Genomic DNA, 57,671 nt, shown 5'->3' on the forward strand with positions numbered 1-57,671 from the left:
AACAGAATTTTTTAGAGGATTAGTATTAAAAAGTTTAAATAGTAGTGCATATATTTTAACATCAAATGGTGAAATAATTAAAATAAAATGTGATAAAAATACTAAAATTGGACAAGAAGTTAGTGGGCAGCAGAAAAAATCTTTTAGGAATTATAAGATACATTTTTGTATATTGATATTTTTAATAATGATAATGGGAATGTCTTTATATTCACATTACTGTAAACCACAAAGTACAATAATAGTAAACACAACTTCGGCTATAAAATTAGAATGTAATTTTTTAAATAAAGTTATATATTCATATTCTGCAAGTGAAAAGGGAAGTAAACTTATAATTTCAACTGATGTTTTACATAAGAACATCGACGAGTCTATAAAAGAAATTTTAGATTATGCAATTAATAATCAAATGATACCTTCGGATAATAAAATATTAATAACTGTAAATGGAGAAACTTTAAAATACGGTACGCTAAAAGAGACTAGTAAATTCTTAAATGAAGTAAATGAAAAAAATAAAAGTGAGAACAAGAGTCAAATTTCTGTGTTAATAAATAATGGTGGAAATCAACATAAATTAACAACAAGTTTATATGAATAGATAAAAAAGACATATGTTTAATCGGTATGCTGATATGTGAATAAGCAAAGTGGACTTATACAATTCCATTTTGCCTATTATATATATCAAAACATGCTTACATATAGTCTTTTATTTTTTTGTGTTTTCTAATAATTGTTTGAATGTATCCATGTCATAATTAGAACTTATATAAATTCTGTTAAGCAATAGAGGATTATCGTCTCTATCAGCAAGACCTAAATCTGTAGTAAATCCTAATTTAAAACCAGCATCTTCAGCAGCTTTTACACTATTATCATCATAATTTCCATAAGGATAAGCAATACTAGTAACTGGTTTCTCAGTAATTGCTTCTAATGTTTCTTTAGATTCTAAAAATTCTTTTAATTGTTCATCATATGTCATTTTAGTAAGATCAGGATGCCCTGCAGTGTGGCTTTGAATATCTATTCCGTAATCAGACATTTTCTTTATAGCTGACTCTGAAAGATAATATCCTCCATCTAATTCAAAAGTAATACAAAATATAGTAGCTTTCATATCTAAATCTTTTAATATAGGAAATGCATTAGTATAGTTATCCATATATCCATCATCAAAAGTGATTACAATACTTTTTTCTGGAATAGGGGTATTGTTTAATAGATAATCTTCTAACTCTTTAAGAGTTAAAGTAGTATATCCAGAATCTTTTATATATCTAAGTTGATTTCTAAGTTTTTGAGGAGCTATAATAACCTCATTATCCTCAGAGCTTTTAACTGAATGATAATATAAAACAGGAACTCCAACATTCTCGTTAGTTAATTTTAAATCATTCTTTGTGTTAGTTTCTTTTTCATATTCAACATCAGAAATTTCTTTATCCGTATCATTAATTTCTGGATTATTATCATCAATAGCCTCAGTAGTAGTAGAATTATTTGAATTTTTATCAACAGTATCTTTTAAGAATAAGTTATTATACATAAAATATGAAATAATTACACAAATTAAAACACAAGTCAGTATAATAATATTTTTTTTTGTAAAAAAATTATTTGAATTTTTCAATGATAGTATCCTCCTAGTTATTTTAAGTCTTTACTTATAATATAAACACAATAAGCACATTTTAACATAATATTTTTTTTATAACAAAAAAACAAAAAAGAAAAAAATTTACAACTTATCAACATTATCCACAATTGCCTGTGGATAACCTGTTATAAATTTAAATTAATACAAAAAAACTATCTGTGTATTCTGTTAATATTTTTTTTTAGGTATGTTTTACGGAAGGAGAGAAAATAAGATAATGCATTTAATTTCAAATATTATGTCGGTATTTTTGATTCCATTAATGTTATCACAAAGTTATCCACAATACATGTTTATAAGTAATAGAATAAAAAACGACAATAATCTAAAAATTGTGGAAAAGTCTATAAATAAAAATTTAAGTTATTTAATAGAAGATGTTAGAATTTTGCAAATAGAAGGTGGAAAAGATAAAAATAAAATTAATAGTATAAATTCAAAGATAAATAGCGATGTTATGAATCCAATAACCGAAGCAGAAAAAACTTCAGCAGAGTATTTTAAGGATACTAATATTATTCCTAGTTTTCCTTATCAAATATCATCTAAATATATTATTACTAGGAATGATAATAATATTTTGAGTTTTTATAATGATTATTATGAATTTTTAGGTGGAGCACATGGCATGACTACTAGAACTTCATATACAATAAATAAAAATAAGGAAGAATTTTTAAAATTAAATGATTTATTTAAATCAGGATATGATTATTTAAATATAATAAATAAAGAAATTGAAAAGCAAATAGGAAAGAATCCTGATAATTACTTTGATTCAGGAAAAATATTTAAAGGCATAAATGAAAATCATGATTTTTATTTGGATGAAAATAATCTTATAATATATTATCAATTATATGAGATAGCACCATATGTATATGGTATTCCAGAATTCAAAATTCCAATAACTTTATTTGGGGAAAATTTTATTTATAGTTAGGATTTTATACATGTTATTTACATGATAATATTTACTTTAGACATAAGAAGCTTAAAGGAGATTGAAATGAAGAAATTCTTAAAAGAATATACTATAATAACTATAGGAATTATAATAGTTGCCATCGGTATTGAAATGTTTTTCTATTCCAACAATATAGCATCTGGGGGAATTTCTGGATTAGCATTAATTTTAAATAAGATTTTAGGAATTAAACCTGGAATAGTAATGATTGTGTGTAATATTGTATTATTTATTGCAGCTTTTATATTTATTGGAGGAAGTTTTGGCATAAAGAGTATATATGCTGCATTTGGTTTATCTTTTATATTATCAGCTGTTGAAAAATTTCATAAGCCAGCAGCAATAACTAATAATTTAGTTTTAGCAACTATATTTGGAAGTGTATTAGTAGCCATGGGAATAGCAATTATGTATACTCAAAATGCTACAACTGGAGGTACTAGCATTATAGCTAAAATATTAAGCAAGTATTGTCATATGGATTTTGGAAAGGGATTGTTAATATCAGATTCGGTAGTAATATTATTAGCAATTTATACATTTGGCGTAGAGCTAGGACTATTCGGATTATTAAGCTCATATTTAACTAGTATTTTAATAGATAAATTTATAGATGGATTTAACTTATCTAAGCAAGTTATGATTTTTACTGATAAAGAAGAACTTGTGGCAAATTACATAATGAAAGATGTTGAGAGAGGATGTACTGTTTTTTATGGTAAGGGTGGATATACTAAAAAACAAAATTGCGTTATCTTAACTATATTAAGCAGAACTCAATTTATTAAATTAAAACAATTCATAATAAAAAATGATCCTAATGCATTTATAACAGTAAATGAAATAACAGAAGTGTTAGGTCAAGGGTTTAAAAACATATCAGATACTTAATATTGATATTTTAAATTAAAATATCAATAATGCCTTAAAACAGAGCAAATAATAAATTAAAAGCTATCACAAAATGATTATTAGAAAATATTTTGTGATAGCTTTTTTATAAGGATCTGTTTCACATATTCTATATATCAACATTGTTTCAAATTGGGGCATTTTATAAAGTTAATTAATTATTTATCGTGAGAATTTTTATTTTGATTTCCTCTAAATCCATACCCATCAGAAACTTCTCTATTAATTGAGGTTATTTTTCCAGTTATGCATCCTCTACAATGAGAAGGAGTATCTCCCGTACAAATCTTACCAGGATACAGTGCATAGAGCTTTCTATATTCACCTTCAGTTACATTTGGCATAACTACATTAGCACCACTTTGAAGTGCTAAAATACGTCCATTTTTATGTAATGATTCCATTGCAGTAGTAGCAGGAATATTTATATCAGGAAGCAACAATCTAGTTATAGCCATTACTTTTAAAGCTAAATTTAAATTTCCACCTTCAGAGTCTTTTAGGGGGGTATCTTCATTAGGAATAAAAGGACCAATACCAATCATATCAGCATTTAATTTTTTGAAAAATAAAATATCATTTGCTAAAGAATCTAATGTTTGATTTGGTAATCCAACTAATACACCTGTTCCAACTTCATAATCTAAATTTCCTAGATTTTTAAGACAGTTTAATCTTTCATCGTGACTCATCATAGGGTCCATTTCTTCATAAAGTTTTTTATCAGTTGTTTCAATACGAAGTAAATATCTATCAGCACCAGCTTCTTTAAAAGCTTTATATTCTTCATAAGTTTTTTCACCTAAACTTAATGTTAATGCCACATTTAACTTTTTAATTTCTTTTATTATTTCCACCATTTTTTCTTTAGTAAAAAAGTCATCTTCGCCACCCTGAAGAACTATAGTCTTGTATCCATAAGATACAGCTTTCTTTGCAAAATCTATAATTTCCTTTTTGCTTAATCTATATCTTTTTATATTTTTATTATCTCTTCTCAATCCACAATATAAACAATTTCTTTTACATATATTAGTAAATTCTATTAATCCTCTTAAATGAACAATATTACCTAAATATTTCTCGCGAGTTTTGTCAGCAGCTTTAAATAAATCATCATTTATATCATCGCATGATAGTAATTGTAATATCTCATCTTTATTTAGTTCATGTGTAACACTTGCTTTTTCAATTAAATTTTTCATGTATCCTCCATAAGTTTAATTTATCGTAATACTTTAAACTTAGTATACTATATAAAAAATAAGAGTTAAAGGACAAGACTTTGCCACTTAACTCTTAATATTTTTACTTTAAGCTATATTTTTAGTCAGATGTTTATATATGTATAAATAAAATGGACTGAGTAATTGAACTTAGGAATACTAAAATGATTATAGTCCCATTTTAGATTGATCTCAATATAGAATTGAGACAAGCGGTAAATGTAAATATTAAAATGAAACTCGACTTCGCTGAGTAAGTTCAAAAAAGCAAAATGTGAAATGCACTGTGTGAAAGTTCGTGTAGCCAAATGTAAAATTTGGACACTTACTTTTTGATTTTCACTTAACTATTCTCAAAATCCAATTACAATGCATTTTACCTATTGCATATATAAACATGTATTTAAAATACAGCATACTTATAATTTTATGCAAATATTCTTACTTTAAGCTACCTGCTTTTTTTCTTTAATTTTACCACCTTTATTTTCAGTACTTATATCATCATCTTTTTCTGAATCATATCTGATGACTTTATATATTTGAATTATTAATGTTGGAAGGAAAGCAAATAGATATATATATCCTAAATTTGCTCCATTTAATGGAATAACTTCAAATAATGATTGTAGTGGAGGCACTAATAATACTGCATTTAATAGTACTAATCCAATTCCGAAAGCTATCCAACTAAATTTATTATCAAATAGACCTAATGCAAATATAGATTTTCTTCCTCTACAGTTGAAACCATGGAACAATCTACCTAAACATAAAGTTGCAAATGCCATTGTACTAGCAGTGCCTACAGGACCACTAGATAATCCTATATGGTAAGCTGTAATAGTAGCAATTGCGATTAATAATCCTTCAATAAGTATACTTTTTACAAAACCTTTATTTAAGATAGATTCCTTACTATCTCTAGGTTCTTCATTTAGAACATCTCTTGTTGATTTTTCCATACCTATTGCAATAGCAGGTAAACTATCAGTAAGTAAATTTATAAATAATAAATGTACTGCAGCAAATGGTATTGGTAAAGCTCTTAATGAAGAATATAGTACAGCTAATATTCCAGAAGTGTTTCCAGAAAGTAAAAATCTAATTGAATTTTTTATATTAGCATAAATATTTCTACCATTACTTATAGATTTAACTATTGTTGCAAAGTTATCATCAGTTAATATCATAGAAGCAGCGTCCTTAGAAACTTCAGTCCCTGTAATACCCATTGCAATACCAATATCAGATTGTTTTAACGCTGGAGCATCATTTACACCATCACCAGTCATAGCAACTATCTTATCTTTACTTTGCCATGCTTTAACTATTCTAATCTTGTGCTCTGGAGATACTCTAGCGTAAACAGAAATATGTTCTAATTTATCTAATAAATCTTTATCAGACATTTTATCTAATTCAATACCATCAACTGATATGTCATTTTCTTGTAATATACCTATTTCTTTAGCAATAGCAGAAGCAGTAACCTTATGATCACCTGTAATCATTACTGGTTTAATTGAAGCTTTAATACAATCTCTAACAGCTGCTTTTGATTCTTCTCTAGGTGGATCTATCATTGAAATTAATCCAATAAATATAAAATCTTTTTCATCATCCAAAGAAAGATCTTTTTTATCATCCAATTTTTTATATCCAAATGATAATACTCTTAATCCATTAGAAGACAACTTAAGGTTCATATTATTTATGTCATTAATATCTTTCTCAGTAATTTTTCTTACACCTTTAGATGTTTTTATTAATGATGATCTATTTAATAATACATCAATAGCACCCTTAGTAATCATTAAATATTCATTATCTATATTGTGAAGAGTACTCATTAATTTTCTATCAGAATCAAAAGGAATTTCACTTAATCTAGGATGTTTGTTTCTATAATCTATTTCATTTATATCAAATTTATGTCCTAAATTAGTTAAAGCTACTTCAGTTGGATCACCAAGCTCTTTACCATCAACAGATGTAGAATCATTACAAAGAATAGAGCTATCTACTAAAAATTTTGAAAGTGAGTTATTTAAATCAATTTCTTCAGAAGTAATTAATTTATCATCTACAAAAATACTTTTAACTGTCATTTTATTTTGAGTTAATGTACCTGTTTTGTCTGAACAAATTACAGATACACAACCTAATCCTTCAACAGCTCTAAGGTTTTTAATTATTGCATGTTCTTTAGACATCTTTTGAGTTCCCATAGAAAGAACTATAGTAACTATTGAACTAAGAGCCTCTGGAATAGCTGCAACAGCAAGGGCAACGGCAAACATTAATGAATCTAAAATTGTATTATCCCTATAAACATTTAAAGCAAATACAATTGCACAAATAATTATTACACCAATAGCTAATTTTTTAGAAAAATCATCTAGGGATACTTGAAGAGGAGTTTTCTTTTCTTGAGTCTCTTCCATTAAAGTAGCAATTTTACCTAATTCAGTATTCATACCAGTGCTTGTTACAAGGACTGTACCTCTTCCATAAGTAACTAAAGAACTTGAAAAAACCATATTTTTTTGATCACCTAAAGCGACTTCAGTTTTATCGATTTTTTCTGAAATTTTATTTACACTTTCTGATTCACCTGTTAGAGAGCTTTCATTAACTTGTAATGAAAAACTTTCAAGTATTCTTCCATCTGCGACTACTAAATCACCAGCTTCTAATATTAATATATCACCTGGCAGTACATCTTTAGATGGAATTTCGATTTTATTAGAATTTCTAATAACTTTGGCAGTAGGAGAGGAGAGCGCCTTTAAACTGCTTAATGATTGTTCTGCCTTAATATATTGAACTGTACCTAAAATAGCATTTATAGTTATAACTACTAAAATAACAATAGTACTTTCAATATTACCAGTTGCTATTGATATTATAGCGGCAACTATTAAAATAATAACTAGCAGGTCTTTAAATTGTTCTAAGAATATAGAAACAATACTTTTTTTCTTTTTTTCTGTTAATGCATTTTCTCCATATTTGTTTAACTGTTCTTTTATTTGTTCTTCGGTAAGACCGTTTAAGGTCACATTAAAATTTTTTAAAGTATCCTCAGAACTTTTACAAAAATACTTTTCCATCTCATTCAATCTCCTTCTTATATTAGTTATCATATATTAAAAATAATAAGCAATATCCTTATATAGTTTGCTCATTATTTTATTTGAAATGCTTAATGAATAAAAAAAGACTTTTAATATAATTTCAGAATTCTGAAATTATATTAAAAGTCTCGTCACCAAAAAGGCTATAACACCAGGTAAATAAATAACCGAGCATGTTGATGTTATATTATAACTACTCCCTCTTAATTCAATATTAAATTTAATGTTCCTTAGAACTAATATATTCTAATTTTAAAATTTTGTCAATTAAATTTTACGATAACTAGTAATTAATATTAATTTTTAGTTATAATATAATTAACAATATTATTAAAGAGGAGATTAATCATTATGTTCACACCTATTAAGACACCGAAAGTATACGATCAAGTCATAGAGCAGATAAAATATAAAATAAAAAGTGGTGAACTCAAAAAAGGTGATAAGCTTCCATCTGAAAGAGAAATGGCAGAATCTCTTTGTGTTTCCCGTACTTCAATAAGGGAAGCTATAAAGGCTTTAGAAGTAATAGGACTTATAGAAAGCAGACAAGGGGCAGGAAATTATATAAGAACTAATTTTGATAATTCACTTTTTGAACCACTGTCAGTTATGTTTATGCTTCAAGAAAGTTCTCTTAAAGAGATGTATGATTTAAGAAAAACATTAGAGCTAGAGTGTGGAAGATTAGCATCAAAGAATATAACAGATAATGAGTTGGATCATTTAAGTGCTATATTAGATAGAATGTATGAAGCAGGAACAGAAGAAGAAAGTTTAGAATTAGATATTAAATTTCATTATGTTGTTGCAAAAGCAGCAAGAAATGTTTTGCTTATTAATATACTTGAAGTAATATCTCAGCTTATGGATGAATTTATAAAATCATCTAGAATGCAAATTTTACATACTGGTAATAGTAGAGAAATATTATTGTCAATACATGAAAATTTAGTGAGAGCATTAAAATTTAGAAATGAAAAACAAGTATTTAAGGCAATGCTAGAACATTTTGATTTAATATGGAAAGCATATGGATACGAAGAATAATAAATTATTCTTGAGTGAAATATTGTTAATAAAATATCAAAGAAGAAGTTTCTATAAAAATAAAAATTATATTTTTATTTTTATAGAAACTTTTTTTTATAGGGAATTTTGGATTTTATTATGTTAAAGAGGAGAAAAAGTACGATTTTAGCAATAAAAAGGTATATTTTTAACTATAAATTCAATATAAATGTTTTCTGTTAATTTAATAACAATTATTTACATGTAAAGGTTTTGAATGTATAATAATAATTGTAAGTGGTAGTACCAATTACTAATTGGTATGATATGTTACCAAAATGGAGGGATAGCCGTGTACATTTTATTTGTTTTAGCTTGTATTCCTATTATTTGGCTTATGATTTCGTTGGGAAAGCTTAAGATTGCAGGTCACAAGGCTTGCCCTATAGCTCTCTTAATAACAGTATTACTCGCAATATTCGTTTGGAAAATGAATATTACTGATGCATTTACTTCAACCTTAGAAGGTGTAGCACTAGCACTTTGGCCAATAATGCTTGTCATTGTAGCAGCGGTTTTTACTTACAATTTATCTATTCATACAGGCAGCATGGACATTATAAAAAAAATTATGACAAGCGTAACAACAGATAAAAGAATATTAGTACTTATTTTAGCTTGGGGATTTGGAGGATTTCTTGAAGCTATAGCGGGATTTGGAACAGCAGTAGCAATACCAGCAAGTATTCTTGCTGCATTAGGTTTTGAACCAGTATTTGCAGCTATTATTTGTTTAATAGCAAATACAACTCCGACAGCTTTTGGTGCTATAGGATTGCCGATAATAACACTAGCGCAAATTACAGGGCTAGACATACATCAATTATCCTATGCAATAACAATCCAATTAGCTGTAATGATAATAATAATTCCATTTATACTAGTTGCCTTAACAGGTAAAGGAATTAAATCAATAAGAGGAGTTTTTGGAATTACATTAATATCAGGAATGTCATTTGCAATTCCACAAGTGTTTGTTGCAAAGTTCATTGGAGCTGAATTACCAGCAGTAATAGGTTCAGTAATTTCTATGGCATTAACAATCTTTGTAGCAAAGAAGTTTTATAACAAATCAGAAGAGAAGACAAGTACTGAAGACAAGGTTACATTTAATCAAGGATTTAAAGCATGGTTACCATTTATACTAGTATTTTTATTTGTAATGATATGTTCACCATTGTTTAAATCGATTTATGAACCATTATCACAAATAAAAACTTCTATACCAATTTATACAGGACCGGGTGGAAAGCCATATACTTTTTCATGGATTGTAACTCCAGGAGTCTTAATAATACTAGCAACTTATGTTGGTGGTTTATTGCAGGGATGTAAAGTTAAAGAGATTACTTTGGTTTTACTTTCAACTATGAAACAAATGGTTAAATCTTGTATAACAATAGTTTCAATTGTATCTTTAGCTAAAGTTATGGGATACAGTGGAATGATTAAATCTATAGCAGATGTTTTAGTAGTCGTAACAGGAAGTTTTTATCCATTAATATCACCTATAATAGGAGCACTTGGAACCTTTATAACAGGAAGCGATACTTCAGCAAATGTTTTATTTGGAGAATTACAAGTACAAGCTGCAAATTCAATTGGAGCAAATCCGTATTGGATTGCAGGGGGAAATGTAATGGGAGCAACCGCAGGAAAAATGATTTCACCACAAAGTATAGCAGTTGCAACAGCAGCTACCAATCTTGTTGGTAGTGAAGGTAAAATATTAAATTCAACATTAAAAGTTTGTTTATTCTACATTGTGTTTTCAGGATTATTAATATATTTCTGTGGACCACTATTTGGATTTTAAAATATAGTTTTTTAGGAGGTATTTACATGAATATTTTAGTTTGTATTAAACAAGTACCAGGAACTTCAAAAGTAGAGGTTGATCCAGTTACTGGAGTATTAAAAAGAGATGGCATAGATTCAAAAATGAATCCATATGACTTATATGCATTAGAAACTGCATTAAGAATAAAAGAAAATGAAGGTGGAAATGTAAAAGTTTTAAGTATGGGACCTAATCAAGCACTTAGTGTAATTAGAGAAGCATATAGTATGGGTGCTGATGAGGGAGCATTATTATCAGATAGAAAATTTGGAGGTGCTGATGTTTTAGCTACATCATACACAATATCTCAAGGTGTAAGAAAAATGGGAGATTTTGAGTTGATAATTTGCGGTAAGCAAACTACTGATGGAGATACAGCTCAAGTAGGACCAGAAATGGCAGAGTATTTAGACATACCTCATGTAGCAAATGTTGAGAGAATCATAGAGATTAAAGAAAAATCAATTATAGTTGAAATGGATATGCCTGAAACTTTAGAAGTAGTTGAAATTTCATATCCTTGCTTAATAACTGTAGATAAAGGAATTTTTGAACCAAGACTTCCATCTTATAGAAAGAAAATTGCAACTAAAGACAAAGAAATTTCAATTATGAGTTTAAATGATTTTGAAGATAGAAATGAAAAGAAATATGGATTAAATGGTTCACCAACTCAAGTTGAAAGAATATTTCCACCAGAAGTTAATGACGATAGAGAGATGTGGACAGGAAATTCAAATGAGTTAACTGAAAAAATAGAACATAAATTAAAAGAGTTTAAGTTTATTTAACTATAAATTAGCTTTTAGTGAGTATAAGGATTTTTATAAATAATATTAAAAAGGATTATTAAGGATATATGAATAAAAACGTTAATCAAGGAGGAATGATTTATGGCAAAGTTAGTTGTTAATCAAGAAAAGATAACTAATAAGGAAGAGTTAATAAAAATATGCCCATTTGGTGCTCTTGAGATAAATGATGGAAAAGTTGAGATAAATGGAGCTTGTAAAATGTGTAAGCTTTGTGTAAAGAAAGGACCAAAAGGAGCAATTGAATATATTGAAGAAGAAGTTAAGTCAATAGATAAGGATTTATGGAGAGGGATATCTGTTTACGTAGATCATGTTAACGGAAAAATTCATCCAGTAACTTATGAATTGATTGGTAAAGCTAGAGAATTAGCAGCTAAAATAAATCACCCTGTTTACTGTGTATTTATTGGTCATAAAGTTTCAGAGGAAGCAAAAGAGTTGTTACATTACGGAGTAAATAAAGTATTTGTATACGATGATGAAGAATTAAAAGATTTTAGAATAGAACCTTATGCAGCAGCATTTGAAGATTTTATTAAAAATGTAAAACCATCATCAATATTAGTTGGAGCTACAACAATAGGAAGATCATTAGCACCTAGAATGGCAGCTAGATTTAGAACAGGTCTTACAGCTGATTGTACTATACTTGATATAAAAGAAGATACAGATTTAGTACAAATCAGACCAGCATTTGGTGGTAATATAATGGCACAAATAGTTACACCTAATTCAAGACCACAACTTGCAACAGTAAGATATAAAGTAATGACAGCACCAGAAAGAACAGATGATGTTAATGGTGAAATAATTAAATGTGATATTAAAAAGGATAAGCTTAAATCTGGTATTAATGTTCTTGAAATTAAAGAAAAAAATACAGAGGTCGGAATAAGTGATGCCGAAGTAATAGTAGCAGCTGGTAGAGGGGTTAAGTCAGAGAAAGATTTAGCAATGATAAAAGAATTTGCAGAGTTATTAGGTGCAGAATTTGCATGTACTAGACCTCTAATTGAAGCAGGATGGGTTGATGCTAAAAGACAAATTGGATTAAGTGGCAGAACAGTAAGACCAAGACTTATAATAACCTGTGGAATTTCAGGTGCAGTTCAATTCTCAGCTGGAATGAATAATTCAGAACATATATTTGCTATAAATAATGATGATAAAGCACCTATATTTAAAGTTGCTCATTATGGAGTAGTAGGTAATATATATGAAATTATTCCACAACTTATAGAAAAAATAAAAATGAGCAAGGAGGCATAAGGCTATGACTTATAAAAATGTTGAAGTTAAAGATTATGAATATATACTATCTATTGCAGAAAATGATAAAGAGAGAGTTTTCTTTGGAGATGAAATAAATGAAGATTATAGCCATGATGAATTAGGTGGAATAAAGAAAATGCCTGACATAGTAGTCCAAGCTATAAGCACAGAAGAAGTTTCAAAGATAATGAAATATGCTTATGAAAATTCTATTCCAGTAACTCCAAGAGGTTCAGGTACAGGTCTTGTAGGTTCAGCTGTTCCAATTAAAGGTGGAATAGTTATAGATCTTTGTAGAATGAATAAGATATTAGAAATAGATGAAGAAAATCTTACTCTTACATTAGAACCAGGGGTATTACTTATGGAAATAGGTAAATATGTTGAAGAATTTGATTTATTTTATCCACCGGATCCGGGTGAAAAATCAGCAACTATTGGTGGTAACATAAGCACAAATGCGGGTGGAATGAGAGCCGTAAAATACGGTGTTACTAGAGATTATGTAAGAGGACTAGAAGTAGTAATGCCAAATGGAAAAGTAGTAGAGTTAGGTGGAAAGGTAGTTAAAAACAGTTCTGGTTATTCATTAAAAGATTTACTAATAGGATCAGAAGGAACTTTAGGTATAGTAACTAAAGCTATATTAAAATTATTACCACTTCCTAAAAAATCATTAAGCTTACTTATACCATTCCCAACACTAGAGAATGCTATAGATACAGTACCTAAAATAATTAAATCAAAAACAATACCAACAGCTATTGAGTTTATGCAAAGAGAAGCTATATTAGCAGCTGAAGAATTTTTAGGTAAGAGTTTCCCAGATAAATCATCAGATGCATATCTACTATTAACTTTTGATGGAAATTCAACAGAAGAAATTGAAAAAGCATATGAAAATGTAGCTAATATATGTTTAGATGCAGAAGCAATAGACGTATTTATATCTGACACAGAAGAAAGACAAGAATCAATTTGGTCAGCTAGAGGATGTTTCCTTGAAGCAATAAAGGCATTAACTACAGAAATGGATGAAGTTGATGTAGTTGTCCCAAGAAATAAAATAGGTGAATTTGTTAAATTTACTCATGAACTTGAAAGTAAATTTAATATTAGAATAAAGAGCTTTGGACATGCTGGAGATGGAAACTTGCATATTTATATTTTAAAAGATCAATTAGAAGAAAATATATGGCATGAAAAACTTGAATTAGTTATGAAAGACATGTATGACAAATCAAAAGAATTAAAAGGACAAGTTTCAGGAGAGCATGGAATAGGTTTTGCTAAGAAACCATATTTAAAGGAATCACTTTCAAACGATGTACTTTCAGTAATGGAAGGAATTAAATTAGCATTCGATCCTAAAAATATATTAAATCCAGGAAAAATATTTAAATAAATTACCTCTCAATTTATATAAATTTTTTATAAAGGGTGTATCAAATTTTGATGCACTCTTATTTTTTTATTGTGTAGAAATCAAATACTTTTTAAAGCTTGAAAAGCCTATGAAACATGGAGAAAAGCAAATATTAGTTGAAAATTGAGAGTAAAGGAATAAATTCTTTAGTGGAATTTTAAAATAAAAAGTCATTAGAGTTATTTGGTATATTAAGTGCAGTAAACAAGAGTAAATAATAAGATATGCTTATAGAAAAAAAATGAACTTTGTCTTATAATTTCTATATTGGTAGTAAAATGATATAGAAATTATAGATAAAGGAGACTAAATATTATGACAGGTCTTGTTTTAGAAGGGGGAGCATTTAGAGGACTTTTTACTGCAGGGGTTTTAGATGCTTTAATAGATATAAATTTAGATGTAAAATACATAGTAGGTGTATCAGCAGGAATTACTAATGGATATTCTTTTGTTTCTAAACAAAGAGGTAGAAATTTAGAGGTAATGGAGAGGTTTATAGATCATAAAAGATACGTTGGATATAATAATTTATTAAAATGCAAATCAATAATGGATATGGATTTTGTTTTTGATGAAATTCCTAATGAACATTGTCCTTTTGATTATGAAGCTTTTGATAAATTTGATGGAAAAGTTTTGGCGGGAAGTGTTAATGTAAGCACTGGAAAAGTAGAGTACTTTGATAAAGATTATTTAGAAAAGAAAAACACAATACTGAGAGCTACATGTTCAATTCCACTTTTGTTTAAATTTGTAAATATAAAAGATCAACTTTATGCTGATGGAGGATTAGTAGATGCTATACCAATAAAAAAATCTATTTCTGATGGTAATAATAAAAATATAATAATTTTGACAAGAAATGAAGGGTATAGGAAGCATGAATCAAAGGGGAATAAATTTGCTTATAAATTATATAAGAAAAAGTACCCTAAATTAGCATGCGTTCTAAGAGATAGACACATTAAATATAATAGTCAACTAGACTATTGCAAAGAATTAGAGAATAAAAATGAAGCAATAGTTATTAGACCAACAATAGAGATGAATGTAGGGAGATTTGAAAGAAATAAAGATAAATTAAAAGACATTTATAATAATGGATATAACGAAACTATGAAGATTAAAGATAGGTTAATAAAGTTTATTGATTAGAATAATATATTTTGAATTATTCAAAATTATATTAAGAATAGATTTTTACTATATAATTATATGCAAATAAATAATGATATTTTTAATTATTTACATATAATGTTTAGATAAAATTTAATTTATATAATAAAATGTATACTTGATAGATAAAAATTAGATAAAAAAGGAGAATAGTTACTTGGTTAAAAAAGAATGTTCTAATAAAGATACAAATAATGAATTTATCGAAAATAAAGAAACTGATGAACCAGCAGAACTATATGATAATATGATGGATGATTTATTTGAAAAATATGAAAATAAAATGAATAAAATGTTTGTAAAAGGAGTATATTCTTTTGAAGTATCGGAGCAATTAAAATCATTATCTAAAGAAGCTGTATATAACATAGCTAAAAATTTAGGAATGAGTAAGATTTCAACATTAAATAAAGATGCTTTAATTGAAAAAGTTCTTAATGAATATACTGAAATAATTGCAAAACAATTTATATATTTTGAAGAAGAAAGATTTAATATTCTAAAGAGTTATCTTAATAATGATGGAGTAAAAATCTTTGATGATATTGATGAGTATGAGCTTAGTAGAACAGCATATTTTATGCAACAAGGAATTATATTTCCATCAACAAAAGAAGAAAAGGCAGTATTTTTAATGCCAAAGATAGTTCAGGATATAATAATGGAGAAAGATACTACTGAATATATAAAGAGCTTAAAAATAAATAAGGAAATATTAGATGTATATAGAGGATTAAACAAAGCATATGGAATTGTAAATACTAAGGATGTTACATCATTATTACAAAGATATGATATAGAAAATTCAGATGAATATAATATAAATGAAATAATAAAAGAAGCTCAATACTATTATAGAGAATATAGAGAAGAAAAAGGATTTTTTATAAATAATAATATAGAAAATTGGTCTGATTTATTAAAAGATATAGAAAAAGATAATAAAGATTTAGAATATTATAATATAAATAAAAGTGAATTATTAGATATGCTTAGTTCAGAATGGACATATAAGAGTAAATTTGGAAAGTCATTTTTAAAAGAATTTACTAATATATTTGAAATTAAAAAAGAAATGGTGTATCAAATAATGGATGATTTATCATTTGATATTCAAGATAATGATATAGATGATACAATAAATAGTTTGTTAGAATTAATAAATGCAAACAATTTAGAACTTAGAAATCATGCAAAAGGTGTAGCAGCTAAGTTTTTAAGCAATATAAGACTTTGGAAATATAAAGGTGCTACAATAAATGAAATAAGTGGAAAAATTACAGAAGTTAAGCCTAAACTAACTATTGGTAGAAATGATCCATGTGTGTGTGGTAGTGGGAAAAAATATAAAAAGTGCTGTGGAAAAAATTAAATAAGAATTTATTATACTATAAAATAACTTTATCAATTTATAAATAAATTTAATTTAAATATGAATTAATAGTATATATAGAATAGCTATCTAAAATTAGGTGGCTATTTTTTAGTACCATTTATAGTATGAATTTATAAATAAATTGTTTTTTCACAAATGTTAATATTTAAACATATATTAAATTAGTATCATTACATGGAGTTGAAAATGCGTGATATACGGCCTGATATTAGCTGGAGGAAAAGGAAGTAGATTATATCCATTATCAAGAAATAATCAACCAAAACAATTTTTGAAAATTATTAACGAAAAGAGTTTTTTAGTTAATACAGTAGAAAGAATAAAGCCATTAATAGATAGAGAAAATATTTATGTTGTAACTAATAAAGATTATGAAGATAAAATAAAAGAAGAGGTTCAAGATATAAAAGAAGAAAATATTTTTATAGAACCTGCAAATAAAGAAACTGCTACATGTATAGGACTTTCTGCGATTAAACTTTTAAAACAAGACGCAGATGCAATTATGGTAGTGTTACCATCAGATCACTATATTCAAGGTGAGAAAGAATATTTAGACACCCTATCACAAGCAGTAGAAATGGCAAATAGAAGAAGATGTATAGTAACATTAGGTATAGAGCCTACACGCCCAGAAACAGGATATGGATATATAGAAATGGGAGATAGATCAACAGGCAATATATCTACTTATAAAATTGCTCGATTTACAGAAAAACCAAATCTAGAAGTAGCAAAAGACTTTTTATTAAAGGGAACTTATTTATGGAATTCTGGTATGTTTGTTTTTAGAGCAGATGTTATCTTAAGGGAAATAGAAAAATATATTCCTAAAATGTATAAATCATTAATGGAAATATATAAGTATATTGGAGAAGAGAATGAAGAACAAGTAATTAAAGAACAATATGAGATTATTGATGGAATATCAATAGATTTTGGAGTTATGCAAAAAACAAGAAAAGCTTTTGTAATAAAGTGCGATTTTAATTGGGATGATATAGGAAGTTTTAATGCTCTAAGTAGATTCTTAGGTAAATATAGAAGCAATAGCATATCTAAAAATGTTTATATGGAAGACTGTGAAAGTTGCTCAGTATTTGGAGAGGAGAATTTAATAATTGGTTTTGGAATAAAAGATTTAGTAATAGTAGATGCAGGAGATGTTATTTTGGTTATGGATAAAAATAAGGATCAAGAGATAAAACATTTACTAAATAAATTGAGTGATGAAGATAAATATAATGAATTTTTATAATATTTAAAAATAAGAGTATTAAAAAGGATAGATTTTTTAAATCAATGATTATGCTTTTTAACACTCTTATTTTTAATTTCATAATAAATTTATGAATAAATAGAAAATTATAAAAAAAATATATTATAATTCCAAAAGTAACAGAAAAAATGTTAATAAAAGCATTGTAAATTATATTATATAATACTATTATAAGAATATATGAATTAGTTATTATTTAAAATAAAAAATATTTTATTAATAATAGCAAGTGAGAGGGTGTGTATAGAATTGATGATCAATACTCACAAACTTATTGCAGAGAATATTTTAAATTACACAAACAGTAAGAGTGTTTATTTAATCAATGATTATAGATTTGTATGGGGTAATATAAAACCAGATTGTGTGCTTAAATATAAAATGATAAAGCATTATTTTATTGAAAGTATAGATATTATTATTAAAAAAATTGAAAAGTTATGTTCTTTATCTTTACAAGATGTTTATTACAAAATGTCTGTTAATAAATTTAGTGAAGAACTTGGCGTTATTTGTCACTTTATGTGTGATTATTTTTGTGCTCCTCATTATTACAGATGGGAATTTAAGAATACAAGTCAAATTAAAAATCATGTTATGTATGAAAAGGATTTAGCTAAAATTGCCAAGGAATATAATTCAAATGGAATTATAACTTCTAGTATAGATGTAAATAACATTAAAGAATTTATTTATGATTTACAAAATAAGTATGAAGGATCTTTAGATTTTAAAAATGATTTAACATATGCTTATTATGCTTGTGACAGCATAGTAAATATGGTTTTAAATAGAGTCTTTTTAAATAAGTGCAGTTTATCAAAGGTAGTATAATTGAATTTTTAAGAAACTTATTTTTATAAGTTTCTTTTTTTAGTTGCATAAATGGAAGTATAGGAATATAATATAAAAAAACATATGAATAGATAAACATATGAACAGATAAACGGAGGAAATGATTATGAATAATGAAAATAATTTTGTAGAAAATTGCAAATGCAATATTATACATGAAGATACAGTAATGAGGGTAAAAGATTCATTACCACAAGAAGAAACATTATATGATTTAGCTGAGTTATTTAAAGTGTTTGGAGATTCTACAAGGATTAAAATAATATGTGCATTATTTGAATCAGAATTATGTGTTTGTGATATGGCAGCTCTTTTAGGTATGACTCAATCAGCTATATCGCATCAATTAAGAACATTAAAATCAGCTAGATTAGTTAAATTTAGAAGGGAAGGAAAAGTAATTTATTATTCATTAGATGATGAACATATAAAACATATATTTGATGAAGGGTTTAAACATATTACTGAATAAGGGGGCGTAAATTAATTATGGAAGATGAAATTAAACTTTCACTTAAAGGTTTAGACTGTGCTAATTGTGCAAATAAAATTGAAAGAAAAGTTAATGATATAGAAGATGTTTATGAAGCTAATATGAATTTTTCATTAGGAAAATTAACTGTTAAATTACACGAAAATAAGGATAAAGACAAAGTTTTTAATTTGATTAAAGATATAGTTAATAAGTTAGAACCAGATGTAATTGTAATTAATGAAAAAAATAATTTTACTGATAACTTAAATACAGGGGAAATAAATCATGATAACAAATGTAATAAATCTTGCTGTGGTCAGGATAATTGTTCAGCTCATAATCATAAAGCACATAACTCACATTCTCATGATAATGAGCATAACCATATAGAAAATATATCAGAGAATAATGAAGCAAAGAACAAAATGAAACTGTTTGATAAAAAGAAGTTTTTTTATGAAAATCAAATATTTATAATAGGATTAATTTTATATATAATAGCTGTTTTATTTAAAGAAAATAGTTATTTAAATATATCTATATTTATTCTGAGCTATATTTTAATTGGTGGTGATGTATTAAAAACTGCATTTAATAATATTTTAGGCGGTGAAATTTTTGATGAAAACTTTTTGATGACTATAGCAACAGTAGGAGCTTTAGCAATTGGAGAGTATCCAGAAGCTGTTGGAGTTATGATGTTTTATAAAATAGGAGAATTATTTCAAGGATATGCAGTTAATAAATCAAGAAAATCTATAACATCACTTATGAATATACGTCCAGAGTATGCAAATATAATTACTGAATATGGAGAGAAAAGAGTATCTCCAGAGGAAGTTGAAATTGATGATTTAATAGTTATAAAACCTGGAGAAAGGATACCTCTTGATGGTATAGTAATAGACGGAAAAGGAAGTATAGATACATCAGCATTAACAGGGGAATCACTTCCTAGGGAAATAAATATAGGTGATGAATTATTATCAGGAAGTATAAACTTAAGTTCAGTTATAAAATTAAAAGCAACTAAAGTTTTTAGTGAATCAACAGTATCTAAAATATTAAATTTAGTAGAAAATTCAAGCAGTAAAAAAGCTAAGACAGAGAAGTTTATTACTAAATTTTCAAGGCTATATACTCCAATAGTAGTATTTTTAGCCATAGTGGTTGCAATAATCCCTCCAATTATAATTCCTAGCGAAGTATTTTCAGATTGGATATATAGAGCCTTAATCTTTTTAGTAATATCATGTCCATGCGCATTAGTTATTTCTGTTCCATTAGGACTTTTTGCAGGAATTGGAGGAGCATCTAAAAAGGGTATCTTAATAAAGGGCGGAAATTATATTGAAGTTCTAAAAAATGTTGATACTATTGTATTTGATAAAACAGGAACTTTAACAAAAGGAGTATTTAAAGTTACAGAAATCAATTCTATAGATATGAAAAAAGAAGATTTTTTAAGAGTTGTAGCTTTAGGTGAAAGTTTTTCAAATCATCCAATTGCTCAATCTATCGTAAGAGAATTTAATGGAACTTTAGAAAAAAAACATGTAGAAAATTATCAAGAATTATCAGGGCATGGAGTAAAAGCTATAATTGAAGGGAAAAATGTTATATTAGGCAATTATAAGTTACTTGAGGATAATCAAATTAGTATAGAAAAAGTAGAAAAACCAGGAACTGTAGTATATGTTGTGATAAATAATAAATATAGTGGGAATATAGTAATAGCAGATGAAATAAAAGAAGATTCAATTGAAGCAATTAAGAAATTAAAAATGATTGGAATAAAGAAAACAGTAATGCTTACTGGCGATAATAAAGTTGTAGCAAATAGTATTGCAAAAAATGTAGGTGTAGATGAAGTAAAAAGTGAGCTTTTACCAAACGATAAAGTATTAGAAATTGAAAAATTAATATCTAATAGTACTTCAAAAGGTAAAGTAATGTTTGTTGGTGATGGAATAAATGATGCACCAGTCCTTGCAAGAGCAGATATAGGAATAGCTATGGGTGGAATAGGATCTGATGTGGCAATAGAAGCAGCTGATGTTGTTCTAATGAAAGATAATCCTTTAGCATTAGTTGATGCTATAAAGATAGCTAAGAAGACTAATGCAATATTATGGCAAAATATAATTTTTGCTCTTGGAGTAAAGATATTTGTATTAGTATTAGGTGCTTTAGGAATTGCAAATATGTGGGAAGCAGTATTCGCTGATGTAGGGGTAACTTTAATTGCTATATTAAATTCTATGAGAAGCTTAAAGAATTAATTAAATTAAAAAAGAGTTATATTTTATTATAAATAATAAAATAATAATAAGAGCAGTTTTATTATACTGCTCTTAAATTTTTTGAATTTTAATTTAATATTTCTATGTAAACATTTTTAATTTTTATAAAATAAAATTATTAAAGATAAACCTAGAAAAAAATAAAATTTTATATTATGATAAAATATAGATGATTTTTATATTCACTTATAGTTCATATTAAAGCAACATGATTTATAGGTGTTTAAGAGTATTTTATAGGTGTTTTTAGTAAGTTATTAAAATAACATTCATTTTAGTAATTAGTATGTTAAAATAATATTTTACTAATATTTCAAAGTTTAAATTCAGAATATGTTAGAATAAATAGTAATAAATTGAACTTTTAGAGAAAAGATTAAATATAAATGAAAATAAGGAGTAATGATATGGATAAAAATAAGAGTATATCTATGGCAGTTATAAAGAGATTGCCTAAATATCATAGGTATCTTAATGAACTTATGAAAAATGATGTAGATAGAATATCGTCAAAGGAACTTGGAGAAAAGATAGGTTTTACAGCATCTCAAATCAGACAAGATTTAAATTGTTTTGGTGATTTTGGTCAACAAGGATATGGGTATAATGTTAAAGAATTATATACGCAAATTAATTCAATATTAGGATTAGATAAGGAATACAATGCTGTTTTGATTGGGGCAGGTAATATAGGCCAGGCAATAGCTAATTATACTAGATTTGATAAATTAGGAATTATGATAACAGCTATTTTTGATGCAAATCCTAAACTTATAGGAATAAAAATTAGAGATATTGAAATTAGAGATATTGATGAATTAGGAAGTTTTCTTAAATCTGATTCAGTAGATATAGGAGTTATATGTGTTCCTAAAAAAAGTGCACAAAAGGTTAGTGATGAGTTAGTAAATGGGGGGATAAGGGGAATTTGGAATTTTGCGCCTATAGATTTGGTGGTTCCAAAAGATGTAAAAGTTGAAAATGTTCATTTAAGTGAAAGTGTATCGACATTGATTTATCAATTGCATCAACAAAGATAGAGTGAGAATCTGAGGGGTTATATAAAAAATATGTTAATAATACAATATTTTATTGCAAATAATACTTATAAGTATTATAATTTAAGAAAAGAAAGATATTGATTGCATATTTTTTTGCAAGCAATTGTTAATATTATAACAATTGGTGACAATTGTTGACATGATAAGACTATTATAGGCCTTTTATTTTTAAATCCAATTGTTAATATTATAACAATTTTAATTTAAAAATAAATTGCTGAGAATTATTTAGAATTAATTTTTACCATATCTAAAATCTAAAAATACAAATTTATTTAAGTAAAAAATATAAATTTAAATATATAAGTTTAAGGGAGGATTATAAAGATGGAATTAAAAAATGTAATTCTTGAAAAAGAAGGTCATTTAGCAATTGTGACAATTAATAGACCAAAAGCTTTAAATGCATTAAACTCAGAAACATTAAAAGATTTAGACACAGTTTTAGAAAATTTGGAAAACGATAGCAATATATATGCAGTTATCTTAACTGGCTCAGGAGAAAAGTCTTTTGTAGCTGGAGCAGATATATCAGAAATGAAAGATCTTAATGAGGAACAAGGTAGAGAATTTGGAGAATTGGGAAATAAAGTATTCCTAAGATTAGAAAATTTAGACAAGCCTGTAATTGCAGCTATTTCAGGATTCGCTCTAGGTGGCGGATGTGAATTATCTATGTCATGTGATATAAGAATAGCTTCAGAAAAAGCAAAATTTGGTCAACCAGAAGCAGGTCTTGGAATAACACCTGGATTTGGTGGAACTCAAAGATTATCTAGAATAGTAGGACTAGGAAAAGCTAAAGAAATGATTTATACATGCGATATAATCAAAGCAGAAGAAGCTTATAGAATAGGATTAGTTAATAAAGTAGTTTCATTAGAAAGTTTAATGGATGAAGCAAAAGCTATGGCTAATAAAATAATAGCAAATGCTCCAATAGCTGTTAAACTTTGTAAAGATGCAATCAATAGAGGTATGCAAGTTTCTATAGATAAAGCAGTCCTAATTGAAGCTGAAGATTTTGGAAAATGTTTCTCAAGTGAAGACCAAACTGAAGGTATGACTGCTTTCTTAGAAAGAAGAGAAAAGAATTTCCAAAATAAATAATTGAAATTTAAGTTAAAAATCTATTGCAGATTTATATATATTCATCATCAATAGAGTGTAATCAATAAGGAGGGTAATTTAATGAATTTCCAATTAACTAGAGAACAAGAATTAGTACAACAAATGGTTAGAGAATTCGCTGAAAACGAAGTAAAACCAATTGCTGCTGAAGTGGATGAAACTGAAAGATTCCCAATGGAAAACGTTGAAAAAATGGGTAAAATAGGTATGATGGGTATACCATTTGCTAAAGAATTTGGAGGAGCAGGTGGAGATGTTCTTTCATATATAATGACAGTTGAAGAATTATCAAAAGTATGTGCAACAACAGGAGTTATAGTTTCTGCTCATACTTCATTATGCGCATCAGTAATAAACGAACATGGTACTCCAGACCAAAAAGCAAAATACTTACCAGAACTTTGTCAAGGTAAGAAAATAGGTGCTTTCGGTTTAACTGAACCAGGTGCTGGAACAGATGCTGCTGGACAACAAACAACAGCTATATTAGATGGAGATCATTACGTATTAAACGGATCAAAGATCTTCATAACTAATGGTGGAGTTGCTGAAACTTTCATAATCTTCGCTATGACTGATAAGAGCCAAGGAACTAAAGGAATTTCAGCTTTCATAGTTGAAAAATCTTTCCCAGGATTCTCAATCGGTAAATTAGAAGATAAAATGGGAATCAGAGGATCTTCTACTACTGAACTTGTAATGGAAGAATGTATAGTACCAAAAGAAAACCTAATCGGTAAAGAAGGTAAGGGATTTGGTATAGCAATGAAGACTCTTGATGGAGGAAGAATTGGTATAGCTGCTCAAGCTTTAGGTATCGCAGAAGGTGCTTTTGAAGAAGCTGTTAACTACATGAAAGAAAGAAAACAATTCAGAAGACCATTATCAGCACAACAAGGTTTACAATGGTATATTGCTGAAATGGACGTTAAGATAGAAGCTGCAAGACATTTAGTATATAAAGCTGCTTGCAAGAAACAAAATGGACAACCATACTCAGTAGATGCTGCAAGAGCTAAGTTATTTGCTGCAGAAGTTGCAATGGATGTTACAACTAAAGCAGTTCAAATCTTTGGTGGATATGGTTACACTAAAGATTATCCAGTAGAAAGAATGATGAGAGATGCTAAGATAACTGAAATTTATGAAGGAACTTCAGAAGTTCAAAAAATGGTTATCGCAGGAAGCATTTTAAGATAATAGAGGGAGGACTTTTATAATGAATATAGTAGTTTGTGTAAAACAAGTTCCAGATACTACAGCTGTAAAGATTGATCCTAAAACTGGTACATTAATAAGAGATGGTGTTCCATCAATTATGAATCCAGAAGATAAGCACGCGTTAGAAGGTGCATTACAATTAAAAGAAACTTTAGGTGCAAAGGTAACTGTTATAAGCATGGGTCTTCCAATGGCTAAGGCTACATTAAGAGAAGCATTATGCATGGGAGCTGACGAAGCTATCCTATTAACAGACAGAGCATTAGGTGGAGCAGATACTTTAGCTACTTCAAAAGCATTAGCGGGAGTTATAGCTAAATTAGATTATGATCTAGTATTTGCAGGAAGACAAGCTATCGATGGAGATACTGCTCAAGTTGGACCAGAAATAGCTGAACATTTAAACATACCTCAAGTTACTTATGTTCAAGGCGTTGAAGCTAAGAATGAAGGAACTTTATTAGTAAACAGAGCATTAGAAGATGGATATGAAAAAATTGAAATAAAGACTCCATGTCTATTAACTGCAATTGAAGAATTAAATGAAGCAAGATATATGAATGTTGCAAACATATTCTCAACTAACGATGATGAAATCAAAGTTATGAGTGCAGACGATATAGATGTAGATAAGGCTGAATTAGGACTTAAGGGTTCACCTACAAAGGTTAAAAAGTCAATGACTAAAGAAGTTAAGGGAGCAGGCGAAGTTGTTAACAAGCCAGCTAAAGAAGCAGTAACTTACGTTTTAGGCAAATTACAAGAAAAACACTACATCTAGGATAATAGGAGGGTAATTTATTATGAATATAGCAGATTACAGAGGCGTTTGGGTCTTTGCAGAACAAAGAGAAGGCGAATTACAAAAAGTATCTTTAGAATTACTTGGCGAAGGTAGAAAAATTGCTGATAAGCTAGGAGTTAAGTTAACAGCATTATTATTAGGTAATAATATTGAAAACTTATCTAAAACATTAGCAGAACATGGTGCAGATGAAGTTTTAGTTGCAGATGACAAAAACTTAGAACACTACACTACTGATGCTTACACAAAAGTTATTTGCGATTTAGCAAATGAAAGAAAACCAGGAATATTATTTATAGGAGCTACTTTCATCGGAAGAGATTTAGGTCCTAGAGTTGCAGCTAGATTATCAACTGGATTAACTGCTGACTGTACATCATTAGACGTTGAAGTTGAAGATGGAGCTTTATTAGCTACTAGACCAGCATTCGGTGGTAACTTAATGGCTACAATCGCTTGTCCAGAACATAGACCACAAATGGCTACAGTAAGACCAGGAGTTTTTGGTAAAGTAAATACTGATGGAAGCAAATGTACTGTAGAAAAAGTAGAAGTTAAACTTGCTGATAGTGATGTTAGAACTAAAGTTGTAGAAATCATTAAAGCACATAAAGATGTTGTAGATATATCAGAAGCTAAAATACTTGTTGCTGGTGGTAGAGGAATAGGTTCAAAAGAAAACTTTACTTTATTACAAGAATTAGCAGAAGTTTTAGATGGAACTGTAGCTGGATCAAGAGCTGCTGTTGATAATGGTTGGTTAGAAAGAGATTACCAAGTTGGACAAACTGGTAAGACTGTAAGACCATCAATCTACATTGCTTGTGGTATTTCAGGAGCAATTCAACACGTTGCTGGTATGCAAGAATCAGATATGATTATAGCTATCAATAAAGATGAAACTGCACCAATAATGCAAGTTGCAGATTACGCTATAGTTGGAGATGTTAAGAATGTTTTACCAGAATTAATAGCTCAAGCTAAAGCTGTAAAGAGTGCTGAATAATTAAAATATTATAGTGTAAAATTATTATAGATTTTAAATCCTTCATTAAAAGATATTTCTTTTAATGAAGGATATTATAAAACATTTAAGGGGGATTTATCAATGAAAAAGGTTTTTGTACTTGGTGCTGGAACAATGGGTGCTGGAATAGTTCAAGCATTCGCACAACATGGTTATGAAGTAATCGTAAGAGATATAAAAGATGAATTTGTTGAAAGAGGAATAGCTGGAATCAACAAAGGTTTAACTAAGCAAGTTGCTAAAGGAAGAATGACTGAAGAAGTTAAAGAAGAAATCCTTTCAAGAATTTCAGGAACTACTGATATGAAATTAGCTGCTGACTGCGATTTAGTAGTAGAAGCTGCTATTGAAAACATGAAAATAAAGAGAGAAATATTTGCTGAATTAGATGAAATCTGTAAACCAGAAACTATTTTAGCATCTAACACTTCTTCTTTATCAATCACTGAAGTTGCTTCAGCAACTAAGAGAGCTGATAAAGTTATTGGAATGCATTTCTTTAACCCAGCTCCAGTAATGAAGCTTGTTGAAATCATTAGAGGAATGGCTACTTCACAAGAAACTTTCGATGCTATAAAAGAATTAACAGTAGCTATCGAAAAGAATCCAGTAGAAGTTGCAGAAGCTCCAGGATTTGTTGTAAACAGAATATTAATTCCAATGATCAACGAAGGTATTGGAATATTAGCAGAAGGTATCGCTTCAGTTGAAGATATAGATACAGCTATGAAATATGGTGCAAATCATCCAATGGGACCTTTAGCATTAGGAGATCTTATAGGATTAGACGTATGTTTAGCTATCATGGATGTTTTATATAATGAAACAGGAGATACTAAATACAGAGCTCATAGCTTATTAAGAAAATACGTAAGAGCTGGATGGTTAGGAAGAAAGACTGGAAAAGGTTTCTACGACTATTCAAGATAATATTACATTTTTGGACTCAAGCATTATGCTTGGGTCTTTTTTTGTTTTATTTATTATTAAAATTTTGTTTTAATATGGATTTTTTTGCTTTATAATATTTTTAAGATCACGGTAGAGTGATATAATATATTAAGAAAGAATTATTTTCTATAAGGAGAGTTTCATATGTTAAAAGAAACAGCAATAAAATATTGGGATGATAAATATGATTTAAATTGTGCAGAGTGCTTAATATATGCTTCAAATGAAGAATATGATTTAAACTTATCTAAAGATGCATTAAAGACAATGGCTGCTTTTGGTGGTGGAATGGCTATAGGGGATGTGTGTGGGGTTATTTCTGGAGCTATAGCTGTAATTGGAATAATGTTTACAGATATAAGTGGACATAAGAGTCCAATTGTTAAAAAAATGACTACAGAATTTATAAGTAAATTTAAATATAAACTTGGAAGTAATAATTGTATTGAATTAAGGAAAGAATATAGAAAGTCTAAAAAAGAAGGAACTTGTATAGTTATAGTTGAAACTGCAGCTGATATTCTTGAAAGTATTGTAAAGAGAGATGATAATTCTAAATTAGATTCTAATAAATATTAATGTGAAAATTTATTTATATTATAAAAGAGTTATTTCTTCTAGATAAAATTTTTATTATATTATAAAAAATAGAGAGGAGAATTTTAATTAATGGATTATAAAAGTATAGAGACTAGTGAAAATGGTGTAATTATAAGAGAGGTTAAAAATTTTAAGCTAAAACATATTTTTGAATGTGGTCAAGTTTTTAGATTTGAAGAAATTGAAGAGAATAATTTTATAGTTATTGCATTCGGTAAATTAATAGAATTAATTCAAAGAAATAATGACGTATTCATATATAATACAAATGAAAAAGAATTTCAAAAAATATGGTTAAATTATTTGGATTTAGAAAGAGATTATTCTCTTATAAAAGAAGAATTGTCTAAAGATGAATTATTAAAACAAAGTATAGAATTTGGAAGTGGAGTTAGAGTTTTAAATCAAGATCCATTTGAAATGCTTATTAGTTTTATAATTTCAGCTAGAAATAGTATCCCATCTATAAGAAAGACAGTAAATAGAATATCAGAAAAATGGGGAAATAAAATTGAATACAAAGGAAAAGTATATTATGCATTTCCTACAATAGAACAAATAAAGGATGCTACATTAGATGAAATAAAAGAAACAGGAGCATCTTTTAGAAGCAAGTATTTATTAGATACCATTGAAAATGTATATAAGTCTATTAATAATGAAGTAAATTTATCAGATGATGAAAAAGATTCATTAAAGAAATATAATTTAAATTATATAAAAAGTTTGAGTGATGACGACTGTCATGTAGCCCTTCAAGAATTTAAAGGTGTTGGTGCAAAGGTGGCTGATTGCATAATGTTGTTTTCAATGGGAAAAACATCTGCGTTCCCAGTAGATGTATGGGTTAAACGTGCAATGATGCATTTTTATAATGCAGAAGAAGGCTCATTAAATAAAATTAGAGTATTTGCAAGAAATAAATTTGGAAAATTATCAGGATTTGCACAACAATATTTATTTTATTATGCAAGAGAAAATAATATAAAAGTATAAAAACTTATAAATATTTACAAAAAAAAGTTGTATTTAGTAAATTTTATGGCAAATTCAGAAAAATTTGAATAATATGATTATGACATCTATCTAATTATTATTATGGTATAATTACCGTATCATTACATTAATATAATAATTTGTTGGGAGAGTGTGTGCGTAATATGTTCAAATTTGAAAATCAACTTATAAAGTTAAAACATGATGTATTAAGTAATATTGTAAGGTTAGCTAAAGAAGATAATATTAATAAAGAAAATTTAGATAAAATACCTTATGAAATGTTACCAGGGGATGAACCTAAATACAGAGAAAGTGTAGTACATGAAAGAGAAGTATTATTAGAAAGATTAAAATTAGCATCTGGATTTATTCCAAATGGAAAAGGTACAGATGAATTAGTAAACATAGAAGATGAAAAACAAATATTATATGTTATAAAGAATGCATGCGATATGTGTCCAACTAAGAAATTTGAAGTAACTGATGCATGTAGAAATTGTATAGCACATAAATGTCAAAGTGTTTGTAATTTTGGGGCTATTACTTATGTAGAAGGTAAGGCGTATATAGATCCTGATAAATGTAAAGAATGCGGAATGTGTAAAAAAGCATGTCCTTATGATGCTATTGCAGAGGATATGAGACCTTGTAAAAGATCTTGTCCAACTGGAGCATTAGATATTAATAGCGACAAAAGAGCTATGATAAAACAAGAAAAATGCGTTAACTGTGGTGCTTGCATGGCTGCATGTCCTTTCGGAGCATTAGAAGATAGAAGTCTTTTAGTTAAAATTGTTAAAGAATTAACTAACAATTCTAATATTTATGCTGTTGTGGCCCCAGCAATAACAGGACAGTTAGGCCCTAAGACTGGTTATGGACAAGTTAAAAATGCAATAAAGAAATTAGGATTTACAGATATGGTAGAAGCAGCATGTGGTGCTGATGCAGTAACTGTACATGAAAGTAATGAATTTGTCGAAAGAATGGAAAATGGCGATCCATACATGACTAATTCATGTTGTCCGGGATTTTTAAGTTATATAGAAAAAATGATGCCAGATCAAGTAGATAGAATATCTGGAACAGTTTCTCCAATGGTTGCAGCAGGAAGATTTATAAAAGCTAACGATAAAGATGCAAAAGTTGTGTTTATTGGACCATGTACTGCTAAGAAATCTGAAATTTTAAGAGATTCGATAAAAGATGCTGTTGACTATGTATTAACGTTTGAAGAATTATTAGCATTATTTGAAGGATTCAATATAGATCCAGCTAATTTTTATGATATTGTTGTAGATGAAGCTTCAATCTTTGGTCGAGGATTCGGAGCTGGTGGTGGCTTAACTGCTGCTATTGAAAATTATATAAAAGATAAGGGTATAGAGTGCGAGTTTAAACCAGTTAAAGCTTCAGGTGGAGCTGAGATAAAGAAAACTATGATGATGGCTAAAATGGGTAGATTATCTGGAAACTTTATAGAAGGAATGATGTGCGAGGGTGGATGTATTAATGGATCAGGAAAAATACTATCACCAATGAAAGCAAAAGCATCATTTAATAAAGTAAATCAGCAAGCTAGTATGAAAAATGTATTGGAAAATTCTAAGTTAGATGACTACAAGGATATAGATTTAGAAAGATAATTTTAAATTGCAAAAAAAGAAGCCCTTTTAGGACTTCTTTTTTTGCAAATGAATTAATAATTATATGCGGGTAAAAAATGAAATTATATGGTTTTTAAACTAAAATACTAAAAAGTGCTTATTAAGTAAAAAAAGTTTACTATATAATTATTAAAAGGTGTATTATATAAATTATAGGTATGTTTAGGGGGTAGATTTATGAAAATTTTGTTGGTTGATGATGAAGAATCAATATTGAATTTAATAAAAATGAATCTTATATTTGAAAATTATGAAGTAATAACTGCAGAATGCGGAATAGAAGCCATAAACCTATTTAAAAGCGAATCTCCTGATTTAATTGTATTAGATCTAATGCTTCCTGACAAAGATGGGTTTGAAGTTATACATGAATTTCAAGGTATAAATAGTGAAGTTCCAATTATTATACTTAGTGCAAGAGATCAATTAAACAATAAATTATTAGGTCTTCAGCTTGGAGCTGATGATTATATAACAAAGCCATTTGATAGTAGGGAACTTATATTGAGAATCAGAGCTATATCTAGAAGGATAAATAAAGCTAAAGCTATTGGAAAAAATGAAGTCAAAAATAAGACAGATGATATTATAGAAAAAGGATTTATAAAAATAATTGTTCCAGAAAGAAGGGTATTCATTGAAGAAAAAGAAGTTATATTTACACATATAGAATTTGAAATAATTTTATTAATGATACAAAATCCATTTAAAGTTTTTACAAGAGAAGAACTGTTGGACAAGATATGGGGATATAGTTTTGTAGGAAATACTAGAGCTGTAGATATTCATATAAAGAGAATTAGACAAAAGTTAGCAGGAAATGAAGACGTTATAAAGACAATATATGGAGTAGGATATAGGTTAGAGGTATAATATATGAATTTGGGTATTAAGGGAAAAATAGTAATGATGAATATATTTATTCTAATAATAGCTATATTAAGTATATATGTAGTAACAATTTATACACTATATAGTAGAGTAATAAATAGTTCAATAGATATGCTAAAGAAAGAAAGTTATACAAGTCAATCATTTGTTATTAAATATTTGGAAACAGAAGATGATTTTCATGTAGAAAACGTTTTAAATGAAATGAGCCCTTTTATAGCAACATATTTATCTAATAATTGTAAATTCAGAGTTCAAATTTATAATAATTCATCTTTAATTGGAGATTCAGATAATTATCCTAATATAAGCAAAGATGATGATGTAGTAACGGCATTAAAAGGCAATAAATCGTATATTATAAGAAGAATTGAAGAATCGTCTTATATATTATTTTCAAGCCCAATTTATTATTCAGATGGTACTATAGGTTGTATAAGATATGTATATGATCTTGACAATGAAAATACAATTATAACTAATACTATTTTTAGTATGATTTTATTTGCTATAGTAGCAATAATATTTTCTAGTATGATGAGTAATTCATTTTCTAATAGAATAGTTAAGCCAATAGTTAGTCTTAAAAATATTGCAAGAAAAGTATCTTTTGGAGATTTTTCTAAAAAAATTAGTATAAATAGTAAAGATGAGATAGAAGATTTATCAAATTCTTTTAATATAATGTCTAATAATATAGAAATAATGATTGAAAATTTGAAAGAAGAAAAAGAAACTCAAAAAAGATTCTTGGATAATGTTACTCATGAATTTAAAACTCCATTGGCAGCAATTTTAGGATATTCAGATTTATTATTAAGGGTAAAAGAAAAAAAAGATATTGAACAATGTGTAAAATACATAGTACAAAGTAGTAATAGATTATTAAAACTTGTTGAACAACTTCTTGATTTATCAAGACTTAATAAAAATGAAGTAGAAGTTAAAAATGAAAATGTTGATATAAAGTCTGTAATTGAAACTGCTACAATGATGTTAAACCCTAGAATGAATAAATTTGGTATTAAACTTAATATGAATTTAGTTAGTAAAAATGTTTATGCAGATAAAGAAAAAACAGAACAAGTTATACTTAATCTATTAGATAATGCGATTAAATATAGTGAATGTACTGAAATAGATATATATATAGAATATGATGAAAAATATGTAATAATATATATTGCAGATAATGGACAAGGCATACCAAAAGAAGATTTAAAAAATATATTTCAGAATTTTTATACTGCTCATAAAGCATTGCAAAAAAAATATGGTGGAAGTGGACTAGGATTAGCAATATGTAAAGAATTTATGGAGAAGCAATCTGGAAAAATTGAGATAAGTAGCTTAAATGGAACTACTGTAAAATTAAGTTTCAAACATGGGATTTCAAACTGATATAGAGTAGGGTGAAACAAATTTATGATAAATTTTAACTATAAGATAGTGATAAACCTATTTGTTATACTAGTTATATTATTAGCTAGTATATATGTATATTTAAAAAGTAGCATTTATAATAATTTGATTGTTTTAGACGATAAAGAACAAGTTATGCAGTATTCAAGCCATTCAATACCTGTTAAAGTAGAACTTTATAGTAAGAGATGGGGTAAATTAATTATAAATTCTAATGATGAAATAAAAGAATTTTGGAATATTGTTGAGGCTATGCCTAAAAGTAATAATTTTTATAATTCAAAAATAGAAAATTCATTTAATGAGATAACAGGAACCATTTATTATTTAGATGGTGAAAAAGGTACTTTGTATTTAAATAATACTCTTAGAATAGATGATATTTATTATGGTGGCAATGAAAGCTCCGCATATATAAATAGAATTAAAAACTATATTAATGATATTTTCTGTACACCATCAGTATTGTCAGAACTTATAAATGATAAAAATAAAATAACTATTGTTGATATTTATAATAATACTAAAAAATGTGGTAGTAATGATAAAATTTTAATAAAAGATGAGGTAATGGATTTAAAAAGAATTACAGATAATAAAAAATTAGAATGGGCTGTAGCTAATAAAGGTGCTCTGAACTATCACATAAGAATTTATAGAGAAGAATCAGAGGAATTTTATGATAATAAAATAGAAGATGATATAAATAGTTATGATGTAATAAGTCTTGATATTTATGATAATGATTATGTAATCGTTAGAGATTATGGTGATGAAATAGTAAATTCTTTCTATATGGAGGGAGATTTAAATAATATATGTGACAATTTATTTAATCAGTAATATTTATTGGAGGTAAAAATATGTTAAATAAAAGAAGGGGTATTTTATTAATATTTATTTTACTTATGATTTGTATTCTTAATGGGTGTTCTAGCAATATGTCTAGTAGTAAAGAAATACCAAATCTTAAAAATGAGAATTTAGTAGTTTATGTTGCATTTAATGAGGATGAAGCTAAAGTTTTGCTTGATGGGTTTAAAGAAAAAACAGGGTGTAATTATACATTTTTAAGATATCCAACAGAAGAACTAGCTGATAAGATTAATAGTCAAGAAACTTTAGGAGAAGCAGATATATTTTTAGGGGGGACAGCTGATGCCGTTGAACTATTAAAAATGAATGATTGCTTAGAGAAATATACTATAAATAGTTCAAGTGAAATCCCTGTAGAATATATGGATAGTGATGGGTATTGGATAGGACTATATGTGGAGGCTTTATCAATAGCTATAAATGAAGATAGATGGGATAAAGAATTCAAAGATATGGAAAAACCTAAAACAATAGAAGAACTAATAAATCCTAAATTTAAAGGTGAGATAGTTCTTGCAGATCCAAGAACATCAGGAACTGGATATACTTTTTTATCTTATCTAGTACAAACTATGGGAAAAGATGAGGCATTGGAATTTTTTAAGAAGTTAAAAAATAATGTAGGGCAATTTACTGATAGTGGATTTACTCCAGCTAAAAAAGTTGGAATGGGAGAGTATTTGATAACAGTAAATTTTATAAATCAACAACTTATAGTTAGAAATTCAGGATTTAATATAGAATCTATTGTTCCAGAAAATACAGGGTGGACAATATGTCCTATAGCCAAAATAAAGGATGGAAAGAACAAGAAAGCTTCTGAAGCATTTATGAATTACTGTGTAACTAAAGAAGCAGGAATATCTCTTAAAGATTTTTCAATGGGATTTTCAACAATACCAGGTGTTAATTATCCTAATATAGAAAAAGATTTTACTTCATATAAGTTAAGTAAAGAATATGATTTTAAAAAAGCCGCCAAGGATAGAAAAGAACTATTAGAAGATTTAGAAGAAATAATGTAATAATAAAATTAGGATATTAAATAAAGTAATTGCTATATTTAATATCCTAAATTAGCTTACGTTAATGATAAGTTAAATATTAATGTATATATTAATTATTGGAAGTAAAAACTAATTAGTGGCTAGTTTTATTATAGAAATAAAAATTAAATAATAAAATACATAAATGGAAATAATATATAAAAATATATTATTAAAATTAAAAAATAAAATAAGAGAAAATATAAGTAAATAGGAGCAATATAGATATAATCGCGATTTTTAAACCTATAAAGCTATATAATATTATAAAAAATATTTGAATTATATGGTGATAAAGGATATTATAATAATTATATTAGCACTCGATGCTATCGAGTGCTAATAGTTAATTAAAAAATATTTAATATTTAAAATATAGGAGGGACTTATTATGAGAATAAAACCACTTGGAAATAGAGTAGTAATCAAGAGATTAGAAGCAGAAGAAAAGACAAAGAGCGGTATAGTTTTAACTGGAAGTGCTAAAGAAGTACCACAAGAAGCAGAAGTTGTAGCAGTAGGTCCAGGAAGTATTGTTGATGGTACAAAAATAGAAATGGAAGTTACGGTAGGAGATAAAGTTTTATATTCTAAATATTCTGGCACTGAGGTAAAATTAGATAGTGAAGAATATATGATATTAAAACAAGATGATATATTAGCAATAGTTGAATAGGAGAGTGGTATAAATGGCAAAGATGTTGAAATTTGGAGAAGATGCAAGAAGATCTATGCAAGTTGGAGTTGATAAACTTGCTGATACAGTTAAGGTAACATTAGGACCAAAAGGAAGAAACGTTGTTTTAGATAAGAAATTTGGTTCACCATTAATAACTAATGATGGGGTTTCTATTGCAAGAGAAATAGAATTAGAAGATCCATACGAAAATATGGGAGCTCAACTAGTTAAAGAAGTAGCAACAAAAACTAATGATGTTGCAGGAGATGGTACAACAACAGCGACTTTATTAGCTCAAGCTATTATTAGAGAAGGTTTAAAGAATGTTACTGCAGGGGCTAATCCTATGCTAATTAGAAACGGTATAAGAATGGCTGTTGAAAAAGCAGTAGAAGAAATCAAGAAAATTTCTAAGCCAGTAGAAGGAAAAGAAGATATAGCAAGAGTTGCAGCTATTTCAGCAGCAGATGAAGAAATTGGTAAGTTAATAGCTGATGCTATGGAAAAAGTAGGTAATGAAGGCGTTATTACAATAGAAGAATCTAAATCTATGGGAACAGAATTAGATGTAGTTGAAGGTATGCAATTTGATAGAGGGTATGTATCAGCTTATATGTCTACAGATACGGAAAAGATGGAAGCTATATTAGATAATCCATATATTCTAATAACTGATAAGAAGATTGCTAATATACAAGAAATATTACCTATATTAGAACAAATAGTTCAATGTGGTAAGAAATTATTAATTATAGCTGAAGATGTTGAAGGCGAAGCTGTGGCAACATTAGTTGTTAATAAATTAAGAGGAACATTTACTTGTGTAGCTGTAAAAGCACCGGGCTTTGGTGATAGAAGGAAAGAAATGCTTCAAGATATAGCTATATTAACAGGTGGAACAGTAATTGCTGAAGAATTAGGAAGAGATTTAAAAGAAGTTACTCTTGATATGCTTGGTCAAGCAGAGAGTGTTAAAGTAGGTAAAGACAATACTGTTGTTGTTAATGGTAAAGGTAATCATGAAAACATAAAAGATAGGATATCACAAATAAAAGCTCAAATAGAAGAAACTTCTTCTGAATTTGATAAAGAAAAATTACAAGAAAGATTAGCTAAGCTTGCTGGTGGAGTTGCTGTAATCAAAGTTGGTGCTGCAACTGAAACAGAATTAAAAGAAAGAAAGCTTAGAATAGAAGATGCTTTAGCTGCTACAAAAGCTGCAGTTGAAGAAGGTATAGTGCCAGGTGGTGGAACTGCATATATTAATGTAATAAATGAAGTTGAAAAATTAACATCTGATGTTCAAGATACAGAACTTGGTATAAAAATAATTGTAAAATCATTAGAAGAGCCATTAAGACAAATAGCTAGTAATGCTGGTGTTGAAGGATCTGTTATTATAGAAAAAGTTAAAAATAGTGAAGTAGGAACAGGATACGATGCTTTATATGGAAAATATGTAAATATGATAAAGAGTGGTATTGTTGACCCAACTAAGGTTACAAGATCAGCTTTACAAAATGCAGCATCAGTATCAGCAACATTCTTAACAACAGAAGCTGCAGTTGCTGAAATTCCTCAAAAAGAACCAGCAATGCCAGCACCAGGAATGGGAATGGACGGAATGTATTAATATATTAAAAAAGACTACTGATTAGGTGGTCTTTTTTATTTTTTAGGAAATTATATAACTTTTGAAGATTGAAAAGTTGATAAAAGCTAGTTTGAGTTAAATATTTATTTAGAAAACAGCTTTATTTAAATATATATTAACAATATTTGTATATTAACTAACTTAGATAGCAATAATTAAAATAATCATATTTTAATTATTGGAGGATAATATTGTGAATAACGAGTTTGGTTTAAATAATAAGTATAAGAAGAATAAGGGGTTTACTTTATTAGAACTTATAGCGGTAATGGCTATTATAACAATATTAGCAACTGCTATTTTACCTAAAGTAACTGGATATATAAATGAAGCTAAAAAAACTAAAGTATTAGATCAATGTAGAAAAGTTGTGATGGCAGTAGAATCTTACAATTTAACACACTCTTCTAATTATGAAAAAAATAAAAACATATCTAATATAAAAGAAGATAAAAGTGTAAATAAATATTTAGAAGGTGTTGAATTTAATAATTTAGACTTAAGTACAACGATTCAAAATTGTTATGATGTATTAAATGGAAAAGAATTCAAATTAAAAGCAGACAGTGAAATGCTAGATTTATCTACAATTAATTAGCGAAACCGATTAAATTAAATAAATTTGCAATTTTTGCAATTTTAATTTCAATTTTATTGACTTTGCTCATAGCATACATTATAATATTTTTAATCAAACAAAGAAAATATTTAAAAACTCGTATATACCTTGGATATGGCAAGGAGTATCTACCAGAAACCTTAAATTTCTGACTATGAGTGATATTAATACATTAGTATATTTGAAATATATTAACGTATTAACTTCACTTACGGAGTTAATGCGTTTTTTTTTATACATAAAAATATGGGAAAAATGCAAGAAAAGATTCAAAAAAGTGAAAAGATGAAATAAAAAAATCGGGGGGATAATTATGGCTACAATAATAAAAACAGCTTATACATTTGATGATGTATTATTAGTACCTAATAAATCAGAAATATTACCTAGAGAGGTAAGTGTAAAAACAAAATTAACTAAAAAAATATCTTTAAATATACCTTTAATGAGTGCTGCAATGGATACAGTAACACAATCTAAAATGGCTATCGCTATGGCAAGAGAAGGTGGAATCGGAATTATCCATAAAAACATGAGTATCGAGCAGCAAGCAAAAGAAGTAGATAAAGTAAAAAGACAAGAAAACGGAATTATAACTGATCCAATATTTTTATCAAAAGAAAATACACTTCAAGATGCTGAAAACTTAATGGGTCAATATAGAATATCTGGCGTACCTATAACGGAAAATGGTAAACTAGTGGGTATACTTACAAATAGAGATGTAACTTTTGAAACAGATTTTAATAAAAAAATATCTGAAGTTATGACAAAAGAAAATTTAATTACTGCTCCAGAAAATACTTCTATTGATGAAGCAAAGGAAATTTTAAAGAAACATAAAATAGAAAAATTACCTTTAGTTGATGGAGAAGGAAATCTAAAAGGATTAATTACAATTAAGGATATTGATAAAGCTAAACAATTTCCTAATGCTGCAAAAGATTTAAATGGTAGACTATTATGTGGAGCTACTGTTGGAGTTACAGCGGATATGATGGATAGAGTTGATGCATTAGTAAAAGCTAAAGTTGATGTTATTACAGTGGATACTGCTCATGGTCATTCAAGAGGAGTTATGGAAGCTGTTAAGCAAATAAAAAATAAACATCCAGAATTACAAGTTATAGCTGGTAATGTTGCTACAGCAGAAGCAACAGAAGATTTAATAAAAGCCGGAGCAGATTGTGTTAAAGTAGGTATAGGACCAGGATCAATATGTACTACAAGAGTAGTTGCAGGTGTTGGAGTACCACAATTAACTGCTGTTATGGATTGTGCAGAAGTTGGTAAAAAATATGGAATACCAGTAATTGCTGATGGTGGATTAAAGTATTCTGGAGATATAGTAAAAGCTTTAGCAGCAGGTGCATCTGTAGCAATGATGGGATCATTATTTGCAGGTTGTGAAGAAGCGCCAGGAGAAATGGAAATATATCAAGGAAGAAGTTATAAAGTATATAGAGGAATGGGTTCATTAGCCGCTATGGCTTGTGGATCAAAAGATAGATACTTCCAAGATGGAAATAAAAAGTTAGTACCAGAAGGTGTTGAAGGTAGAGTAGCATATAAGGGATATGTTTCAGACACTATATTCCAATTAATAGGTGGAATAAAATCAGGAATGGGATATTTAGGTTCAAAGGATTTAGAGACTTTATATGAAACTGCTAGATTTGTTGTTCAAACAGCATCAGGATATAGAGAAAGTCATCCACATGATATAAACATAACTAAGGAAGCTCCAAATTATAGTGTAGGACAATAAAAAATAGATATAATTATTAATTTTTATTGAGTAATGTTCTTAGTTGCTAGATAATTAAATTTATAAAGAACAATTTAGGAGGAAATGATGAAGAGAGATTTAGTTTTAGTTATAGATTTTGGTGGACAATATAATCAATTAATTGCAAGAAGAGTAAGAGAATGTAATGTATATTGTGAAGTTCATCCTTATAATTTAAGTATTGAAGAAATAAAAGAAATGAACCCAAAAGGAATAATTTTTACAGGTGGACCAAACAGTGTATATGGTGAAAATTCTCCTTTATGTGATAAAGCTATATTTGAATTAGGTATACCTATTTTTGGTATATGCTATGGTTCTCAACTTATGTCTCATATGCTTGGAGGAAAAGTGGAAACTGCGCCTGTAAGTGAATATGGAAAAACAAAAGTTGATGTAAATGTAGAATCTAAACTTTTTGAGGGGATATCACCTTCAACAATTTGTTGGATGAGTCATACTGATTACATAGAAAAAGCACCAGAAGGATTTAAAATAATAGGTAATACTCCTGTTTGTCCTGTTGCAGCTATGGAATGTGAAGATAAGAATTTATACGCAGTCCAATTTCATCCAGAAGTTATGCATACAATAGAAGGTACAAAGATGCTTTCAAATTTTGTATATAATATATGCGGATGTACTGGAGATTGGAAAATGGATTCATTTGTTGAGAAGACCATTGAAGAAGTTCGTGAAAAAGTTGGAAATGGTAAAGTATTATGTGCATTATCAGGTGGAGTTGACTCATCAGTAGCAGCAGTATTACTTTCAAGAGCTGTTGGAAAGCAATTAACTTGTGTATTTGTTGATCATGGTTTGCTTCGTAAAAATGAAGGTGATGAAGTTGAAGAAATATTTGGAGCTAATGGGCAGTATGATTTAAACTTTATTCGAGTAAATGCACAAGAAAGATTTTATAAAAAGTTAGCTGGAATAGAAGAACCAGAACAAAAAAGAAAAATCATTGGTGAAGAATTCATAAGAGTGTTCGAAGAAGAAGCTAAAAAAATAGGAACAGTTGATTATCTTGTACAAGGAACCATTTATCCAGATGTAATTGAAAGTGGACTTGGAAAATCAGCAGTTATAAAATCACATCATAATGTTGGAGGACTTCCTGATTATGTTGATTTTAAAGAAATAATAGAACCTCTTAGATTATTGTTTAAAGACGAAGTTCGTAAAGCAGGTTTAGAACTTGGAATACCTGAAAAGTTAGTGTTCAGACAACCTTTCCCAGGTCCAGGTCTTGGAATACGTATTATTGGAGAAGTAACAGCTGAAAAAGTTAAAATAGTTCAAGATGCAGATGCAATATATAGAGAAGAAATTGCAAAGGCGGGAATTGATAAGGAAATTGGTCAATATTTTGCGGCTCTTACTAATATGCGTTCAGTAGGGGTTATGGGAGATGAAAGAACTTATGATTATGCAGTTGCTCTTAGAGCAGTAACCACAAGTGATTTCATGACAGCTGAAAGTGCAGATCTTCCATGGGAAGTACTTGGAAAAGTAACAACTAGAATTATAAATGAAGTAAAAGGTGTAAATCGTGTAATGTATGATTGTACAGGAAAACCACCAGCAACTATAGAGTTCGAATAGATATTAAATATCCCAACAGATCCTAATTTAAATTGGTTTGTTGGGATATTTTTTTCATTTTTATAAATTCAAAATACATAATAAAATTAAGCATAGAAAATTTAGACATGAGACAGTTGAATAACTAGTAGTTATTATTGGAAGTAAATGATAAAATTATATATAATAAATTTTATTAATACAATAACATGAGGTAAAAAATGAAAATACGAGTACCAGATTATTATAAAGATTTTAAATGTATATCTTCAAAATGTGAAGACACCTGTTGTGCTGGATGGGAAATTGTAATTGATGATGAAGCATATAAATATTATAATACAGTATCAGGAGATTTTGGTGAAAGACTAAAATGTGAAATAACATTAGATGATGATGATGAAAATATTTTTATGCTTAAAGGTGAGAATTGCTCATTTTTAAATAAAAATAAAATGTGTGATATATACATTGAACTGGGAGAAGATAGATTATGTAATACATGCAAGCAATATCCAAGATTTATAGAAGAGTATGGCGGTATACGTGAAATCGGAATTTCTTTATCATGTCCAGAAGCAGCAAGAATAATTTTGAATGATTCCAAGCAAGTTAACTTTAAACTTGAAGAAAATGATGAAATGGTTAGCAAATATAATGATATTAGTTATGAAATCTTTATTCAGCTAATTAATTCAAGAAAAATAGTTATGAAAATATTGCAGGATCGTTCTATTGATTTAAATAAAAGAATTGCATTAGTTCTTAATTTTGCTAAGGACATTCAAGACAAGGTAGATGAAAATAAACTATCTGAAATATCAAAAATTAGAAATAGATATTTAGATAAGGAATTTACAGAAAAATCTATTTTAGATTTAAACCAATATAAAGATAATAAAACAGTTAAATATGATAATATGTTTAACTATTTTAAAGTATATAAAAATCTTGATCATATTAATGAAAACTGGCCCAAAGTATTAAAACATACTATGGAATATTTTCATGGACCAAAAATTAAAAGTGAATTTTATGTAGATAAGTATGCAGAATTTAATACATATTATGTGGACAAAACATATGAATATGAACATTTAATGGTGTATTTTATATTTAGATATTTTATGAAATCTGTCTATGACTATGATATAATTGCAAAAGTGAAGTTATCAATTATTAGTTATCTAATTATTAAAGAATTAGATGTGGTAAGATGGTGTGATAACGGATATAAGCTTAATAAGGATGATCAAGTAGATATAATGCATATGTATTCTAAAGATATCGAACATTCAGAGAAAAATTTAGAAGAATTAGCAGAAATATTTGAAACAAATAAAGTTTTTAGCTTAGAAAATTTTATGATTATGTTAATGAATTAAGTGAAAAATATAGTAGCTTAGTTGTTATTTAAATAAGATAATATTTAAGTTTATTTTTATTAACTGTACAAGAGTGTATTTATATAATGTTAATTTGTTTAAATTAGAAATATAATAAATGCTTTAAGATTAGATATAATGGTAAACATATTATAAATTTTAAGAGTAAATTAATAAAAAGATAATATAAAATGTATATATTTTAGAAGTTAAAAGATATAAAATAACAAAAGGAATAGTTTAACTTTATATTTTAGGAGGCAGATTTTGAAAAATAAAAATAATACAATTTTGAAGGGATTATTAGTATTAATATTATTAGTAATTGTTTCTTTATCTACATTTCAAATTAAGAATAATACTAAAGAAAAGAATGTTCAATTAACAACTAATGAAAATTCTAATATAGTGGAAAATAAAGATAATAAGAATCCTTTTGAAGGTATAGATATTACAAATGATGATATGGGTGTTACTGTTTTAGGATATCATTCTATTGGTGATGAATTCAAGAAAGATCCATTAGTTGTATCTAAAGATTTATTTAGAACACATCTACAAGCAATAAAAGATGAAGGTTACACAACTATAACATTACAACAATTATATGATTACTTATATAATGGACTTGAAATTCCTAAAAAAAGTGTAGTTATAACATTAGATGATGGATATAAGGATAATTATACAAATGCATTTCCAATTCTTAAAGAATTTAAAATGAATGCAACTATGTTTATAATAGCTGATTATTTAGATGGTGATGTATATGTATTACCTTCACAAGTGAAGGAGATGAGTGATTATGGAATTGATATTGAGGATCATACACTTACTCATAGAGAGCTTTCAACTTTAAATTATGATGAACAATTAAAAGAAGTTAAAGAATCTAAAATTAAGCTTGAAAATATAACAGGCAAAAATATTAACTTTATTGCATATCCTTCTGGTAGTTATAATAGTGAAACTTTAAAAGCTGTTAAAGAGGCAGGATACAGTATGGCATTTACTGTTAAAAAGGGTCAAGCACATAAAGATGATAATCAATATGAAATAAATAGAGTATTAGTTGATTATACTTATAAACCAAGACATATAAAAAGAGATTTAAAATAAAAGGTGATTACAAATAATATTAGTTATAAGGTAAATTAATATTATTTATAAAGTTTAGAATACAAGTATTAAAAAATAGTTGAATTTTGTGTATTTAATTATCGCAAAATTTAACTATTTTTTTATTTATAAAAATATAGTTAATTTTTAGCTTATTAGATTAACAAATATTCTACTTCTAACATACTATATAATATAATTATTTTACAAAAGGAGAGAAAAATATGAACTATTATCGTAATGAAAATGAATTTAGAGGAAATGAATTTAGAAATAATGAATTTAGAAATAATGAATTTAGAAATAATGAATTTATAAATAATGAATTTAGAAATAATGAATCTAGAAATAGTGAACAATCATGTCGTTCCGATAGAGAAAGAAGTGACACATCATGTCGTTCTGATAGAGAAAGAAGTGACACATCATGTCGTTCTGATAGAGAAAGAAGTGACAGACCATGTCGTTCTGATAGAGAAAGAAGTGACAATGATGCAGAATGCAGAAGATGCCGTAGAGAAGGCCGTAGAGAAGGATTTAGAGAGGGTTGCGAAAAAGGATTTAAAGAAGGATTTAAAAAAGGTTGTAAAGAAGGACGTGAAAATGGTTTAAGAGAAGGCCGTAGAGAAGGATTTAGAGAGGGTTGCGAAAAAGGTCGTAGAGAAGGATTTAGAGAGGGTTGCGAAAAAGGTCGTAGAGAAGGTTTCGAAGCAGGCATTAGAGAAGGACGCGAAAAAGCAAGAAGAGAATTTATGGAATGCGCAAACAGAAGAAACTCATGTCGTTAAACTTTTGTAGATAATTTAATATCGTAATTTACAGAGGGATTTATAGCAATATAAATCCCTCTTTTAAATTTAAATAAAGAAATTCAAAAAAATGTATTATGTAAGATGCAAAATTTAAAAAATGTGTATAAATGTGTATAAACGAGTATAAATATATACAAATATGTTATAATAAATATGAAATTGTTTGCAAAACTAGTCTTATAAGATATTTATCTATATTTTTTTAATTAGTATATATTTTTTCCAACATGTAATGAAAAAGTATATATTAAATAAACTAAATTAATGTATTAATATATAGTTGTAACATGGAATGAGGGGTTGAAAATGATTACACAATCATTAGAAAGAAAGTTATTTACCATACTTGAAATGCTAGCTGATAGCAAAGGAAATACTTTAAAAGATTTTTCGGATGAACTTGGTGTTAGTACTAGAAGTATTAGAACTTACTTAAAGCAATTGCAGGAAGAAATACCTGAGGATATTGTGGAAATAGTAAAGACTAATAATTCTGAGTATAAGCTAAATGTAAAAGATGATGAAAATTTTAAGCAATTGCTAGAGCTAAATAGAAGACAAAAACAAAAATTTTGTCAATTAAATAATCCAGAAGAAAGAATTGATTATTTAATAAACAAGTTAGTAGGACTTAATGAGATTGTGACAATTGATGATTTAGCAGAGGAGATGAATGTAGGAAGAACTACTTTAGTTAAAGATTTAAAAAAAGTGGATCAGAAATTAGAAGAGTATGGATTAGTATTAAAGAGAAAAACAAATTCAGGAATAAAAATTGAAGGCGATGAAATTAATTTAAGACTAATTATACTTGAACATATATGCAAAACATATAATGATTCAATAATTTTATTAGAAAACAATAATATTCTTACTAAGAAAGAGATTATTAAACTTCAAGAACAAATAGTAATGAATCTAAAAGAAAATAAATTTAGTATAACTGAAGCTTTAATAAATAACTTAATAAGATATATAGCAGTAATGCTAATAAGACTAAATAATAATAAAAATATAATTTCACTACAATCACAATATAAAATAATAAAGGAATCAGAAGAGTATGAAATAGGAAAAACTATAAAAAGTACGATTGAAGCATTAAAAGATGAAAAAATTGATGATTTAGAAATAATTTTTATAGTAATGCCTTTACTTGGGAGAAATGCACCTTTGTATCATGAAGTATTAAGAAACTTAACAATAGGTGAAAATGTAACTTTATTAAGAAAACAAATATTCAAAAAGGTTTTTGAATTTACTGGATTAAGCTTAGAAGAAGATGAACAATTAATACAAGGATTAGAATATCATTTATACTATGCACTAAATAGAATAGTACTAAATATAAGATATAAAAATCCTATGTTAAAAGAAATAAAAGAAAAATACAAATTGCCTTATGAAGTTGCTAAAATAGCTACTTCAGTAATTGAAGATAAGTATCAGGTACAAGTAGAAGATGATGAAATTGGATACTTAGCATTACATTTTGGAACTTATATTGAAAGAGCAGGAAAATCTTTTATTAAAATAGAAAATGCAGCAATTGTTTGCGGAACAGGCTTAGGAACAGCAAAGTTACTAATTATAAAATTAAAGAAAATACTTGGAGAAGAAATTAATTTCAAATCATTTTCTGATTTAGATTTTACAGAAGAAATAGCAAGCAATTATGATATGATATTTACTCTTGTAAATTTGGATATAAATACTGAAACACAAATAGTAAAAATTACTTCGATTTTTGATGAAAGTCAATTAAAAGGAGAAATAGAAAGTCAAATATTTTTAAATAAGACTAATGAGAAAAGAAATGATACAGAACAATATATTTTAAATGGAATGTTAGATAAAAAATTAGTATTTTACTTAAATAAAAACAATTTCATGGATAACTTAGAAGATATGTTGGATAGTTTAATAAAATCAAATATTGTATCAAATGAATATAAGAAAAGAGTTATAGCAAGAGAAAAGAAAGCAGGAACAGCATTTGGTGGATATATAGCACTACCACATGCAGTAGATGAAAAGGTAAACAATGTAATAGTTTCATATGGAATACTAGATAAATTGATTATGGTTGATGATAAGGAAGTTGGATTAATAATATTACTTGTAATACCTTCAGAAAGCCAAAATAGTCAAGAGATTATAGTGAAAACATATCAAGAGATTATAGATTTATCAAGTGACAATAAGATAGTTCAAAATCTGATAAAGAGTAAAAATTATAAAGAATTTAAAGAAGTTTTAGGAAGGAGATAAATTATGAATTCAGTTGTATTTTTAATAATTATAGGAATTACTGTTTGGGTACTTAATTTTATCTTTGGATTAATGCAAATTAAGGATTTTAATAAAAATTATATAGAACTAAGAAGATTAGGAAAAGTAGCAATAGGAAGAAAAAAAGGAATGATTAACTCAGGCACTATAGTTCTTATAAGAATTCAAGATGATGGATTAATTTTAGAATCTAGAAAAATGCAAGGCGTAACGGTAGTAGCAAGAGTTAAACAATTTAAAGGTCTTGAAAATATGTACATAGATAGTATTGAAGAAAACGATTTAAAAGAATTTAACAAACCACTTAAAAGAGCAATCTTAGATGCTGTTAAAAACTACAAAAAGTTTAGACATGAGGAGGGAAGTAAAAAAGAAGCAGACTTAGAAGTGGTTGTTTAAAAATTGTAATATATAATGAGGAGGTTTTCTTATGACACAAATGTTAGAATTATTAGCTAGAGGTGCAGATTCATTTATGAATCTATTTAGAGCAGGTGGTAATCAATTTATGGACTTTGTAACAGGCATAATACCACTACTAATAGCATTACTAGTTACAATGAATGCAATTATAAAATTTATTGGGGATGAGAAAGTAGAAAAATTAGCTATGAAGTGTGCAAAAAACCCAATAACTAGATATTTACTATTACCAGTTATAGGAACATTCGTATTTGCGAATCCGATGACATTATCATTAGGTAAATTTATGCCAGAAAAGTATAAACCAAGTTATTATGCAGCAGCAAGTTTCTCTTGCCACACAATGAATGGACTATTCCCACATATAAATCCAGGTGAATTATTTGTATTCTTAGGAATAGCAGCAGGAATTACTACATTAGGTTTTTCAACTACAGATTTAGCAATTAGATACTTATTCGTAGGTATAATAACAAACTTCTTTAGAGGTTGGATAACAGATTTCACAACTTCATATGTAGAAAAACAACAAGGTGTTAAATTAAACACAGAAGTAAAATTAGGATAATTAGATAGAAATAAAAATTACTTAAATAAGAATTATTAGAACATAAAGTTAAATAAGATAAATAAAAGATTAAGGAGTTGGCAATTATGGGATACAAAAAAGTTAAGATAAACAAAGGATCAGGCGGATGGGGTGGCCCATTATTAATAGAACCTACAGAAAAAAGAAACAAGGTAGTATATATTACTGGAGGAGCTCAACCAGAAACAGCAGTTACAATAGCAGAATTAACAGGATGTGAATTAATCGATGGATTTACAACAGGAGTTAAAGATGATGAAATTGCTTGTGTAATAATAAATTGTGGTGGAACATTAAGATGTGGAATCTATCCTCAAAAGAAGATACCAACAGTTAATATTATGAAAACAGGTAGAAGTGGACCTTTAGCGATGTTTATAAAAGAAGATATTTATGTTTCAGCAGTAAAACCAGTAAATGTAGAAGTAATAGAATAGGTTTATTTTCTAAGATATAAAGAATACGATTTAAAGGAGGAAGACTTAATGAGTTACGATACTAGTAAAAAAATTAGTCAACAAACAGGAGGACTTGTTGGAAAGATTGGTATAGCGATAGGAAACTTTAGTAGTACATTATTCCAAGCAGGAAGAGATACTATTGATACAGTAATTCACACAATATTACCATTTATGGCTTTCGTTGCAGTAATGATAGGTATTATAAACGAATCAGGAGTAGGAAGCTTTATTGCAAACTTACTTACACCATTAATAGGAAATGTAGGTGGGTTAGTTGTATTAGCACTTATATGCTCATTCCCATTACTTTCACCATTTTTAGGACCAGGTGCAGTTATAGCACAAATAGTTGGTGTTTTAATAGGTACTGAAATTGGTAAGGGAACTATACCACCGCACTTAGCATTACCAGCATTATTTGCTATCAATGCACAAGCAGCAGCAGACTTTATACCAGTAGGATTAGGATTAGCTGAAGCAGAACCAGACACTGTACAAGTCGGTGTTCCATCTGTTCTATACTCAAGATTCTTAACAGGAGCTCCAACAGTTGTAGTAGCTTGGCTTGTAAGTTTTGGATTATACAGCTAAATTGTATTAACTAAAGAATCTAATTGTTAGAGAAGGGAACAATTTTATGAAGACGATTTATAGCACTAAAATAGAGAAAATTGGTGAAAATGCTGAAGAATTTTTTACAGCAAATATGTTTATAACTTTTAAGGACAATGCTCCTCAAGAATTAGTTGATTATTGCTTTATTCATAATGAAAATAACTTGCTAGAAGAGATAATGCCAGAAGACATACTTTCTATAGATGATGTTACTTATGAGATAAAAGCAGTAGGAGAATTAGTAAATAAAAATTTAAAAGAATTAGGACATATAACATATAATTTTCTAGGAGAAGAAGAAGCAAAAATAGGTGGAACTTTATATCTAGAAAAAAAAGAAATTGCACCAATTGCCGTTGGTACAATCTTAAAAATAATAAGAAATTAATTTTAAATAGTTAAAAAATAATATTTAAGAAAATTATAAGTCAATTTGTACAATAAGTCAATTTGATGAAGAGATTAAAGTATTTTCAAACTTATATATAAATAATTAAATAATTTATAGGATTAATTGTTCTTTGAATTTTAAATAGGTTTGATTATGAGTGTACTTATATCGGAAATAAGTAAAGATAATCAAACCTGTTTTGTTTATTAGATTTAGAGGAACAATCTTCATATAAGTTAATGAGTTAATTTAATAATGGAGGGATAAAAAATGACAAAGTCATGGTTAAATTTAGAAGAAAAAACAGTAATAGTTACAGGTGGAGCATCAGGAATAGGTAAAGCAGTAGCACAAGAATTTTTAAATAATGGTTCAAATGTGGTTGTATGTGATATGAATCCTAATGCACCAGAATTAGATATGAATGAAAAAAGCGGAAAAATGTTATATGTAAATACAGATGTAACAAGTTATGATAGCGTTAAAGAAATGGTTTCAAAAACTAAAGAAACATTTGGGAAAATAGATATATTAGTAAATAACGCAGGTATAAATATACCTAGATTATTAGTAGATCCAAAAGAAGAAAATAGTAAATATGAATTAGATGAAGCTGTTTTTGACAAAATAGTTAATGTTAATATTAAAGGTGTATTTTTCTGTGCACAAGCAGTTGCTAGAGAAATGGTTAAAGCAGGATCTGGAGTTATAGTGAATATGTCTTCTGAAAGTGGATTAGAAGGATCAGAAGGTCAAAGTATTTATGCAGCAACTAAAAATGCAGTAAATTCATTTACAAGATCTTGGTCTAAAGAATTAGGAAAGCAAGGCGTTAGAGTTGTAGGTGTAGCACCAGGAATATTAGAAGCTACAGGATTAAGAACTATAGAATATGAAACAGCATTATCATATACTAGAGGAATTACAGTTGAAGATTTAAGAGCTGGATATAGCAAAACATCAACTACTCCACTTGGAAGATCAGGAAAATTATCAGAAGTTGCTGACTTAGTTTGTTACTTAGGATCAGAAAGAGGAAGTTACATCCATGGAGTAACTTACAATGTAGCTGGTGGAAAAACTAGAGGTTAATTTTATTTAGTAAAAAATGTATTTTAAATCAATTAGTACTTTCTCATAAATTTCAAATAAATATAAACATTAAAAGTTCCTAACATTATCAGGGACTTTTAATGCTATAAAAATAAATTTCAATAATATTAATAGGGGTGTGAGGAAAAAATGATATATATATTAGATACTGCAAATTTACAAGAAATAAAAAGGGCTTATGAATTTTATCCTATGGAAGGTGTTACAACAAATCCATCTATAATAAGCAAAGAAAAAGAAGATTTTATAAAAATATTAAAAAATATTAGAGAAATAATAGGCAATGACAGTATGTTACATGCACAAATATTATCATTAAAAGCTGAAGCAATGATTGAAGAAGCTAAGTATATAGCAGAGCAAGTTGGTGGTAACATATATATTAAAATACCTGTTACTCCAGATGGTATAAAGGCTATAAAAATATTAAGTAAAGAAGGATATAAAATAACAGCTACTGCAATATTTACAGCACAACAAGCTTTAATAGCAGCAAAAGCAGGTGCGAAATTTGTTGCACCATATGTTAATAGAATTGATAATATTAGCGGAAATGGAGTAGAGGTTGTTGGAGAAATTATTGAATTATTAGAATTTAACAATTTAAATACTAAAGTTTTAGCAGCATCTTTTAAAAATGTTCAACAAGTTAATGAAGTTGCCTTAAGAGGATGTCAATCTGTAACAGTAGGAAGTGACATAATGGATAAGCTTATAGAGCACCCATTAACAGAATTAAGTGTAAAACAATTCATTAATGATTGGGAAAATGCATATAATAGGGTTACAGTATTATAATAAAGTAAAAGAGTAAAGTTATTTTTAATTATAAAGTAGATAGATTTATATAATCTGTCTACTTTAATAATTAAGAATTATTGTTTTTAGTATGAAATTCCAAAGTTTGAATAATATCATAAATGTTTAAGAAAAGTGTGATATAATTGAAAAGTGAAATTTACGTAATTAATATATGGAGGTATGGTTGTGAAAAAAGGATTAACATTAGATTTAAGTAAAACACAAGCATTTGTAAAAGACTATGAACTAGATTACATGGAAGGAATGGTAAAAGATTCACATGATAGACTTCATAGTAAAACAGGTCAAGGAAATGACTTTTTAGGTTGGATAGATCTTCCAGTAGATTATGATAAAGAAGAATTTGCTAGAATTAAGAAATCAGCAGAAAAAATACAATCTGATTCAGATGTATTAATAGTTATAGGAATAGGTGGATCTTACCTTGGAGCTAGAGCTGCAATAGAAATGTTAACAAGTAATTTCCATAATGTTTTAGATGACAATAAGAGAAAAGTACCAAAAATATTTTATGCAGGTAATAACATAAGTTCAACTTATATGGCAGAATTATTAGAAGCTATAGAAGGAAAAGATGTTAGTGTAAATGTAATTTCAAAATCAGGTACTACTACAGAACCAGCTATTGCATTTAGAATATTTAAATCATATTTAGAAAAGAAATATGGTGTAGAAGAAGCAAGAAAGAGAATATATGCAACAACAGACAAAGCTAGAGGTGCATTAAAAAGCTTAGCTGATGCAGAAGGATATGAAACATTTGTAATTCCTGATGATGTTGGTGGAAGATTTACAGTTTTAACACCAGTAGGATTATTACCAATAGCTGTAGCTGGAATAGATATAGATGAAATGATGCAAGGTGCAGCAGATGCAAGAGAAGCATATTCAAATCCTTCACTTAAGGAAAATGATTGCTATAAGTATGCTGTTACAAGAAATGCTTTATATAATAAAGGTAAAGAAATAGAAGTATTAGTTAACTATGAACCATGTATTCATTATTTTAATGAATGGTGGAAGCAATTATATGGAGAATCTGAAGGAAAAGATAAAAAAGGATTATTCCCAGCAGCAGTTGATTTTAGTACTGATCTTCACTCTATGGGACAATATATTCAAGATGGTAGAAGAAATCTTTTTGAAACAGTTATTAATGTTGAAAAAGCTAGAAAAGAAATTACTATAGAATTTAGCGAAGGTGACTTAGATGGATTAAACTTCTTAACTGGAAAAACTATGGATTTTGTAAATAATAAAGCATTCCAAGGAACTTTATTAGCGCATAATGATGGTGAAGTACCTAACATGGTATTAAATGTACCAGAACTTTCACCTTACTATTTTGGTCACATGGTATATTTCTTTGAAAAAGCTTGTGGATTAAGTGGATATCTTTTAGGAATAAATCCATTCGATCAACCAGGAGTTGAAGCATACAAGAAAAATATGTTTGCTCTTCTTGGAAAACCAGGATATGAAGATATGAAAGATGAATTAGAGAAGAGACTTTAATTTATGAAAATTATAATTGATGGAGATGCCTGCCCAGGTATCTCCATTATTGAAAAAGTGGCTAAAGATAGAAATATACCAGTAATAATCTATTGTGATATAAATCATTTTATACAAAGCAATTACTCAGAAGTTAAAATTGTGGATAGTGGTTTTCAAAGTGTTGATATGTTTGTGATTAATGAAACTAAAGCCAATGATATAGTTGTATCTCAAGATTATGGGGTAGCAGCTATATGTTTACCTAAAAAAGCAAGAGTGATAAATCCAAAAGGTTTTATTTATGATGAAAACAATATAGATCGATTATTAGAAGAAAGACATTTATCGCAAAAAATTAGGCGAGGTGGAGGTAAAACTTCCAACCCTAAAAAAAGAACTAATGAGGATAATTTAAGATTAGAAAAAAACTTAATAAGACTAATTGAATTAGTTAATAAAAATATATAGAGGAGAATACCTCTATTTTTTTTTCAGTATATGAGAAGAATTATATAAATATGATATAATTTAAATAAAATTAGCTGAAGTTATTTACAAAAAATGGAATAATCGTATAATATAATTAAGGAGTAATATAGAGAGGGGTTTTGAGAAGGATGCAAGAGCTTCAGTTAAAGAATATAGAACTCATATTTAATAAAGAAAAACCGCAAACAAGAGGAACGGAAATAAATATAAAAAGTCAGGTTAATAATCCTAAGGATGATATAGAATATAAATTTATTATTGGTTTAAATGGTATATGGACAACTATACAAGATTATTCAGAAAAAGATAATTGCTGTTGGAAGCCAGTTTATGAAGGGGAATATACGGTTATGGTTCAAGCAAGGAATAAGGAAGGAAGAAAATCATTCGATTATTTAGCTAAAGAAGATTATTTAATTAGCAATAAAGATTTAGTAAGTCTTATAGATGAGGTGAAAATTGATAAAACTAGTTTAAATGTTGGAGAAAAGTGTTCTATAGAGGTAAAGGCAGTTGAAGAAGAGTTACTTTACAGATTTTATGTAAAGGGTGAACAAGGCTGGGAACTTATTATAGATTATACAACTGATAATACATTATTATATACTGCAAATAATGCAGGTAAAAAAGAATTTTTAATAGAATGTAAAAGAGTTAATTCTGATGATAATTTTGATGATTATACTACTGTTAAAATAAATGTAGATGATATTGAAGATGTAGAGATAACTAATTTTATATGTCATAATACAGAATTTATAGTTGGACAAGAGCTTAAATTTACATTAGAAACTAAGAATGAAAACAACAGAACAATTTTATATAAATTTTATAAGATTTCTAAGGATGGAAAAGCAACTTGTGTACAAGATTATTCTACAAAAAATTATGTTGCTTTCAAAGAATATACTCAAGGTAGCTATAGACTTTTAGCATGCGCAAAAGATATATTTTCGAATAAGGAATATGATGATAGAGCAGTTCTTTTATATAATATAAAGCCATATAAAGATGTATTAATTAAAGGATTTTCAGCAGATTTAAGTTCACCTCAAACTATAGAAACTGATATAAAATTTAAAGCAGAGGTAGAAGGAGGCCTAAATCTTCTATATAGATACAAAGTAAAAGGTTCATATGAAGAAGATACTGGATTCATAAGAAATTCTGAATATATATGGAAACCGAGAGAATCAGGAAGATATGGAATATCGGTTTTTGTTAAAGATGTATCATCTCAATGTGAATATGAAGCTTGTGAAGAAATTGAATTTGAAATAGAGAAAAAGGGTAATAAGCCAGTAAAAATAGTTGATGTTGTTATAGACAAAGAAAAAAGTGTTTTGATTAAACAACCTGTTAATATAATGGTTAATGCAGAAGGCGGAACTAGATTAAATTATTCATTTATAGTATATAGAAATAAAATAAAGGTAGAAAAAATAGAAAATAGTAATCGAAATTGGGTTAATTTTACTCCAGAAGAAAAAGGCGATTATGAGATAGAGATTATTGTTAAAGATAGATATTCTGATAAAGAATTTGATGCTCATACTTTTGTTTATTTAAAAGCAAATGAATATATACCTGGAGAAATCGATTATATAATGTTACCTTTAAAGAATAATTATGTAGTTGGAGATACAATAGAATTTGAATCAATAATTCAAAATACAAAAAGTGTTTTAGTTAAATATGTAACTAAAATTAATGGACATTTAGTTGAAGAAACTGAGTTTATTAAAAATAAAAAATTAAGATTTATTCCTAAAACTTCAGGAAAATATACAATAGAAGTGTATGCTAAGAATATAAAGTGTACGGATGAATATGATTCTAAAAAAGAAGTTAGTTTATATATAAATGAAGCATCACCTATTATAAATACAGAAATAATTATAAATAAAAAGAAAGTTAGAATTAATCATGAACTAACATTTGAAGTAAAGAGTACAGGTGGAAAAGATGTTTGTTATGAATTTTATTTAATGGAACATGGCAATTGGAATAAAGTTCAATCATATAGTAAGAAAAATTATTATAGCTTTATGCCATTTATTAAAGGAAAATATAAAATTTTAGTATTATCTAAAAGCTATTACAAGAATATTAACTATGAGGATTATGCGGAAATATCTTTTAAGGTATTAGATTAAGATTTATAAACTTATTACGAAAATAAATATAGTAGATTAATTTAAGTTTGTGATTTTAATAAAAGACTCTGTTTAAACAAATCATTGATATATGAATAAGCAAAGTGGACTGAGTAATTGAACTTCGGAATGCTAAAATGAATATAGTCCCATTTTAGCTTGTTCCCAATATAAAATTGAGACAAGCAATAAATGTGAATATTAAAAGGAAACTCGACTTCGCTGAGTAAGTTCAAAAAGCAAAATGTAAAATTTTGATTTTCACTTAACAATTCTCAAAGTCCAATTACAATGCCACTTTACCTATTGCATATATCAACAATTATTTAAAATAGAGTATAATAAAATTGGAGGGCAGTTATGAGTATAGACAATTTAAATTCATTTTCAAATGAATTAATGGCATTAACAGCAATTAATAATAGTGATAATAGTAGTGATGATAAAAATAATAATGGAACAAATGGACTGGAATTTGCTTTAGTTATGCAGGCATTAACAGATAAATCTAATGAATCAACGAATGGATCAAATAAAGATTCAAATGCATTAGAAGCAATGAAATCATTGGAAAATACTAATACAACGCCTGGGCAAAGATTAGATTATATGAAAATGGTTTTAAATGAGAATTTAACTTCTAAATTAAATGGTTCTAGTACTACATCAACTGTGAATTTAGACATTGATGACGAGAGTAAGCAAAGAATATATAGAGCAGTAGAAGAAGCATCAAGAAAATATGGTGTAGATTCTAATTTGATTTTAGGAATAATAAAGCAGGAATCAGATTTTAATCCTAAAGTAGTTTCAAGTGCAGGTGCTATGGGACTTATGCAGCTTATGCCTGAAAATTGTGAAGAAGATGGAGTAAGTGATCCTTTTAATATAGAACAAAACATTAATGGTGGAGTTAAGCAGTTAAAAGGATATATTGATAGATATGATGGAAATGTAGAAATGGCTCTTATGGCATATAATGCAGGTCCAGGAACAATGCAAAAAAGGGGCGTTACCTCTGTTGAACATTTATATAAAATGCCTAAAGAAACTCAAAATTATATTCCAAAAGTAATGGGATATTATAGAAGTGGAATTTAGCATGAATCAAAGAAAAATGAAGTTGTTTAATAATGACTTCATTTTTTTACGTATAAGAGATTATGGAAAAATATAAGTTTGAAGAGCTGATAAAACTTATATTTATGAGTAAATATTAATTGAGAATTGATAGTGGAAAATTGAGAGTGAAGGAAAAAATTCCAATATTGAATTTAAAAATATATTATTTTAGAAATTCTGTAAGACTTTCAACTCTCATCTCTCCACTCTCCACTAAAAAGGCGGCGTAGACACTTTCTCATATAAATATAATTTTTTATTTATATGAATATTTATTTTGACATATGTGATAAGATACTATTGTGTAGAAAGACATATAGAATTATAGAGTGGAGTGAAGCAAATGGAGAGATTGGATAAAATAATTTCTAATTTAGGATACGGAAGTAGAAAAGAAGCTAAAGTGTTAGCAAAAAAAGGATTAATTGAAGTAGATGGAAAGATAATTAAAGATAGTAGTGTAAACATAGATCCTGAAAAATCTATAGTTAAGATAAATGGAGAAGAAATATTTTATCGTAAATACATATATTTAATG

General features: G+C 27.6%; 49 protein-coding genes, 1 pseudogene and 1 riboswitch (2 of these 51 running past the window's edge). Of the genes and pseudogenes, 47 read left to right on the forward strand and 3 right to left on the reverse strand.

The features are described from left to right. On the forward strand, positions 1-604 hold the 3' portion of the coding sequence (locus RYM86_RS04030; RefSeq protein ID WP_315077993.1) for an anti-sigma factor domain-containing protein. 428 nt of this gene lie to the left of the window's left edge; only the last 604 of its 1,032 coding nucleotides appear in the window; its start codon lies beyond the left edge, outside the window; its stop codon occupies positions 602-604. Positions 605-715: 111 nt separating this feature from the next. On the opposite strand, the gene RYM86_RS04035 is transcribed toward RYM86_RS04030, so the two are convergent. Continuing rightward, on the reverse strand, positions 716-1,639 hold the full coding sequence (locus RYM86_RS04035; RefSeq protein WP_315077996.1) for a polysaccharide deacetylase family protein: 924 nt from the start codon (positions 1,637-1,639) through the stop codon (positions 716-718). 244 nt (positions 1,640-1,883) lie between these two features. Between RYM86_RS04035 and RYM86_RS04040 the strand changes: the two genes are divergently transcribed. Together RYM86_RS04040 and RYM86_RS04045 are read left to right on the forward strand one after the other, a co-directional pair. After that, a complete protein-coding gene (locus RYM86_RS04040; protein ID WP_315077998.1) occupies positions 1,884-2,609 on the forward strand; it encodes a DUF3298 and DUF4163 domain-containing protein in 726 nt (241 codons plus the stop codon). A 66-nt stretch (positions 2,610-2,675) separates the two neighbouring features. Continuing rightward, positions 2,676-3,524 carry a YitT family protein gene (locus RYM86_RS04045; RefSeq protein WP_315078000.1) on the forward strand — a complete coding sequence of 283 codons (849 nt, stop codon included), beginning with the start codon at positions 2,676-2,678 and terminating at the stop codon, positions 3,522-3,524. A gap of 179 nt (positions 3,525-3,703) precedes the next feature. Here the strand turns inward: RYM86_RS04045 and hydE are convergent, their stop codons facing one another. Together hydE and RYM86_RS04055 are read right to left on the reverse strand one after the other, a co-directional pair. After that, positions 3,704-4,750, reverse strand: coding sequence for a [FeFe] hydrogenase H-cluster radical SAM maturase HydE (hydE, locus tag RYM86_RS04050; RefSeq protein WP_315078002.1), 1,047 nt, complete (start codon positions 4,748-4,750; stop codon positions 3,704-3,706). A 467-nt stretch (positions 4,751-5,217) separates the two neighbouring features. Beyond that, positions 5,218-7,887, reverse strand: a complete 2,670-nt coding sequence (locus RYM86_RS04055; RefSeq protein WP_315078004.1) for a cation-translocating P-type ATPase — start codon at positions 7,885-7,887, stop codon at positions 5,218-5,220. A 375-nt stretch (positions 7,888-8,262) separates the two neighbouring features. Here RYM86_RS04055 and RYM86_RS04060 point away from each other — a divergent pair, with 375 nt between their 5' ends. The 44 genes and pseudogenes from RYM86_RS04060 to RYM86_RS04275 all read left to right on the forward strand — a co-directional run. Continuing rightward, a complete protein-coding gene (locus RYM86_RS04060; protein WP_315078005.1) occupies positions 8,263-8,961 on the forward strand; it encodes a FadR/GntR family transcriptional regulator in 699 nt (232 codons plus the stop codon). Positions 8,962-9,268: 307 nt separating this feature from the next. After that, entirely contained in the window at positions 9,269-10,798 is a 1,530-nt protein-coding gene (locus tag RYM86_RS04065; protein ID WP_315078109.1) for an L-lactate permease, read from the forward strand. A 26-nt stretch (positions 10,799-10,824) separates the two neighbouring features. Then, positions 10,825-11,613, forward strand: coding sequence for an electron transfer flavoprotein subunit beta/FixA family protein (locus RYM86_RS04070; protein WP_315078007.1), 789 nt, complete (start codon positions 10,825-10,827; stop codon positions 11,611-11,613). A 102-nt stretch (positions 11,614-11,715) separates the two neighbouring features. Beyond that, on the forward strand, positions 11,716-12,906 hold the full coding sequence (locus tag RYM86_RS04075; protein WP_315078009.1) for an FAD-binding protein: 1,191 nt from the start codon (positions 11,716-11,718) through the stop codon (positions 12,904-12,906). Between the two features lie 4 nt (positions 12,907-12,910). Further along, entirely contained in the window at positions 12,911-14,314 is a 1,404-nt protein-coding gene (locus RYM86_RS04080; protein WP_315078012.1) for an FAD-binding oxidoreductase, read from the forward strand. 336 nt (positions 14,315-14,650) lie between these two features. Beyond that, positions 14,651-15,493 carry a patatin family protein gene (locus RYM86_RS04085; RefSeq protein WP_315078014.1) on the forward strand — a complete coding sequence of 281 codons (843 nt, stop codon included), beginning with the start codon at positions 14,651-14,653 and terminating at the stop codon, positions 15,491-15,493. Between the two features lie 178 nt (positions 15,494-15,671). Further along, on the forward strand, positions 15,672-16,886 hold the full coding sequence (locus RYM86_RS04090) for an SEC-C metal-binding domain-containing protein (RefSeq protein ID WP_315078015.1): 1,215 nt from the start codon (positions 15,672-15,674) through the stop codon (positions 16,884-16,886). Positions 16,887-17,100: 214 nt separating this feature from the next. Continuing rightward, the gene (locus tag RYM86_RS04095; protein WP_315078016.1) at positions 17,101-18,168 is read left to right on the forward strand and encodes a mannose-1-phosphate guanylyltransferase; all 1,068 of its coding nucleotides are present in this window, start codon (positions 17,101-17,103) and stop codon (positions 18,166-18,168) included. Between the two features lie 273 nt (positions 18,169-18,441). After that, positions 18,442-19,023: a zinc dependent phospholipase C family protein gene (locus RYM86_RS04100; protein WP_315078110.1), complete on the forward strand. Its 582-nt coding sequence runs from the start codon at positions 18,442-18,444 to the stop codon at positions 19,021-19,023. Positions 19,024-19,150: 127 nt separating this feature from the next. Continuing rightward, positions 19,151-19,516 carry a metalloregulator ArsR/SmtB family transcription factor gene (locus RYM86_RS04105; protein WP_315078018.1) on the forward strand — a complete coding sequence of 122 codons (366 nt, stop codon included), beginning with the start codon at positions 19,151-19,153 and terminating at the stop codon, positions 19,514-19,516. Positions 19,517-19,533: 17 nt separating this feature from the next. Further along, on the forward strand, positions 19,534-21,801 hold the full coding sequence (locus RYM86_RS04110; protein ID WP_315078019.1) for a heavy metal translocating P-type ATPase: 2,268 nt from the start codon (positions 19,534-19,536) through the stop codon (positions 21,799-21,801). Between the two features lie 428 nt (positions 21,802-22,229). After that, positions 22,230-22,862, forward strand: coding sequence for a redox-sensing transcriptional repressor Rex (locus RYM86_RS04115; RefSeq protein WP_035786237.1), 633 nt, complete (start codon positions 22,230-22,232; stop codon positions 22,860-22,862). Between the two features lie 348 nt (positions 22,863-23,210). Then, complete coding sequence (locus tag RYM86_RS04120) at positions 23,211-23,993, forward strand: short-chain-enoyl-CoA hydratase (RefSeq protein WP_315078026.1); 783 nt, start codon at positions 23,211-23,213, stop codon at positions 23,991-23,993. An 81-nt stretch (positions 23,994-24,074) separates the two neighbouring features. Further along, positions 24,075-25,214, forward strand: coding sequence for an acyl-CoA dehydrogenase (locus tag RYM86_RS04125; RefSeq protein WP_035786238.1), 1,140 nt, complete (start codon positions 24,075-24,077; stop codon positions 25,212-25,214). Positions 25,215-25,233: 19 nt separating this feature from the next. Beyond that, positions 25,234-26,016: an electron transfer flavoprotein subunit beta/FixA family protein gene (locus RYM86_RS04130; RefSeq protein ID WP_315078030.1), complete on the forward strand. Its 783-nt coding sequence runs from the start codon at positions 25,234-25,236 to the stop codon at positions 26,014-26,016. 22 nt (positions 26,017-26,038) lie between these two features. Next, the gene (locus RYM86_RS04135; protein WP_315078031.1) at positions 26,039-27,046 is read left to right on the forward strand and encodes an electron transfer flavoprotein subunit alpha/FixB family protein; all 1,008 of its coding nucleotides are present in this window, start codon (positions 26,039-26,041) and stop codon (positions 27,044-27,046) included. Between the two features lie 102 nt (positions 27,047-27,148). Then, the gene (locus RYM86_RS04140; protein ID WP_315078033.1) at positions 27,149-27,997 is read left to right on the forward strand and encodes a 3-hydroxybutyryl-CoA dehydrogenase; all 849 of its coding nucleotides are present in this window, start codon (positions 27,149-27,151) and stop codon (positions 27,995-27,997) included. Between the two features lie 165 nt (positions 27,998-28,162). After that, positions 28,163-28,597 carry a C-GCAxxG-C-C family (seleno)protein gene (locus RYM86_RS04145; RefSeq protein ID WP_315078034.1) on the forward strand — a complete coding sequence of 145 codons (435 nt, stop codon included), beginning with the start codon at positions 28,163-28,165 and terminating at the stop codon, positions 28,595-28,597. Positions 28,598-28,687: 90 nt separating this feature from the next. Further along, entirely contained in the window at positions 28,688-29,614 is a 927-nt protein-coding gene (locus tag RYM86_RS04150; RefSeq protein ID WP_315078036.1) for a DNA glycosylase, read from the forward strand. Positions 29,615-29,778: 164 nt separating this feature from the next. Next, entirely contained in the window at positions 29,779-31,263 is a 1,485-nt protein-coding gene (locus RYM86_RS04155; protein WP_315078038.1) for a 4Fe-4S dicluster domain-containing protein, read from the forward strand. Between the two features lie 198 nt (positions 31,264-31,461). After that, entirely contained in the window at positions 31,462-32,157 is a 696-nt protein-coding gene (locus RYM86_RS04160; protein WP_315078041.1) for a response regulator transcription factor, read from the forward strand. Between the two features lie 3 nt (positions 32,158-32,160). Next, positions 32,161-33,576 carry a HAMP domain-containing sensor histidine kinase gene (locus RYM86_RS04165; protein WP_315078043.1) on the forward strand — a complete coding sequence of 472 codons (1,416 nt, stop codon included), beginning with the start codon at positions 32,161-32,163 and terminating at the stop codon, positions 33,574-33,576. A gap of 24 nt (positions 33,577-33,600) precedes the next feature. After that, positions 33,601-34,440: a DUF3919 family protein gene (locus RYM86_RS04170; RefSeq protein ID WP_315078045.1), complete on the forward strand. Its 840-nt coding sequence runs from the start codon at positions 33,601-33,603 to the stop codon at positions 34,438-34,440. Positions 34,441-34,460: 20 nt separating this feature from the next. After that, on the forward strand, positions 34,461-35,498 hold the full coding sequence (locus tag RYM86_RS04175) for an ABC transporter substrate-binding protein (protein ID WP_315078047.1): 1,038 nt from the start codon (positions 34,461-34,463) through the stop codon (positions 35,496-35,498). A 412-nt stretch (positions 35,499-35,910) separates the two neighbouring features. Further along, entirely contained in the window at positions 35,911-36,195 is a 285-nt protein-coding gene (gene groES / locus RYM86_RS04180; RefSeq protein WP_315078049.1) for a co-chaperone GroES, read from the forward strand. Between the two features lie 13 nt (positions 36,196-36,208). After that, on the forward strand, positions 36,209-37,831 hold the full coding sequence (groL, locus tag RYM86_RS04185; protein WP_315078050.1) for a chaperonin GroEL: 1,623 nt from the start codon (positions 36,209-36,211) through the stop codon (positions 37,829-37,831). 214 nt (positions 37,832-38,045) lie between these two features. Beyond that, the gene (locus RYM86_RS04190; RefSeq protein WP_315078051.1) at positions 38,046-38,450 is read left to right on the forward strand and encodes a type II secretion system protein; all 405 of its coding nucleotides are present in this window, start codon (positions 38,046-38,048) and stop codon (positions 38,448-38,450) included. Positions 38,451-38,548: 98 nt separating this feature from the next. Then, a riboswitch (purine riboswitch) is annotated at positions 38,549-38,646 on the forward strand. Between the two features lie 138 nt (positions 38,647-38,784). Next, positions 38,785-40,239 carry an IMP dehydrogenase gene (gene guaB, locus RYM86_RS04195; protein WP_315078052.1) on the forward strand — a complete coding sequence of 485 codons (1,455 nt, stop codon included), beginning with the start codon at positions 38,785-38,787 and terminating at the stop codon, positions 40,237-40,239. A gap of 87 nt (positions 40,240-40,326) precedes the next feature. Next, positions 40,327-41,868, forward strand: coding sequence for a glutamine-hydrolyzing GMP synthase (gene guaA, locus RYM86_RS04200; protein WP_315078055.1), 1,542 nt, complete (start codon positions 40,327-40,329; stop codon positions 41,866-41,868). Positions 41,869-42,068: 200 nt separating this feature from the next. Next, positions 42,069-43,232, forward strand: coding sequence for a flagellin lysine-N-methylase (gene fliB / locus RYM86_RS04205; RefSeq protein ID WP_315078056.1), 1,164 nt, complete (start codon positions 42,069-42,071; stop codon positions 43,230-43,232). A 267-nt stretch (positions 43,233-43,499) separates the two neighbouring features. After that, positions 43,500-44,351 (forward strand): polysaccharide deacetylase family protein, encoded by an 852-nt coding sequence (locus RYM86_RS04210; protein WP_315078057.1) that lies wholly within the window; start codon positions 43,500-43,502, stop codon positions 44,349-44,351. A 224-nt stretch (positions 44,352-44,575) separates the two neighbouring features. Then, positions 44,576-45,139: a hypothetical protein gene (locus RYM86_RS04215; protein WP_315078060.1), complete on the forward strand. Its 564-nt coding sequence runs from the start codon at positions 44,576-44,578 to the stop codon at positions 45,137-45,139. 330 nt (positions 45,140-45,469) lie between these two features. Beyond that, on the forward strand, positions 45,470-47,434 hold the full coding sequence (locus RYM86_RS04220) for a BglG family transcription antiterminator (RefSeq protein WP_315078061.1): 1,965 nt from the start codon (positions 45,470-45,472) through the stop codon (positions 47,432-47,434). A gap of 3 nt (positions 47,435-47,437) precedes the next feature. Continuing rightward, on the forward strand, positions 47,438-47,854 hold the full coding sequence (locus RYM86_RS04225) for a transcriptional regulator GutM (RefSeq protein WP_315078062.1): 417 nt from the start codon (positions 47,438-47,440) through the stop codon (positions 47,852-47,854). A 31-nt stretch (positions 47,855-47,885) separates the two neighbouring features. Then, positions 47,886-48,446, forward strand: a complete 561-nt coding sequence (locus RYM86_RS04230) for a PTS glucitol/sorbitol transporter subunit IIC (protein ID WP_315078063.1) — start codon at positions 47,886-47,888, stop codon at positions 48,444-48,446. An 83-nt stretch (positions 48,447-48,529) separates the two neighbouring features. Further along, a pseudogene (locus RYM86_RS04235) lies at positions 48,530-49,519 on the forward strand (PTS glucitol/sorbitol transporter subunit IIB). Between the two features lie 46 nt (positions 49,520-49,565). Continuing rightward, complete coding sequence (locus RYM86_RS04240; RefSeq protein WP_315078066.1) at positions 49,566-49,931, forward strand: PTS glucitol/sorbitol transporter subunit IIA; 366 nt, start codon at positions 49,566-49,568, stop codon at positions 49,929-49,931. 273 nt (positions 49,932-50,204) lie between these two features. Then, on the forward strand, positions 50,205-51,026 hold the full coding sequence (locus RYM86_RS04245; RefSeq protein WP_315078068.1) for an SDR family oxidoreductase: 822 nt from the start codon (positions 50,205-50,207) through the stop codon (positions 51,024-51,026). A 150-nt stretch (positions 51,027-51,176) separates the two neighbouring features. Continuing rightward, positions 51,177-51,845: a fructose-6-phosphate aldolase gene (gene fsa, locus RYM86_RS04250; protein ID WP_315078070.1), complete on the forward strand. Its 669-nt coding sequence runs from the start codon at positions 51,177-51,179 to the stop codon at positions 51,843-51,845. 189 nt (positions 51,846-52,034) lie between these two features. Continuing rightward, entirely contained in the window at positions 52,035-53,384 is a 1,350-nt protein-coding gene (locus RYM86_RS04255) for a glucose-6-phosphate isomerase (protein ID WP_315078072.1), read from the forward strand. A gap of 3 nt (positions 53,385-53,387) precedes the next feature. Next, positions 53,388-53,834, forward strand: a complete 447-nt coding sequence (locus RYM86_RS04260; RefSeq protein ID WP_315078076.1) for a YaiI/YqxD family protein — start codon at positions 53,388-53,390, stop codon at positions 53,832-53,834. Positions 53,835-53,983: 149 nt separating this feature from the next. Continuing rightward, positions 53,984-56,011: a triple tyrosine motif-containing protein gene (locus tag RYM86_RS04265; RefSeq protein ID WP_315078111.1), complete on the forward strand. Its 2,028-nt coding sequence runs from the start codon at positions 53,984-53,986 to the stop codon at positions 56,009-56,011. Between the two features lie 360 nt (positions 56,012-56,371). Beyond that, a complete protein-coding gene (locus tag RYM86_RS04270; protein WP_315078079.1) occupies positions 56,372-57,112 on the forward strand; it encodes a lytic transglycosylase domain-containing protein in 741 nt (246 codons plus the stop codon). Positions 57,113-57,476: 364 nt separating this feature from the next. Beyond that, positions 57,477-57,671, forward strand: partial view of a pseudouridine synthase gene (locus RYM86_RS04275; RefSeq protein ID WP_315078080.1) — the 5' portion only. Its footprint extends 522 nt past the window's final position; 195 of the gene's 717 nt are visible here — the first part of the coding sequence; the start codon lies at positions 57,477-57,479; the stop codon falls past the right edge of the window.

The sequence above is a fragment of the uncultured Clostridium sp. genome (assembly GCF_963527835.1).
GTDB lineage: Bacteria > Bacillota > Clostridia > Clostridiales > Clostridiaceae > Clostridium.

Coding starts and splice junctions, on each gene's coding strand:
- RYM86_RS04080 (WP_315078012.1), top strand. CDS start 12,911: ATGACTTATAAAAATGTTGAAGTTAAAGATTATGAATATATACTATCT.
- RYM86_RS04105 (WP_315078018.1), top strand. CDS start 19,151: ATGAATAATGAAAATAATTTTGTAGAAAATTGCAAATGCAATATTATA.
- RYM86_RS04125 (WP_035786238.1), top strand. CDS start 24,075: ATGAATTTCCAATTAACTAGAGAACAAGAATTAGTACAACAAATGGTT.
- RYM86_RS04220 (WP_315078061.1), top strand. CDS start 45,470: ATGATTACACAATCATTAGAAAGAAAGTTATTTACCATACTTGAAATG.
- RYM86_RS04165 (WP_315078043.1), top strand. CDS start 32,161: ATGAATTTGGGTATTAAGGGAAAAATAGTAATGATGAATATATTTATT.
- RYM86_RS04070 (WP_315078007.1), top strand. CDS start 10,825: ATGAATATTTTAGTTTGTATTAAACAAGTACCAGGAACTTCAAAAGTA.
- fliB (WP_315078056.1), top strand. CDS start 42,069: ATGAAAATACGAGTACCAGATTATTATAAAGATTTTAAATGTATATCT.
- RYM86_RS04045 (WP_315078000.1), top strand. CDS start 2,676: ATGAAGAAATTCTTAAAAGAATATACTATAATAACTATAGGAATTATA.
- RYM86_RS04075 (WP_315078009.1), top strand. CDS start 11,716: ATGGCAAAGTTAGTTGTTAATCAAGAAAAGATAACTAATAAGGAAGAG.
- RYM86_RS04055 (WP_315078004.1), bottom strand. CDS start 7,887: ATGGAAAAGTATTTTTGTAAAAGTTCTGAGGATACTTTAAAAAATTTT.
- RYM86_RS04260 (WP_315078076.1), top strand. CDS start 53,388: ATGAAAATTATAATTGATGGAGATGCCTGCCCAGGTATCTCCATTATT.
- RYM86_RS04170 (WP_315078045.1), top strand. CDS start 33,601: ATGATAAATTTTAACTATAAGATAGTGATAAACCTATTTGTTATACTA.
- groES (WP_315078049.1), top strand. CDS start 35,911: ATGAGAATAAAACCACTTGGAAATAGAGTAGTAATCAAGAGATTAGAA.
- guaA (WP_315078055.1), top strand. CDS start 40,327: ATGAAGAGAGATTTAGTTTTAGTTATAGATTTTGGTGGACAATATAAT.
- RYM86_RS04135 (WP_315078031.1), top strand. CDS start 26,039: ATGAATATAGCAGATTACAGAGGCGTTTGGGTCTTTGCAGAACAAAGA.
- RYM86_RS04085 (WP_315078014.1), top strand. CDS start 14,651: ATGACAGGTCTTGTTTTAGAAGGGGGAGCATTTAGAGGACTTTTTACT.
- RYM86_RS04140 (WP_315078033.1), top strand. CDS start 27,149: ATGAAAAAGGTTTTTGTACTTGGTGCTGGAACAATGGGTGCTGGAATA.
- RYM86_RS04120 (WP_315078026.1), top strand. CDS start 23,211: ATGGAATTAAAAAATGTAATTCTTGAAAAAGAAGGTCATTTAGCAATT.
- hydE (WP_315078002.1), bottom strand. CDS start 4,750: ATGAAAAATTTAATTGAAAAAGCAAGTGTTACACATGAACTAAATAAA.
- RYM86_RS04110 (WP_315078019.1), top strand. CDS start 19,534: ATGGAAGATGAAATTAAACTTTCACTTAAAGGTTTAGACTGTGCTAAT.
- RYM86_RS04215 (WP_315078060.1), top strand. CDS start 44,576: ATGAACTATTATCGTAATGAAAATGAATTTAGAGGAAATGAATTTAGA.
- RYM86_RS04175 (WP_315078047.1), top strand. CDS start 34,461: ATGTTAAATAAAAGAAGGGGTATTTTATTAATATTTATTTTACTTATG.
- RYM86_RS04270 (WP_315078079.1), top strand. CDS start 56,372: ATGAGTATAGACAATTTAAATTCATTTTCAAATGAATTAATGGCATTA.
- groL (WP_315078050.1), top strand. CDS start 36,209: ATGGCAAAGATGTTGAAATTTGGAGAAGATGCAAGAAGATCTATGCAA.
- RYM86_RS04100 (WP_315078110.1), top strand. CDS start 18,442: ATGATCAATACTCACAAACTTATTGCAGAGAATATTTTAAATTACACA.
- guaB (WP_315078052.1), top strand. CDS start 38,785: ATGGCTACAATAATAAAAACAGCTTATACATTTGATGATGTATTATTA.
- RYM86_RS04040 (WP_315077998.1), top strand. CDS start 1,884: ATGCATTTAATTTCAAATATTATGTCGGTATTTTTGATTCCATTAATG.
- RYM86_RS04240 (WP_315078066.1), top strand. CDS start 49,566: ATGAAGACGATTTATAGCACTAAAATAGAGAAAATTGGTGAAAATGCT.
- RYM86_RS04160 (WP_315078041.1), top strand. CDS start 31,462: ATGAAAATTTTGTTGGTTGATGATGAAGAATCAATATTGAATTTAATA.
- RYM86_RS04230 (WP_315078063.1), top strand. CDS start 47,886: ATGACACAAATGTTAGAATTATTAGCTAGAGGTGCAGATTCATTTATG.
- RYM86_RS04265 (WP_315078111.1), top strand. CDS start 53,984: ATGCAAGAGCTTCAGTTAAAGAATATAGAACTCATATTTAATAAAGAA.
- RYM86_RS04225 (WP_315078062.1), top strand. CDS start 47,438: ATGAATTCAGTTGTATTTTTAATAATTATAGGAATTACTGTTTGGGTA.
- RYM86_RS04245 (WP_315078068.1), top strand. CDS start 50,205: ATGACAAAGTCATGGTTAAATTTAGAAGAAAAAACAGTAATAGTTACA.
- RYM86_RS04130 (WP_315078030.1), top strand. CDS start 25,234: ATGAATATAGTAGTTTGTGTAAAACAAGTTCCAGATACTACAGCTGTA.
- RYM86_RS04145 (WP_315078034.1), top strand. CDS start 28,163: ATGTTAAAAGAAACAGCAATAAAATATTGGGATGATAAATATGATTTA.
- RYM86_RS04155 (WP_315078038.1), top strand. CDS start 29,779: ATGTTCAAATTTGAAAATCAACTTATAAAGTTAAAACATGATGTATTA.
- RYM86_RS04150 (WP_315078036.1), top strand. CDS start 28,688: ATGGATTATAAAAGTATAGAGACTAGTGAAAATGGTGTAATTATAAGA.
- fsa (WP_315078070.1), top strand. CDS start 51,177: ATGATATATATATTAGATACTGCAAATTTACAAGAAATAAAAAGGGCT.
- RYM86_RS04115 (WP_035786237.1), top strand. CDS start 22,230: ATGGATAAAAATAAGAGTATATCTATGGCAGTTATAAAGAGATTGCCT.
- RYM86_RS04060 (WP_315078005.1), top strand. CDS start 8,263: ATGTTCACACCTATTAAGACACCGAAAGTATACGATCAAGTCATAGAG.